The following is a 54681-nucleotide window of genomic DNA, read 5'->3' as shown; positions in this document are numbered from 1 at the left end:
GTCGGTGATCCTGAAGTAGCGCCTGTTGCGGCCGTTGACCGTCTCCTCGCGGTCCACGGCGATCACGCCTCGCTCGTTGAGCCGCTCAAGGATGCCGTACAGGGTGCCGACAGAGGGCTGGACCCGGCCGCCGGACAGCTTCTTGATCGACTTGCTGATCGCGTGTCCGTGCAGCGGTCCGCCGCGCAGCGCGGTGAGCACGAAGTACATCGGCTCGCTGACTTCTGAGGTTCCCCTGGGCATGGGACGAGGTTAATCCGTTAAACGAAGCGTGTGCAACGCTAGAGCGTCCGGTACGCGATCAGCCAGCTCTGCCCGGCGCACAACCGTTCCACCTCCTCGGCCGGAAGCCATTCGGCCCGCGTACTCTCCGACCCCACAGGGGGCCGTACGGCGGGTCCCGGTGAGTCGAGCCGCGCCTGGAACATCACCAGATTCGTCAGCGCCCCATAGCGGTACCCATCAGGCACCGGCCCCGTCAGCTCGATCCGCAACCACGCGAAAACGGACAGATCCTTGGGCGTCAGCACCAGTCCGGTCTCCTCGGCCAACTCCCGGACGGCGGTGTCCACAGGGGACTCGCCGGGTTCGAGGTGGCCGCCGGGGATGTCCCAGCCGCGTCCCGCCCGGTCGACGCAGGTCAGCAGCATCCTGTCGGCGTCGTCCCGTACGACGGCGAAGGCCGTGGTGATCTGGCCGGTCGGCGGCAGCCGCGAGGACAGGACGACCTCCAGCCGGTGCGCCACCGGGATCCATGGCACGGTCTCCGTCGCGATCACGTGATCCATGGTCTATTTCACCTCAAAACGGATGGCAAGGCATGATCGGTGGTAACTCCGGAAGATTGGGCAACACTCTGTATATGCTTCGTTACATAACGAGACAATGGACGGTTGCGGTCCCCCTACTCGCGCTCCTCGCTCTGGCCCTGTCATGGGGTCGTGAACTCCCGCCCGTCCTGGTGATCATCGTGGCCGTGCTGCTCGCCGGCGCCGTCCTGGCCGCCGTGCACCACGCCGAGGTCATCGCGCACCGGGTGGGCGAGCCGTTCGGATCGCTGGTGCTGGCCGTGGCCGTGACGGTGATCGAGGTGGCGCTGATCGTCAGCCTGATGATCTCAGGTGGCGAGCATTCGGCGTCACTGGCCCGGGACACGGTGTTCGCCGCGGTCATGATCACCTGTAACGGCATCGTCGGGCTGTCCCTGCTCAGGGGAGCGCTCCGGCGAAAGGTGGCGGTCTTCAACGCCGAGGGCACGGGCGGCGCGCTGGCGACGGTCGCGACGCTGAGCACGCTCAGCCTCGCGCTGCCGACGTTCACGACGAGCGCCAAGGGGCCCGCCTTCTCCGCCGCGCAACTCGGGTTCGCGGCGGTGGTGTCGCTTCTGTTGTACGGGCTGTTCGTGCTGACCCAGACCGTACGGCACCGCGACTACTTCCTGCCGGTCGCCACCGCTGAGGGCGCGCCCGCCACGGCTGGGGACGCGACCGCCACCGCTGAGGACGCGGCTGCCGACGCTGAGGAGCACGCGCCGCGGCCTTCGGCGCGGGCCACCATGATCAGCCTCGGGCTGCTGCTGGTGGCCCTGGTGGCGGTCGTCGGCCTGGCCAAGGTCGAGTCGCCGGTGATCGAGCTGGCGGTCTCGTCGGCCGGGCTGCCCCAGGCGGTGGTCGGCGTGGTGATCGCGCTGCTGGTGCTGCTGCCGGAGACCATCGCCGCCGTCCGCGCGGCCAAGCGCGACCAGATCCAGATCAGCCTCAACCTGGCCCTGGGCTCGGCGATGGCCAGCATCGGGCTGACGATACCGGCCATCGCGGTGGCCTCGATCTGGCTCAAAGGGCCGCTCGTGCTCGGCCTCGGCGCCACGCATCTGGTGCTGCTGGGGCTGACCTTCGTCGTCACGACGCTCACCGTGGTGCCGGGGCGGGCGACGCTGCTGCAGAGCGGCGTGCATCTGGTGCTGTTCGCCGCGTTCCTGTTCTTGGCGATCAGTCCCTGAAAATCACACGCCCCGGCGCATCGCCCGGTTGCCCAGCCAGAGGCCGATCGCGGCGATGAGGCAGGTGGCCGCGGTGCCGTACAGGATGGACAGATTGGTGAGGTCGCCCGCGAAGAGGGCGCGTTGGGCCTCGACGATGTACGAGATCGGGTTGATCTGTCCGATGACCCGCAGCCACGCGGGCCCGGTCTCCACGGGGAGCAGCACCCCCGACAGCAGCAGGACAGGGAAGAGCACCACCTGGGTGACCACGTAGAACAGGTTCCCGCTGGGCGCCGACTTGATCGCGAGGACGAACGAGAGCGCCCCCAGCCCGACACCGAGCACGATCAACATCGCGAGCCCGCCCAGCACACCCGCCGGATACAGCCGGAAGCCCAGCGGGAGCGCCAGCAGGATGATCAGCACGGCCTGGCAGAGCAGGACCGCCATCTCCTTCATCGTCCTGCCGACCAGCATCGCCGTACGGCTCAACGGGGTGACCATCAGCCGCTCCATCGAGCCGCCCAGCAACTCGACCAGCATGAGATAGCCCGACGACATGGGCGCCATCAGGCACATCATGACGAGAATGCCCGGCACGAACCACTGCCACGACGAGCCCATCGCCCCATCGAGCAGCGACCCGAACAGGAAGAGGAACAGCAGCGGCTGCCCCATCGAGAACAGCAGCCCGACGGGCTCGCGCAGCGCTGGGGTGATCTCGCGGGTGAAGAGCGTCGTGGTGTCACGAAGGAATGTCGTCATCGGTGAGACTTCTCCCGGTAAGAGTGAGGAACACGTCGTCGAGGGTCGGGCGGGCGGTCTCGGCGGTGGCGACCTTGACGCCGTTCCCCTCCAGCGTGCGCAGATATTCGGGAAGGGCCGTGGCCGCGTTGGCGACGCGCAGCCGCACAGTCGTGCCTTCGACCTCGACCGCCGCCTCGCCGGTCGTCCCGCCGGCCGCCTCACTGGTCATCCCGGCGGCCGTCCTGAGCGCCGCCTCGCCGCCGCCCAGCCGGGCGGCCGTGGCCGCTTCCTGCTCCGTCGCGGTGGTGATCGTGATGCGGTCGCCGGCCAGGTCGTTCTTGAGTCCTTCCGCCGTGCCGTCCGCGATGATCTCGCCATTGTCGATGATCACCACACGTTCGGCCATGCTGTCGGCCTCTTCGAGGTAGTGGGTGGTCAGGAAGAGCGTCGTGCCGTACTCCGCACGCAGCCGCAGGATGTGCGCCCAGACCTCGGCGCGGCTCTTGGGGTCGAGACCGGTGGACGGCTCGTCGAGGAAGAGCAGCCCTGGACGGTGGACGAGGCCGAGCGCGATGTCGAGGCGGCGGCGCTGGCCGCCCGACAGCGTGCCGGGCTTGCGCTGGGCCAGCGGTCGCAGTTCGAGCAGGTCGAGCAGCTCGTCGGCGCGCCTGCCCGCCTCCGCGGGGGCCAGGCCGTAGCAGCGGCCTTGGGTGACGAGTTCGTCGCGGACGCGGAAGTTCTCGCCGGCGCTGTTCTTCTGGCCGACGTACCCGATGCGGGCGCGTACGCCGCCGGGGTCGCGGGCGATGTCCCGGCCCGCCACGGTGGCGGTGCCGGAGGTGGGCGGCAGCAGGGTGGTCAGCATGCGGAGGGTGGTGGACTTGCCGGCGCCGTTCGGTCCGAGGAAGGCGACCAGCTGGCCGGCCTCCACATCGAGATCGATGCCGCGTACGGCCTCGACGGACTCTTTCTTCAGCTTGAACACTCGGGTCAGTCCCCGGGCGTGGATCATGGTCGTTCTCCTCCGGGCATGCGAAGAAACCCCAGGTCGGGGGCTCGATTGAGGATCGGAATCAGCTTGAGCCAGATAAAGCCGGTTTGGCAAACGTGAAAGTGACGTTCATAAAAGGCCCTGACCTGCGAAAACGCCATCTCGTACACACCCTGTGGATGACCAATTTCCGGCCGCTGAAATGCGGTTTTATACCGATATAAGAAATTTCTTGCGAGGCCGCTCGGCGCTCGGCGATGATCTCCCGCGTGAAACGTCTGTTGTTATTGGCGGCGGTCGCCACGGCCGGGATGACCGGCACCGCGTGGGCCGCCGACGGGGTCGTCGGGGTGGACGTCAGCAACTGGACCGGCGAGGTCGACTGGCCGGCCGTCGCGTCCGGCGGCGGGAAGTTCGCGTTCGTCCACGCGACTGAGGGGACCGACTACCGCAATCCCTCCTTCGACGCGCAGTACGACGGTGCGGCGGAGGCCGGGTTGCTACGCGGGGCGTACCACTTCGCACAGCCGCACGAGTCCGACGGCGCCGCCCAGGCCGACTTCTTCCTGCAGAACGGCGGGGACTGGAAGATCGACGGGCGAACGTTGCCCGGAGTGCTCGACCTGGAGGAGAACCCGTACAAGGACAAGAACGGCAAGGACGGCTGCTACGGCCTGTCGCACAAGGACATGGTCGGCTGGATCAAGTCGTTCACCGCGAAATACCGGGAGCAGACCGGCCGCCAGGCGATCATCTACACGACCCGGGCATGGTGGCAGACGTGCACCGGCGACTCCGGCAAGTTCGGCGCACACCCGCTGTGGCTGGCCCGCTGGGGCGGCGATCCCGGTGAGCTGCCCAAGGGCTGGGAGCGGCACACGTTCTGGCAGTCCGCCGAGAAGGGCACGCTGGCCGGCGGCCAGAACTCCTTCAACGGTTCCGAGGACGAGCTGGCCGAGCTGGCCAACCCGCCCGCCGAGGTGACGGTCTCCGGCCTGGCCAGGAACAGGAAGACGTACACGGTCACCGTGTCCAACACGGGACCGGTCACTGTCACGCACGTCAAGGTGTCCGGTCGTGCGTTCGGCGGCCAGCGGGTGGTGCGGGCGCCGGGCTGCGATTTCAGCGGTACGGCGGTGCGCTGCGACGTCGCCGAGCTCGGGCGCGGCCAGAAGACGACACTGACCTTCACCACGAACTCGAAGACCAAGGGGAAGGGCAAGGTCGGCATACGTGTCACGGTCGGCTCGGTGAACCTCACCCTCACTGCCCGATAGACCTGGTCTGCTCGCCGGGCCGCCCGATAACGCAGAATAAATCCCGATGCCTAGGTTGCGAGGGTTAGCGGCGGCATCGGGATGGCGTTGGGTGGCGATCGCCCTCATCCTGCTGACCGCCACCGCGTCGGTGCCGCTCCTGCGGTTCCCCGCCCCTTCGGCGATCGTCAGAATCGCGTACGAGATCGAGCAGCGGGGCGTCGTCTATTCCTGGGGAGGCGGCCACGCTACGGATCCGGGACCGTCCAAGGGCACCTGCCTGGGCTATCGGGGAAAGACGCGCCCCTGCCCGGCGGCCAAGACCCGGGGGCTCGACTGCTCGGGTTTCACCAGGTGGGTGTACGCCCGCGCCTTCGGCGCCGACGTACTCGGCCCCGGCACCACCGACGCCCACGTACGCAGGCTGCGCCGAGTCGGCTCGGCCGAACCAGGCGACCTCGTCTTCTTCGGAAAAATCACCAAAAACACCGTTAAGACCCACCACGTAGGCGTCTACCTGGGCCACGGCAAGATGATGAACGCCCCCGAGACCGGAGCCTCGGTACGCGTCGACGACATCCGACGGATCAAGGACCTCGCGGGCTTCTACCGCTACTGACCTCAGGGTGTACGGTCCGGACCAGCCTGCGACGGGAGTGAGAGGAGGCCGGTAGCCGTGAGCGATGCCGGGCGCATCGACGGTGAGGTGATCCAGCGCTTGCTGTCCCAACGCGTGACAGGGTATGAGCCGCTGTCTGGATTCGCGGCCAACACGGTCGCCGCAGTGACCCTGGAGTCCGGGGCACGCGCTGTCTTCAAGGCCGCCGCCGCGCGTGAAGTCGAGGTGGAGTTATGGGCCTTGCGATCCATGTCGGAGAGGGGCGTTCCGGTCCCCGAGGTCATCGCCGGCGCGGCCGACGCGGAGATTCCGTACCTGGTGACGCGACTCGTCTCCGGCGAGCCAGGGGCCGCGTCGCTCAAGGCGGCGTCCGAGGTGGGACGGTTGCTGCGTGCCGTGCACTCTCTTCCTGTGAAGGGAACGGGCTTTTTCAAGGACGCGTCCGGCTCGCCACCATGCGCAGGTGAGGGAACCTGGGCCGATCAGGTCGCGGGGCTGGCGGATCGACTCGGCCTTGTCGCCGATGCCGGGATCTTGGCCCCGACGCTCTTTTCCCGATGTCGGGATCTCCTCGCGGACGGTACTCGGTGGGATCAGCCCTGCGTGTACGTGCACGGTGATTTCCACCCGCGGCATGTCCTATCGGTCGGGTCCCGGATTGCGGGGATCATCGACTGGGCGGACTGCGGTGCCGCCAGCCCATGGTTGGACCTGGCCAGGATGGACTTCCGCGAGCCCGGCTTGCAACGTGCGATGCTCGACGCGTACTTCCCCGCGGGCATTCCACTCGACGCGCCATCGCACATGGCCAACCACCGACTGCTCTACATGCTGCTGGCACTCGTGTGGGAGTACGAGTGCGACGGGGACTGGCTGCACGAGCTCGTGCCCGGCATCGAATCGGCACTCATCGCAACCTAGACGCGCCGACGCAAGGACCGCAGTAGCAACTCGGTATGGCGTGTAACGCATGTCGCCTATCGGAAATTGAGAGACCCAGGAGCTACTGTGTGCCGCTATGGACAGGCGATGGGTCGGGATAGACGGCTACGAGGTCGTTCTCGCCGAGCGTGACGGGCGACAGGTGCTCCGGGTACGCAGGGACGGGGTTCCCGTCGCCGACTGCGTGTCGGTCGCGGAGGTGGCCCGGCACGTCGATCTGGCCGATCTCTGCGAGGTCGTGGAGCTGCCGTTCCAGCGGGGTTATGAGGCGGTCGGCTAGTGGGGCTGACGAGTTCGCGTCATCGCTGAGGGCCGTGTATGGTTACACCTGTCCGCAGCGCCGGACAGGCCCCTATAGCTCAGTCGGCAGAGCGTCTCCATGGTAAGGAGAAGGTCAACGGTTCGATTCCGTTTGGGGGCTCGCACACTGACAAGGCAATTCGCCCGACCCGTGAAATCGCGGAGTCGGGCGTTTCTCGTTGTGCGTGGATTTTGCCCGCCGTACCCCGGCTGCTAGGCTTAATGGTCGGCCAGCCTGGGCGAGCTGGTCGATTACGTATGTGCTCCCCAGGTCAGGTATCCTCTACGGGCCGGGGTCGTTCGTCCGGCTCAAAGGCGGAGTAGCTCAGTCAGGCAGAGCAAACGGCTCATAATCGTTGTGTCGCCGGTTCAAGTCCGGCCTCCGCTACTGCCCCTCCCCAGGTCGCCGACCTGGGCTTGGGCATGTCCCAGTCCCAAACGTAGAAAGGCACTCCCACGTGGCTGCCACCGACGTTAGGCCGAAGATCACGCTGGCCTGCCAGGAGTGCAAGCACCGCAACTACATCACGCGGAAGAACCGGCGCAACGACCCGGATCGGCTTGAGCTGAAGAAGTACTGCCCCAACTGCCGCTGCCACCGCGCGCACCGCGAGACCCGCTAGCTCTTTTCCGAGCGCGGTCTCGCCGGGGGCATTCTCCTGGCCTTACCTAACGCACAACCGGCGTCCTGATCCAGGGCGTCGGTTTGTCGTGTTTGCTGGCTGTTACGGTGACGCAATCCGCCAACCGTCCCGGCGTTAGCGTCCACCGGCCCTCGCTGCGGCAAAGTCGTGGTCATCCCGGCGACAGCCGAACCTTGTTCTGTTAGCGTCTGCCTAACGGACATGCGAGGGAGCACAGATGGCCTTGAACCGCGACTTCGTGGGCCGGACGTACGCGTCCAAGTCCTCGTACGAGGTCAGCCGAGTGAAGATCAGGGAGTTCGCCGCCGCGATCGGCGACGGCAATCCGATCTACCGAGACCGGGACGCCGCCCAGGCCGCCGGGCATCCCGATGTGGTCGCGCCGCCGACCTTCCCCATCGTGTTCAGCCTGCAGAGCGGCGGTGAGGCGCTGGCCGATCCTGACCTCGGCCTCAACCTGGCCATGGTGGTCCATGGCGAGCAGCGTTTTGAGTACGTTCGCCCCATCTACGCCGGCGACGAGCTCGTCACCAGCTCCACGATCACCGACATCCGCAGCGCCGGGCGCAACGAGCTGCTGACGGTGAGAAGCGACATCACCACGGTCTCCGGTGAGCCGGTCTGCACCACGTACAACACGATCGTCGAGCGCGGAGGGGCGGCCTGAGATGACTGCCACGGTGAAGTACGACGAGATCGAGGTCGGGTACGAGATCCCGGCCACCGGCTACGACGTCCGCAGGCTCAACCTGGTGATGTACGCGGGGGCGTCGGGCGACTTCAACCAGATCCACTGGAACGAGCGGTTCGCCAAGGCGGTCGGGCTGCCCGACGTCATCGCGCACGGCATGTACACGATGGCGCAGGGCGGCCGGTTCGTCACCGACTGGGTCGGCGATCCTGGCGCGGTGGTCGACTTCGGGGTGCGGTTCTCCTCGATGGTGGTCGTGCCCGATGACGACGAGGGCGCGACGATCAACATCAGCGGCGTTGTGGAGGAGAAGCTGCCGGACAAGCGGGTGGTCGTCGGGCTGACGGCCAGGGCGGGCGACACCCGGGTGCTGTCCAAGGCTCGCGCGGTGGTTCAACTCGCGTAACGCGACGAGCCCCCCACGACGAGTCCGGAGGGATGAGCCGGATGAGCTCGGCCGGATGATAGGTGGGGCGGCTTTCGGGTACGCGGGTGCCTATGGATACAGCTCCGCACCAAGGCAGGATCTGGCCTACGGTCGAATCGATCCCGGTCTCTGCGGTGACCGACAAGCCGCCCGGCCACCTGGGTCCCGTCAGGACCGAGGACGTGGCGGGCGCCGTCGGCACGGGCCGCGACACGACCGGCGGCGCGGGCGCGGCGACGGGTGTCGGCACCGCGGGGGCCAGGCCAAGAGGCGCTCGCGCCAATCCCGCCGACGAGCTGGGCTTCTCCGGTGACCCCGAGCAGCGGGGCGACCCGGGTGACGACATGCTGCACGCCCAGCGCGTCTGGGACGGAACCCTGGCCGCCAACCGGCTCGACGATGCGGGCGTCGCCGCCGAGCGGCAGCGCGTGGCGACCGCCGACGTCACGGCGTCCGTGAGTCTCATCGTCGACGGCTGGCCGGATGACGTACGGGCGTCCATAGAGTCGGTCCTTGAGCACACCGACGCCCATGTCCTGGCCCTCGACCTGGGAGACGTGGACGGTGCCGGCGAGGTGCTGCACAAGCTGGCGCTGCGCCATCCGGACCGGATCACTGAGTGGCGGGTGGCCGAGGCCCCGTATTGGCAGGGCGGCTCGGCCACGTGGGGCGCCTGCCGGGCCAAGCTGCTGCGCCTCGACGCGTCCGAGGTGCATGTACTGATGGAGACCTCGGTCGTACTGACGGGCGACGCGCTCACGCCGCTCGTCGCGGCGGTCGCGGACGGCGCGGTGGCGGCGGGGTGGCACGGCCTGGAGCGACCGCCGGAGGGCACCGTGACACCGCCGGACGACACGGAGGCACCGCAGGGCGGCCTGGAGAGACAGCTGATCGGCGCGGGGTGGCACGAGGCGGGGCCGGGGCGCGTGCGCGCGTTGCGCGGCGACCTGATGGCGGTACGCAGGTCGGCCGCGATCGGCGCGCTGCCCGAGGACGCCCCAGACGGGGAGAACGCCGACCTGGAGCTCTCCCTGGCCCTCAAGGGCGAGCTGGTCGTGCCCTCCGACCGTCTTCCCGTACGCCGCCTACGCCAGCACGGGTGAACCACGACAAGGTGCTGGGCATGCCGAGGGCCTCATAAGCTTGTGCCCCATGGAGAACCTCGCGCCGTACACCACCCTGGGGCTGGGCGGCCCCGCCCGCGAATTCGTCGAGGCCAGTACGGCGGAGCACCTCGTCTCCCTCGTGGCCGAGGCCGACCGGCAGGCCCAGCCCACCCTGGTGCTCGGCGGCGGGAGCAACCTGGTGGTCGCCGACGAGGGGTTCGACGGGCTGGTCATCCGGGTCGTCACCCAGGGCGTGTCCGCCTCCCGTGACGGCGACGAGGTGCTGGTCACGGTCGAGGCGGGCGAGGACTGGGACGGGCTGGTCACCCGCGCGGTGGCCGAGGGCTGGTCCGGCATCGAGTGCATGTCCGGCATTCCGGGGCTCGTGGGCTCGACCCCGATCCAGAACGTCGGCGCCTATGGCCAGGAAGTGGCCCAGACCATCAGGTGCGTACGCGCCTACGACCGCAGGACGCGGCAGGTGGTCGACCTGGAGGCGCGGCAGTGCGGCTTCTCCTACCGTGACAGCGCGTTCAAGCGGGATCTGGCGCGGCATGTGGTGCTCGGCGTGACGTACGCGCTCGACGTCTCGGAGCTGTCGGGTCCCGTGGCCTACCAGGAGCTGGCCACCCGGCTCGGCGTCGAGCCAGGCGCCCGCGTCCCACTCGACCAGGCTCGTCGAGCGGTGCTGGAGCTGCGGCGCGGCAAGGGCATGGTGCTCGACCCGGCCGATCCCGACACCCGCAGCGCCGGGTCGTTCTTCACCAACCCGGTCCTGTCGGCCGCCGAGGCCGAGGAGCTGGCGGCGCGGGCCCCCGGTCATCCGCGCTGGGACATGCCGGACGGCTTGGTCAAGGTGCCCGCCGCCTGGCTGATCGAGCAGGCGGGCTACCCCAAGGGCTACGAACGCGGCCCGGTCCGCATCTCCACCAAGCACACGCTGGCCCTGACCAACCCCAACGGCACGGGCACCACGGCCGACCTGCTGCTGCTGGCCGGGGAGGTGCGTGACGGGGTGCTGGAGAAGTTCGGCGTCACGCTCGTCAACGAGCCGGTGCTGGTCGGCTGCTCGCTGGAATAGGTCCCTGAGGGCCGCTGTTATGGTTGTTCGGAATTACCGAAGGGGAGTAGTCCCAATCGCGTGATCGACATGCTGGCGCGCTAGCGCGCCCGGTCACGCGGGCCTGTACGGGCGGACGAGACCTTCGGCCTGGTAGCTATGGATCAAGACGCTACCGGGCCGAAGCCGTGCCCGAAAACTCCCTGGGTGCCTGCTTCCGGCTCGGTCGCGCGGAAGAGGACAGTTGGAAGCGTTCTGGATCAGCCTCGCGGTCATTTTCGTGGCCGAGATGGGTGACAAGAGCCAGCTCATGGCGATGACGTTCGCCACCCGTTTCAAGCCTTGGCCGGTGCTGGCCGGCATCACGATCGCGACGACCGCCGTGCACCTGGTCAGCGTCGCGGTGGGCGGGCTGATCGGCGACGCGTTGCCCACCACCGCCATCTCCGTCGTGGCCGGCCTCGCCTTCCTGGGTTTCGCCCTGTGGACGCTGCGCGGTGACGAGCTGACGGACGAGGAGTCGAGCAAGGCCCGCCGCACCACCAGGAACGCCGTGGTCGCGGTGACGGTGGCGTTCTTCCTGAGCGAGCTGGGTGACAAGACCATGCTGGCCACCATCACGCTGGCGACGCAGCACGGCTGGCTGGGCACCTGGATCGGGTCCACGGTGGGCATGGTCGCCGCCGACGCCCTCGCGATCGTGGTGGGGCGCCTGCTGGGCAAGCATCTGCCGGAGAAGGCGATCAGGTATGGCGCCGCCGCCGTGTTCGCGATCTTCGGAATCGCGCTGCTGGTCGATGCGGTCGTCTGATACGCCGGTGAGCGTTCGTGGGCACCGCTCCAGCGTCGTTCGATGAGGACCTGGAGGCCGTCCAGGACGCGCTGGAGGTCCGGATCGGCGTCACCAGGAGCAGAGGCGCCGCTGATGGAGATCGGCAGCGGGCCGCGAGCCACACCAGGCTTCGTGGCGTGCGGGGCCATCGGTTACGGTAGGAGCATGTCTACGCCCCGCGTTTCTTAGCTGAGGACTCGCTTCCACGCCAGAAGTGTGTCCTTTCGCTTTCTCGGAGCGTAATATCATGATTACCGTTCGCGATGTCGAGCTGCGCGCGGGCGCCCGCCTGCTGCTCTCGGACATCTCCTTCACCGTCTCCCCCGGCGACCGCATCGGCTTGGTCGGACGCAACGGCGCGGGCAAGACCACCTTGATGACCGCACTCGCGGGCCGGGCCACACCTGCCGCCGGGACGATCATCCGCACTGGCGCGGTCGGGTTCCTCCCGCAGGACTCCCGCGCGGACGACCCGGCCGTCACCGTCACCGACCGTATCCTGTCCGCCCGCGGCCTGGACCGGGCCCTGCGCTGGCTGCGCGCGGCCGAGGCCGCACTGGCCGAGGCGGCCGGGCCCGCCGCGCTGGAGCGGGCGATGCGCGCCTACGCCCGCGCGGAGGCAGCCTTCCAGGCCGGCGGCGGGTACTCGGCCGAAGCCGAGGCCGCCCGCGTGGCGGCCGGGCTCGGCCTGCCCGACCGGGTGCTGACCGCACCAGTCGGCAATCTCTCGGGCGGGCAGCGGCGCCGGGTGGAGCTGGCGCGGATCCTGTTCGCTGGGCATGACGGTGCGCTGCTGCTGGACGAGCCGACGAACCACCTGGACGCCGACTCCCTCACCTGGCTGCGTACCTTCCTCCAAGGCCACCAGGGCGGTCTGGTGATGATCAGCCATGACACCGGTCTGCTCACCGAGGTCGTCAACCGGGTCTTCCACCTGGACGCCACCCGCGCGACGATCGACCACCACAACACCGGCTGGGTCGCGTACCTCGCCGAGCGGGACGCCGATGAGCGGCGCCGGACCCGGGAGCGAGTGAACGCCGAGCGCAAGGCCGCCGCCCTGCACACGCAGGCGGACAAGATGAAGGCCCGCTCGGCCACCGCCGTCATGGCCCGCAGCATGGCCCGCCGCGCCGACCGCATGCTGGCCGAGCTGGAACCGGTCCGCCGCACCGAGAAGGTGGCCCGGATCCGGCTGCCCGAACCGGAGCCGTGCGGCCGGATGCCGCTCGGCGCGGTCAGCCTGGCCAAGTCCTACGACGGCCACCGGGTCCTCGACGGCGTCGATCTGGCCGTGGACCGGGGCAGTCGCCTGGTCGTGCTCGGCCTCAACGGCGCGGGCAAGACCACCCTGCTGCGTATCCTCGCGGGCCAGGAGCGGCCGGATGCCGGACGGGTGGTGCACGGGCACGGGCTGCGGCTGGGCTACTTCGCCCAGGAGCACGACACCCTCGACCTCGCCCGCACGGTCCGGCAGAACCTGTTGGACGCCGCCCCGCACCTGACGGATGGCGAAGCGAGACGGGTCCTGGGCGCGTTCTTGTTCGGCGGGGACGACGCCGACAAGCGCAGCGGGGTGCTCTCCGGCGGGGAGAAGACCCGCCTGGCACTGGCCGGGCTGGTCCACTCCGGAGCCAACGTGCTGCTTCTGGACGAGCCGACCAACAACCTCGACCCCGGCTCCCGCGACGAGGTCCTGGCCGCCGTCGGCTCCTACCCAGGCGCGATCGTGATGGTCACGCACGATGAGGGCGCCATCGACGCCCTCCGCCCCGACCGTGTCTTGCTGCTGCCGGATGCGGACGAGGACCTGTGGAGCGAGGACTACCGCGATTTGGTCGCCCTAGCCTGACCGCCCCACCGTTCCCGTCACCCGGTCACGCTCTAGCGTCGTTCGATGAGGACCTGGAGGCCGTCCAGGACGCGCTGGAGGCCGAACTCGTAGGCGTGGCCGGCGCTGTAGGCGGCGTTGTTGGCGGCTCCGGCGGCCGCGCCTACCCGGCTGGCCGTCGGGTAGGCGGCCTCGTCATAGACGCGGGCGAGCAGTGGAGAGCTGACGGCCCACCACTGCTCGTCGGTCATCGCCTCGCTCTGCGCGGCCCGCTGGTCGGCGGCCGAGCGGGCGGAGGAGTGCACGAAGCCGAGCAGGTAGGTCAGGGCGGCGTCCATCTCCACGTCGCCCAGGCCGATCCCTTCGAAGGCCCGCAGCTCGTGCTCGTACTTGGCCAGGACCCCCGGGCCGAGTGGCGGGCGCGTGGTGGACACGGTGAGCATCCACGGGTGTCGTTCGTACAGCGTGAGGTTGGCCCGCGCCACCGCCTCCAGCCGCGCCCGCCACGGCAGCTCCGACAGGTCGGGGCGCGGCATCTGGCCGAGGACCGTGTCGAGCATGAGGTCGAGCAGCTCGGCCTTGCCCGGCACGTACGTGTAGAGCGACATGGTGCCGATCCCCAGCGTCTGGGCGACCCGCCGCATCGTCGTGGCGTCGAGGCCCTCCTCGTCGGCGACGGTGATCGCGGCCGCGACGACCTCGTCGACCGTGTGGCCCTGACGTGGCCCGCGCTGCGCCGGCCGCGCTCCTGGCTGCCGCCAGAGCAGCTCGATGGTGCGGGCGGGGTCTCCGGCGCTGGTCCGGGCGATCGTGGGCGGCACGTCATCCATCTTCTCACTCAACCTAACTCCGTACATAGTACGATGTACGACGTACGGAGTTTATCGAGGGCGAGGAGTGGCGTTGCAGACGTCCCGTATCCAGATCATCGGCGCGCGCGAGAACAATCTCCGCGACATCTCCCTGAGCATCCCGAAGGGGCAGATCACCGTCTTCACCGGCGTATCCGGGTCCGGGAAGTCGTCCATCGTGTTCGACACCCTCGCCGCCGAGGCGCAGCGTCAGCTCAACGAGACCTTCACCGCCTTCGCCCGCAACAGGCTGCCGAAGTACGGGCAGCCGGACGTCGATGCTCGACATCATGGACCGGCTCGTCGACGCCGGGAACTCGGTCGTCGTCATCGAGCACAACCTGGACGTGGTCAAGAACGCCGACTGGGTCATCGACCTCGGGCCCGAGGGCGGCGGGCAGGGTGGCCAGGTGCTTTTCGAGGGCACGCCGCGTGATCTGCTGGCGGCGACCGGCTCCCACACCGCCGAGTTCCTCCGCCGCGACCTGGCCTCCTAAGGCGCCCCGGCCGGGGGAGGCTCGCTTCTACCGAGACAGCAGGGAGAGGCGGTGTGCGGCCGCCGCTGCCTCGCCGCGGGTGGTCACGCCCAGTTTGGCCAGGATGTTGGACACGTGCACGCTGACCGTCTTGGCCGAGATGAACAGCTCGGCGGCGATGTCCCGGTTCGTACGGCCCAGCGCCACCAGCCGCAGCACTTCCGTCTCGCGCGGCGTGAGCAGCTCGGGGACGGTCGCCTGCTGCTGGACGACGCCCACGCGGCGGGAGAGCGCCTCGATCTCGTCGATCAGCGGCGTCGCCCGCAGCGCGGCGGCCAGCGGCGCGGCCACGGCGAGCCGGGTCGCCGCGCCCTCCCTGTCGCCCGACCGCGCCACCACGGTGGCCGCTCTGACGAGGGCCTTGGCCTGGTTGTGCGGGCGCTTGAGGCGCTCCCAGGCGGCCGCCGCCGCGTCGAAGTCGCGCGAGTACGTCAGTTTGTACGCCTCCGCCACCGGCCCGCTGACCTTGAGGCTCGCGGCCACCTTGGCGGCCTGCTCGCGCACCGCGCGGACCCGGTCGGGCTCGGCGTCCTCGGCGGTGTCGCAGACCAGGGTGAGCAGGGCCAGCCGCCGCCAGCCCAGCATGGCTTTGGGGGACTGCGACGACAACGACAGGATGCGCTCGGTCACGGCCAGCGCGGCCAGCGACTCGCCCTTGAACAGGTGCCAGCCGATCCGCAGCCGGGTGCTGTTGGTGATGTCCTGCAAGAACTCCTCGGGCCGCTCCTTGAGCACGCCCAGCTCCGCCAGGATGCCTTCGACGACCGCGAGTTCGCCCCTGCCCAGCGCGATGTCGGCGCGTACGCGGAGCAGGTGGTTGTGGGTGCGCAGCACGGGGCCGAGGCTGAGCGCCTGCCCGATGGCCTCGAGGGCCTCGTCCCAGCGGCCGATGGCCTCCAGCGCCTCGGCCCTGTTGAGCAGGATGAACAGCCCGTTGAGCCGCATCCGGCCGTACTGCTTGGCCACCTGCCAGCCCTCGTCGGCCAGTGCGAGGGCTTCCTCGGAGCGTCCCAGGTCGCTCAGCGCGTCGATGTTGTTGCCGATCGCCCGCGTGATGAGCCGTCCCGAGCTCTCCTGACGGCCCATTTCCAGCGCGCGCAGGTTGGTGGCCAGCGTCGCCTCTGTGTCACCGTCGATGGAGTGGCCGAGCGCCAGGTTCAGCAGGAGGTCTCCTTCGAGGCACTTGTCGCCGAGATCCCGGCTCAGGCGCAGGCCCTCCTCGATGAGCCGGGTGCCCTCCTTGACGTCGCCACGGAGCATCAGGTGCTGGCTCATCGGCATGATGACGCTCGCGCGGGCCAGGGTCGGCTCGGGCACCAGACGCAGTGCGTGCTGGAAGTCGTCGAGGACGCCCGTCTTGCCCTTGTAGATCTTGAGGTTGGCCCAGCGCACGATCAGCGCGGCTACCCGGGCCGGCTCCTGGGTCTCGTCGAGCTGCGCCAGGGCCGCCTTGACGAACTTGATGCCCCGGTCGAGCTCTCCGCCCGCGAGGGCGGCCTCGCTGGCCCGTTCGAGCACCGCCGTGTGGTCGGCGCCGATGCGCTCGGCCGCGTCCGGCACCCGGTCCCACAGCATGAGTACGCGTTCGAGCAGCGGGATCGCCTCGGTGTACGCGAAGGCCCCGAACGACTTCTGCGCCGCCTCCCAGGCCGAGATCAGCGCCCAGAGGTCGTTGCGCGCGCCGTACCAGTGGTGGGCCAGCTCCACGGCGGCCCGGCCCGGTGGCACCAGTTTGCGGTCGCGGGAGATCTCCTCGGCGTAGCGCGAGTGCAGACGTTGATGCTCGCCGGGCAGCAGCTCGTCGTGTACGGCCTCGCGGATGAGGGAGTGGCGGAAGACGTAGGCGCGGTTGTCGGCGATCTGCAGCACGTTCCCGGCGATGGCCGACCGCAGCGCGGCCTCCAGCTCCAGGTCGGACAGGCCGCTGACCGCGGCGAGCAGGGCGTGGCCGACCCTGATGCCGCCCGCGGCGGCGATGCGCAGCACGCGCTGGGTCTCCTCGGGCAGCCGCTCGACCGAGCCGAGTATCAGGTCCTGCATCGACTCGGGGAACGCGCAGTCCTCGCCGCAGTCCAGCAGGGCCTCGACGAACAGCGGGATGCCCTCGCTGCGCTCGTAGACCTTCTCCACCTTGGGGTAGTCGGGGTCGATGCCGAGGATCCCGGCCATCTGCAGGGCGACCTCGTCCCTGGACAGGCGGGGCAGGTCGAGCCTGAGCACGCTGCTGACCCTGCCCAGCTCGGCGAGCACCGGCCGGAGCGGATGCTGCCGGTGCAGATCGTCGGAGCGGTAGGTCATGACGATCAATATCTGCGCGGTGCCGAGATTGCGGCTGAGGAAGGCGATCAAGTCGCGGCTGGACCGGTCGGCCCAGTGGATGTCCTCGATGAGCAGGATCGTCGGCCGGTTGCCGGCCAGTCGTTGGAGGAGCGTCAGGAACTGCTCGAACAGGCGCGCCCGGCCCGTGTCGGTCTCGCCGTCGCCGCTGGGCTCGCCGAACTCGGGGAGCAGCCGGGCCAGGTCGCGTTCGGCGCCGCCCGGCAGCAGCGCGGCGATCTGGCTGGTGCCCTGCTCCCTGACCAGCTGCCTCAGGGCAGCCGTGAACGGCGCGTAGGCCAGGCCCTCCGTGGAGAGCTCGACGCACCCGCCGTACAGCACATGAGCGCCGCTCCGCGCCGCCTGCTCGGCGAAGCGTTGTACCAGCCGGGTCTTGCCGACTCCCGCCTCACCGCCGACCAGCACGGCTGTCGCGGTGCCCTTCCGGGCCTCGTCGAAGGCTTGAGAGAGGGCCGTGAGCTCCTCTTCCCGCCCCACGAAGACGGGACTTACCGAACGTCCCAGCATGTCGTCCAGCATGTCATGCCTCACCAGCCGCTTTCGACGCATTTAGGGCAGATTGATAAGCGGCTTTGGCCCCCTGGGGCGGTGGCCGCAAATGGGGTTCCCGGAGGGTTCGTCACGCCGACCGTCTCGATCCCGTGTGACGGTCCGTCGTGGGTTGGGGTCCTTGGAGAGGAAGACCCTTTCGGAAGGTGGTGCTAGGGAGGGACGGTGGCCCGGCCGCGAGGGAGGGTGCGGCCGGGCGCTTGTGGGGTGGTCATGAGGAGCGGCGCTTGCCGAAGACCGAGCGGCGCTCGGACTTGTTGCCCTCCATCGCCTCGCGTACCTGACGGTGCCGGGCAGCCGCCTGGCGCAGCTCGTTGACGTGGCTCTTCATGATCTGGTATTCGATCTCGGGACTCATGGTGGTGTGTCTCCTTCTTGTGTCTTGCTGACACTCTTAAGGTTCGGGCTAAGGCCCCTACCGCCACATCGGGCGGATGCCCTATCTCCCGGGAAACTCCAGGCCAGGGAGTACCTAGGAGGGGCACCGATGCCGCCTTAGTGATCCGGTTTGGACGTAGCCCACCTGGTCGGCGATCCTGTGGAGGTGTCAACTGTGACTACCTCGCTCGCCGACGTCGGCTCGTCCGGCGCGACGCTGCGAGCATTCCTGCACGGCCTGCCCGGTGTCGACCGGGTCGGCGCGGACCAGCGAGCGGCGATGCTCGGCACCCGCTCCATCAAGACCAGCGCCAAGGCCATGGCGATCGACCTGGCCATCTCGATGGTCGACCTCACCACGCTCGAGGGCGCGGACACGCACGGGAAGGTCCGTGCGATGTGCACCAAGGCGATGCACCCCGGCGAGGGAGCGCCCCGGGTGGCGGCCGTCTGCGTCTATCCCGACCTGGTGGCCGTGGCCGCCGGCGCGCTGCGCGGCTCGGGGGTGAAGGTCGCCTCCGTGGCGACCGCCTTCCCGAGCGGACGCACCTCGCTGGAGGTCAAGGTGAGCGACACCGCGCTCGCCGTCGCCGCGGGCGCCGACGAGATCGACATGGTGATCGACCGCGGCGCGTTCCTGTCCGGCGACTACCTCAAGGTGTACGAGGAGATCGTCGCGGTGAAGGCCGCCTGCGGCTCCGCCCACCTGAAGGTGATCCTCGAGACCGGCGAGCTGTCGACCTACGACAACGTACGGCGGGCGTCCTGGCTGGCGATGCTGGCCGGAGCCGACTTCATCAAGACCTCCACCGGAAAGGTGGCCCCGGCCGCCACGCCGCCGGTGACGATGATCATGCTGGAGGCGGTGCGCGACTTCCGCGACGAGACGGGCCGGCAGGTCGGCGTGAAGCCGGCCGGCGGCATCCGCACCACCAAGGACGCCATCAAGAACCTCGTGCTGGTCAACGAGACCGCCGGCGAGGACTGGCTGTCGCCCGACTGGTTCAGGCTGGGCGCGTCGTCGCTGCTGAACGACCTGCTGATGCAGCGCCAGAAGCTGACCACCGGCCGTTACGCGGGCCCCGACTACTTCACCTTGGACTGATGATGGCGACCTTCGCATACGCACCGGCGCCCGAGTCGCGCGACATCGTCGATCTGAAGCCGTCGTACGGGCTGTTCATCAACGGCGAGTTCGTGGACGGCTCGGGCTCCGCCTTCAAGACGATCAACCCGGCGACGGAGGAGAAGCTGGCGGAGGTCGCCACGGCCTCCTCCGACGACGTCGACCGGGCCGTACAGGCCGCGCGCAAGGCCTTCGGGGTCTGGAGCGCGATGCCGGGCACCGAACGGGCCAAATACCTGTTCAGGATCGCCCGCATCATCCAGGAACGCGCCCGCGAGCTGGCCGTGCTGGAGTCGCTCGACAACGGCAAGCCCATCCGCGAGTCGCGCGACGTGGACCTGCCGCTCGTCGCCGCGCACTTCTTCTACTACGCCGGCTGGGCCGACAAGCTGGAGTACGCCGGGTTCGGCGCGGACCCCCGGCCGCTCGGCGTCGCCGGGCAGGTCATCCCGTGGAACTTCCCCCTGCTCATGCTGGCCTGGAAGATCGCCCCCGCGCTGGCCTGCGGCAACACGGTGGTGCTGAAGCCGGCCGAGACCACGCCGCTGACGGCGCTGCTGTTCGCGGAGATCTGCCAGCAGGCCGAGCTGCCGCCCGGTGTCGTCAACATCGTCACGGGGGCGGGTGATACCGGAGCCGCCGTGGTCGCCCACCCCGACGTGAACAAGGTGGCCTTCACCGGCTCCACCGAGGTCGGTCGGATCATCGCCCGGAGCGTCGCGGGCACCGGCAAGAAGCTCACGCTGGAGCTGGGCGGCAAGGCCGCGAACATCGTCTTCGACGACGCCGCCCTCGACCAGGCCGTCGAGGGCGTGGTCAACGGCATCTTCTTCAACCAGGGGCACGTGTGCTGCGCGGGCTCCCGGCTGCTGGTGCAGGAGTCGATCCAGGACGAACTGCTGACGGCGCTCAAGCGGCGCCTCGGCACGCTGCGGCTGGGCGACCCGCTCGACAAGAACACCGACATCGGCGCGATCAACTCGGCCGAGCAACTGGCGAAGATCCGTTCGCTCAGCGACCTCGGCGAGCAGGAGGGGGCCGAGCGCTGGTCGCCCGCCTGCGAACTACCCGACAAGGGCTTCTGGTTCCCGCCGACCGTCTTCACCGGCGTGGCCCAGTCGCACCGCATCGCCCGGGAGGAGGTCTTCGGCCCGGTGCTGTCGGTGCTGACGTTCCGCACTCCGGCCGAGGCCGTGGAGAAGGCCAACAACACGCCGTACGGGCTGTCGGCCGGGATCTGGACGGAGAAGGGCTCGCGCATCCTGTGGATGGCCGACAAGCTCAGGGCCGGAGTGGTCTGGGCCAACACGTTCAACCGCTTCGACCCGGCCGCGCCGTTCGGCGGGTACAAGGAGTCCGGATACGGCCGAGAGGGCGGGCTGCTCGGGTTGGAGGCCTACCTTGATGTGTGAGCACCGCCGTTCCCGCCGGGGTAGACGGCGGGCGCAGGCCACGCGCGGCCACGCCTTCGCCCGCGCCGGAAGGCCCGTACGCACCGGCTGGTACGCCCACCGCTGCGGGGTGAGCCGGTGTGGCCAGGTCTTCGTGCCGGTCGAGATGTCGGAGGAGACCATGCGGAGGGGGCGCGGCGATGAGTAGGTTGGCCGTTCGCAAGACGTACAAGCTGTACATCGGCGGGGCGTTCCCGCGCTCCGAGAGCGGGAGGTCCTACGCCGTGACCTCGCCCAAGGGCGACTTCCTCGCCAACGCGTCGCGGGCCTCCCGCAAGGACGTCCGTGACGCCGTGGTGGCGGCGCGCAAGGCGTTCCCCGGCTGGTCGGGCGCCACGGCCTACAACCGGGGCCAGATCCTCTACCGGATCGCCGAGATGCTGGAGGGCCGCCGCGCGCAGTTCGCCGAGGAGCTGGGCGGCGGCAAGAAGGCGGCGCTGGAGGCCGTGGACGCCACGGTCGACCGGCTGGTCTGGTACGCGGGCTGGTCGGACAAGATCGCCTCCGTGCACGGCACGGCCAACCCGGTCGCCGGCCCGTACTTCAACCTCTCCTCGCCGGAGCCCACGGGGGTCGTCGCCGTTGTCGCGCCCGAGGACCCGCTGGTGGGGCTGATCTCGGTGATCGCGCCGGTGATCGTGACGGGCAACACGTGCGTCGTGATCGCCTCCGAGCGGACGCCGCTGCCGTCCATCACCCTGGCGGAGGTGCTGGCCACCTCGGACCTGCCGGGCGGCGTCGTCAACGTTCTCACGGGGCATCAGCGGGAGCTCGCGCCCTGGTTGGCGGCCCACATGGACGTCAACGGACTGGACCTGACCGGCGTGTCCGATGCCGAGCTGGCGCTGACCTGCGAGCAGGCGGCGGCGGAGAACCTCAAGCGGGTCCTGCGCCCGTCGCCGGACGAGGACTGGCGGGCGGCCCCGGCCCTGACCCGCATGACGCGTTTCCTGGAGACGAAGACGGTCTGGCACCCGATGGGGGTCTGACCGTCAGGCCGGTGGGATGTTGGCGTTGAGCCGGAACAGGTTGCCGGCATCCCACACGGTCTTCAGCGCGGCCAGCCGCCGGTAGTCGTCCGGGTCGTAGGCCAGGCGGACCTGCTCGGGCGCGGTGTTCTCGCCGTACAGGAAGTTGAGGCCGCGGCCTCCGGTGTCCCATGGCGACAGGGCCTCGCGGACGCCGTCGTGGAGCGGGCGCACCTCGCCGGGGTCGCCGCCCGGCGCGAGCCGGGACAGGACACCGACTTGATACTGGGCGTCGCGGTTGACCACGGGCCCGAGGCCCGGCTTGTCCAGCGCGCCACCCAGGTGCCTGATCTCCAGGATGGCGCGCTCGGTCTCCAGCAGCGCGTCCACGGCCCGCGCGGGCAGCTCGCGCAGCAGTGAGTGGGTGGCGTAGTAGGCCATCGGTTCGGCCGGGTCGTTGTGGATGCTGCCCGATTCGGTGTACGGCAACTCCTTCACCGAGTCCACGAGGCGGGGCCCCATCGCGCGCAGCGGCTCCAGCAGGCGCTCGCCCTCCTCCTGGCCGCCCGTGTACGCGATCCGCACGTGGCCGACGCGGCGGCCGCGGAACACCTCGGGCACCTGCGGGGCGTCGGGGAACGGGATCACCGCGATGGACGAGGTCATCTCCTCGGGCAGGTCCCGTGTCCACTCGGCCCAGCGCCGCACCACGTCGGTGGCGAGATCGAAGTACAGGCCGCCCCCGTACAGACTGGTCACCGGGACCAGCCCGATTTCCAGCGCCGTGACCACCCCGAAGTTGCCACGCCCGCCGAGCAGCGCCCAGAACAGGTCCGGCTCCGTCGCGGCCGTTACCTCCCTGAGTACGCCGTCGGCGGTGACCACCTCGATGGCGCGTACCTGGTTGACGGCGTAGCCATAACGGCGCGCCATGAGCCCGAGCCCGCCGCCGAGCGTGTAGGACACGGCGCCGACGGACGGGGCCGAGCCGGACAGCGGGGCCAGCCCGTGGGGGGCCGCCTCCTCGATGACCCGCGCCCAGCGCACACCCGCCTCGATCCTGGCCGTCGCGGTCTCGGGATCTATCCATGCGCCGGTCATCCTGCGGGTGCTGATGAGCAGGCCGCCCTCGGCCGCCATCGGCATGCCGTGCCCGGTGGCCTGCACGGCCACCGGCAGCCCGTCCGCCGCCGCCATGGCCACGGCCGCACGCACGTCGGCGGCGTCCGTAGCGCCGACGATCACGGCTGGCCGGTGCCGGGCGAGGGCCTGGAAACCGGCCCGCTCGTCGTCATATCCCTCATCACCCGGTCGGAACACCGGGCACTTCAGCATGTCCATGCGGTTCAGCTTGTGTCCGGCTCATCCAGAAGTCAAAGAGATGGATTGTCTGGCTGCTAGCATGATTTGTTATGGAGCTCCGACAGCTTGAGTACTTCGTGGCTGTGACCGAGGAGGCGGGTTTCACCAAGGCCGCAGCGCGGCTCCACGTGGCCCAGCCCGGGGTGAGCGCGCAGATCCGGCAGCTGGAGCGGGAGTTGGGCCAGCCGCTGTTCGACCGCTCGGCGCGACAGGTGCGCCTCACCGAGGTGGGGGAGGCGGTGCTGCCGTACGCGCGGGCGGCGCTCGCGGCGGTCGCCGCCGCCCGGCTGGTCGTCGACGAGATGACCGGGCTGCTGCGCGGGCATGTCGTGATGGGCACCGTCTCGGCGCCCTCTGTGCTCGACCTGCCGGGGCTGCTGGCCGACTTCCATGATCGGCATCCGTCCGTGGAGATCTCGCTGCAGGAGTCCGATCCGGAGAGCCTGATCGAGGCGGTGCGGGCGGGGCGGATGGACCTCGGGCTCATCGGCATCGGATCGAGCGTGCCGGCGGGGCTCGACGCCCAGGTGGTGATCGACCAGGCATTGGTGGCCGCCGTCGGGCTCACTCACGACCTGGCGGGGAAGTCCGATGTCGGGCTCGCTCACGAGCCCGCCGTGGGGGTCGCTCACGACTTGGTGGGGAAGCCCGCGATCACGCTGCGGGAGTTGGCAAACCGGGCGCTGATCTGCCTGCCGCGCGGCACCGGTCTGCGGGCCGCTCTCGACGAGGCGTGCGCCGCGGCCGGGTTCACGCCGCATGTCGCCTTCGAGGCCAGCGAGCCGTACGTGCTGGGGCAGCTCGCCGCCAAAGGGCTCGGCCTGGCCGTACTGCCCGAGTCGGCGGTCACCGTCGCGAAGGACGACCTGCACGTACTGGAGATCACCGAGCCGCGGCTGCGCGGCCGGATGGCGCTCATCTGGCGGGCCACGGGGCCGTCGGGGCCCGCCGCGCGGGCGTTCATCGACCACGCCCGCCGCCGACTGCCCGATTTCAGCTGAATCGGACGTCAGCTTGAGTAGCCGCGCGGCCGGACCGGTGGGTGTGCGGCCGACAGCTGGGCGGCCAGGCCGAGGAGTTGCGGCTCGCCGCCGGGTGGGGCGATGAGCTGGACGCCGATCGGCAGGCCGCTGGAGTGGGTGGCGATGGGGACGGTGAGCGCGGGCCAGCCGCACATGTTCCAGGCGCCGGTGGCGGGCGCGTATCTGACGTTGGCCAGCAGGTTGCGCGCGAGCCCGCGCTCGCCCCAGCGGTCGGCCTTCGGCGGAATCCGGGCCAGTGTCGGCGTGATGAGCACGTCGGCGTCACCGAACCACTGGTCGGCGCCGTACCCGTGCCAGCGGGCGCGGCCCCGCTCGCCGTCCAGCCTGAGCGCGTGGAGCACCCGGCCCGCGCGGGCCAGCGCGCGGGTGCGCGGTTCCAGGCGCGTGCGGTCGAGGCCGGCGGCCGCTCCGGAGGCGCGGGTAAGCCAGGTGGCGATCGTGGCGGGACCGAGGGCGGCCGGCAGGCGTTGCTCGTGCTCGACGACCGTGTGCCCGGCGACCCTGAGGGTCTCGGCCGCCGCGCGTACCGCCGCCTGGAACTCCCGGTCCATCGGCAGGCCCACCGGCAGCGGCTGCGGGGCGTAGGCCACGCGCAGGTCGAAGGGCTCCGGGGTCTCGTGCGGTGGCCGGGGCGCCCAGACCTCGTCGTCATCGTCCGCCCAGACCGAGCGGAGCATGCGCGGCCGGGGCTCGATCCGTTCGCCGCCGCGCCAGGACTCGGCCAGGCCCTCGTCGGCGGCCAGGACGGAGAGCATCAGCGCCAGGTCGGGCACGTTCCTGGCCAGTGGGCCGTTCTCGGTGAGGCCGCCCCAGGTCTCCGTCGGCGGTGGTACGAGGCCCGTGCCCGGCTTGATGGCGTACACCCCGCAGCACGCCCCGGGAATGCGCAGCGAGCCCATCCCGTCGTTGCCCAGCGCCAGCGGCACCATCCCGGCCGCCACCGCCGCGGCGCTGCCCGCCGACGAGCCGCCGGACGTACGGGCCAGGTTCCAGGGGTTGCGCACGGTGCCAAAGGCGCTGTCGCCGAAGGCGACCAGGCCCAGCTCGGGCAGGTTCGTCAGGCCGACGATCACCGCGCCGGCCGCGCGCAGCCGGCCGACCGTCTCGTGGTCCTTGGGCGCGGGCGTGTCCGCCGTCGCGGCGGACCCGCCGCGGGTGGCCTCGCCCGCGACCTCCAGGTTGTCCTTCACCGCGACGGGTACGCCCGCCAGCGGCAGGTCGGCCAGGTCGCGGCGCTCCTGCACGGCCCGCGCCTCGTCCAGGGCCCGCTCCCTGACCAGCCGGAACGCCCCGACTCCTGGATCGCGCTCGGCGATCGCGTGAAGGTGTTGCTCGACGACGGCCGCGGCCGTGACCTCACCCTGACGTACGGCCGTCGCGATCTCGATGGCGGACCTGCCTGTCCACAACATGCTTAAAGTGTGCGGGTTTTCACCCTTCGTTGCGAGGCTCCCGGCCGGCCTGCTTCAGCGCGAGCCGCAACGCGTACTCGATCTGCGCGTTGACGCTGCGGAGATCGTCGGCCGCCCACTTGGCGAGGGCGTCGTAGACGGCCGGATCGAGGCGCAGCAGGAGCTTCTTGCGCTCAGGCATACAGGCTGCCGGTGTTCACCACCGGCTGGATCGCCCGGTCGCCGCAGAGGACGACCAAGAGGTTGGAGACCATCTGCGCCTTACGCTCCTCGTCCAGCTCCACCACCTGCTCGGCGGCCAGCCTATCGAGCGCGAGCTGGACCATGCCCACGGCGCCTTCGACGATTCGGGTACGCGCCGCCACGACCTGCGCGGCCTGCTGGCGGACCAGCATGGCCTGGGCGATCTCGGGAGCGTAGGCGAGGTGCGTGATGCGCGCCTCCAGCACCTCGATCCCGGCCAGCTCGGTGCGCTCGCGCAGCTCGGCGGTGAGCTCGGCGGCCACCTCCGTGCCGTCGCGCAGGCTGGTGCGGCCGGCTTCGTGCGAGTCGTAGGGGTGCGTGGTGGCCAGGTGGCGCACGGCCGCCTCCGACTGGATCTCGACGTAGTCCTCATAGTCATCCACCGAGAACTTGGCCTTGGCCGCGTCGTCCACCTTGTAGACGACCACCGCGGCGATCTCGACCGGGTTGCCGTCGGCGTCGTTGACCTTGAGCTTGGCCGTCTCGAAGTTGCGGACCCTGAGCGTGATCGTGGTCTTGTTGGTGAACGGCAGCACCCACTGTAAGCCCGCGTCCTCGACCGTGCCGATGTAGCGGCCGAAGAACTGCACCACCTTCGCCTCGTTCGGGTTGACCACGGTGAACCCGCTGGCGGCCAGTGCGAAGAGGACGATCCACCCGATGCCCAGAACCTGCGGCGAGCCGATGGCCGCCACGGCGGCGAGCACCAGCAGGACGAGGAGGACCAGGAAACCGTTCAGGCGGAAAGCGTATCGTTCCATCCCGACTCCTTGCTATCGAAGTGATATCACAATGATAGCGCGTCTAGGCTTGGGCCGCGTGAACGGACCATCTCTGGCCACCGGCCAGCGCTCCCTGGGCGACCCCTCGATCACGTATCCGCTGTGGCCGCCGCTGACCCGCGGCTGCCCCAGGACGAGCACCGCGTCCTTGGCCTATCCGGTCGAGGTCGACTACGACTACGCCCGGGTCAGCGCGACCCTGTTCGAGCAGGAGCCGGGCCCCGACCTCGCGCGCTGGTCACCGCTGCTGCCGCCACTGCACGCGCCCACGCTGGGCGAGGGCGGCACGCCACTGATCCCGCTGGAAGGCGTGTACGTCAAGGACGAGTCGCGCAACCCCACCTGGTCGCACAAGGACCGGCTCAACCGGGTCGCCGTCAGCGCGGCCGTGGGCGCGGGGGCGCCGGGCGTGGTGGTGGCCTCGTCGGGCAACCACGGCGCCTCGGCCGCCGCGTACGCCGCCCGCGCCGGGCTCCCCGCCATCGTGCTGGCCTCGGCCGACGCGCCGCCCGCCGTCCATTCGCTCGTCCGCGCGTACGGGGCCAAGGTGCTCGCCGTGCCGGTCGAGGCACGCTGGCCGCTGATGCGCGAGATCGTGGACCGGCTCGGCTACCACCCGGTCAGCAACCTGACCGTCACCCACACCGGGCACCCGTTCGGGGCCGAGGGCTACAAGACGATCGCGTACGAGCTGTTCCTGCAGCTCGGCAGGGTGCCGGCGGCGGTGTTCGCGCCGACGGGTTACGCGGAGTTGCTGTACGGGGTCTGGAAGGGGTTCACCGAGCTGCGGCGGCTCGGGCTGGCGGGTTCGACGCCGCGCATGTTCTCCTGCGAGCCCGCCGTGGGCGGTCCCCACGCGCGGGCCGTCGCCACGGGGGCGCCGGCCGCGATCGTCTCGCTCGGGCACACGGACGCGTACGGCATCGGCGGCTCGGTGGGCGGCCACCGGGGCGTACGGGCGGTGCGCGACAGCGACGGAGAGGCGCTGCTGGTCACCGACGAGGAGATGCGGGCGGCGCAGCGGGCACTGGCCAGGCAGGGGCTGTGGCAGGAGCTGTCGGGAGCGGCGGGGCTGGCCGCCTACCGCAGGCTGGGGCGGGACTTCGACGGGCCGGTGGTCTGTGTCGCCACGTCCAGCGGGTTCAAGGATGTGGGGGTGGGGTCGGAGACGGTCGAGGTACTGTCGGAGCCGACGATGGAGGACGTCCTCAAGGCTTGACCCACACCCGGAGCGGGCCGATCGCCAGCTTCGTCTCCGACAACCCTCCGCTCCTGGCCGCCGCAGGCCTGGACGCGGCGGATGCGTACGTGCGCACCGACGGCAAGGACGCGGGGATGGCTTCTATGGTCACGCACACCGGGTCACCTCGTGTGCGAGCCGCCATCCGGATCTGGCCGTCCTGACGGTCCACCTGCTCGATCTCCACCGCGGCCAGGTGCGGGAAGAGCACGTTCACCATGTCACGGCTGCACACCGTTCACGGTCTCATCCAGAACAGCGGAGTGTGGATGGGTCAGCACAATCTGTCACCACGGGAATCTTGGCAGGGCCCTTAAAGTGATATTCCCAATGCCAAGGAAGGACGGCTGACCACCCGCGCCGGAAAGTGGGAACCGTCTTGTGAGGTCTTGTCGAGTACGGGGTGACATCCGAACTCGAGAGGATCACATGATGAGCCCGACAAGGCGTGATACGTGTTGACCGCACCCCCCGCGACACACAGTGCCGCCGATGAGGTGACTGACGCGGCGGTGCTGGTGGAGTCGTTGCGGCAGCCCGAGCGGTTCGCGGTAATCGTCGATCGGCACAGTGATGAGATCCACCGCTACGTCGCCCGCCGGCTCGGCGTGGAGATGGCCGAGGATCTCGTCGCGGAGACGTTTCTGGCGGCGTTCCGGCAGCGGTACAAGTACGACCCGGAGCGGCCCGACGCGCGGCCGTGGTTGTACGGGATCGCGACGATCGCCCTGCATGAGCATCGACGGGCGGAGGTGCGGCGGAACCGGGTGCTGGCCCGGACGCCCGCGCACGGGGCGGTGGAGTCGTTCGACGAGCGCAGTGCCGCGCGGGTGACGGCCGAGAGGCTGCAGCCGAAGCTCGCCGCGGTGCTGGCCAAGCTGCCAGCCGCCGATCGGGATCTGCTGTTGTTGATCGCGTGGGCGGAGCTGACGTACGAGGAGGCGGCCCAGGCGCTGGGGGTGCCGGTCGGGACGGTCAGGTCGCGGTTGCACCGGATTCGGAAGAAGGTGCGCCGGGCGTTCGGCGGCACCGATCCCATGGGCGAGAAGGGGCTGGCATGAGTCGCAGGGACGAGATCGCCGTCTTCCGGGAGGGGCGTCCGGAGGTTCCGCCGTACCATCCGATGGCCAGGGAGCGGCTGCACGCCCGTCTGTTCGACCAGCCCGTGGACACGAGGGCGGGGGCTCGGCGGGGGTGGTTCGTGGTTGTGAGAGCCATGGGGGTCGGGGCCGCCGCCGCCGCACTGGCGGCCGGAATCGTGGTCCTGAAGGAGGCTCCAGGGGCGCGGCAAGGGCGGGTCACGGCCACGGCCAATGGCGGGACGCCGACGGTGGTGCGGTTGCGGCCGGTGGCCGACGCCCAGGATCTCGCCGGGAACGCGGCCGCCAAGGCTGCGGCGGACGACGAGCCGGCGCCTCGGCCCGACCAGTGGGCCTACGTCAAGACGGTGGTTGCCCAGACCAGGGTGGACGGGGGGCCGCCGCTGTTCGGCCAGCCGAAGGTGACCAGAACGCACGAGATGTGGCGGCGGGTGAACGAGAAGGGGTTCGCGACCATCGAGAACGGCAGGCTGAAGACGTACGACGGGTCGGAGTTCGAGGTGACGTACCCGTACCTGCTGGGGCTGCCGACCGACCCGGATCGGTTGCTGGCGCGCATGTACGGACAGGTCGAGCGGGAGCACGACGCCCGCCCGGTGTCAAGGGACAGCACTGCGTCGCCGCCTCCGATGAGCGAGGAGGAGCGCGACACGGTCGCCTTCCAGCAGCTCGCCCAGGGCATGCGGGACGCGGCGTTGCCGGCCCGGCTGCGGGCGGCGATGTACGGGGCCATGGCGAAGATCCCCGGCGTCAAGTACAGGGCCAGCGCCGCGGATCTGGCCGGGCGGCCGGGGGTTTCGCTGTACCGACTGCAGTACGGGTACCAGCGCGACGAGATCTTCATCGATCCGAAGACGTATGAGTACATGGGGTATCGCACCATCGTCGTCCGGGACCACGACGGGGGCGCGTTCGACTCGGTGAAGAAGGGCCAGGTGCTCGGCTGGGACAGCGTGCTCAAGGCCACCCTCGTCGACAAGCCCGGCCAGCGCCTCTAAAAACAGGACAAATCCCATAAATGCTCGACGCACTCCAGCAGGTCAACCTGGTGGTGGCCACGACGGACGCGGCCGCCACCCGTACGATCACCTTGGCGGGCGCCCAGGCGAAGGTCGCCGACCGAGCTCATCTCGACCAAGGATGCGCTGGACGCGGCGACGCGTACTACATCGGCTCCGCCCGCTGGTCGGTCGGCTTCCCGGTGCGGCAGGGCGGCACGCTCGGGTTCGTCACAGCGGGCCACTGCGGCACTCCCGGGAACGCCACGACGGGCCCCGTGGGGCAGGCGCAGAGGACGTTCCGGGGGTCGTCGTTCCCGGTGGCTGGCCACCGGCCCCCGAGGGCTGGGAACCCCCGCCCGGCTGGCTACCGGATCCGTCCTGGCCCAAAGCGCCGGACGACTGGAGCTTCTGGGTCGCCGAGTGACGCGTCGCCCTGCCCAATGATGGTTATAGGCCCACGTGGAGCTTTTGTTTAGTGGGCTGGGCTAGGTCGTACAGGCCGTTGATGAGTCCAGCGGCGCTGCTCAGGGTGAGGTAGCCGAGAATATCCGCCTCGCTCAAGGTGAGGTCGAGCCATGCGGGGCTCAGAGTTGAATGCGCAGGTCCGTATGTGATGCGAATTTTGGGGAGATCCCGCAGGATCCCATCGCGCTCACTCTGCCAGCGAACCACGCTCATATGGTGCGTGAGGTCGGACAGGTCGAGCAGGGCGCTGGCATGTTCGACGTCGGCGGATGCGGCAAGGTGATGGATGCGGCACCACGAGAGGCGGGGGCCGACATGGCGGATGTGCTCAGGGTTTGACCCAAACCCGGAGCGGGCCGATCGGGGTGAAGCCGTGCTGGGACGCGGGGGTCGGGTCGGTCTCGTAGCCGACCAATGGGCGGCCGGGGAACAGCTCGGCCGCCAGGGCCACCGTGCCCGACCAGGCGGCGTTCAGGTCGCAGCCCAAGGCGAACACGTTCGAGACGCCCACGACACTGCCGCTCGCGTTGAGCGCGGACCCGCACACGATGTCGCCGTCGATCCGGCCCGCCAGCACAGTGACCTCGCCCAGCAGCGGCGGCCGGAACAGATCCGTGTCATCCGCCGGAAAACAGGCGCGCTCCCAGTCGCGGAGCGTGCCCGCGTCGCGGACCGCCTCCCAGGTGATGACGTCCCCGGTCGTCGCCGGGGCGATGGTCGCTCTGGTCGTCGTGGGTGTCGGGCGGTGGATCCACTCGGCCTCGAATAGCAGGTCCCACCCGGGCGGCGGCTGGAGCACGGCGAAACTGTCCTTGACCGAGGCGCTCCGCTTGCCCTCGACCCCGGCCAGCAGGTCGGCCCACGTCGCCTCGGGGGAGAGGGTGACGGCATCGGGGTAGTAGGTCGGGCTGACGCCGGGGTTGGTCCAGCTCAGCGTGCTGAACGTGCCGGGGGACCCGTGCGAGCGGCACACCGCGTCGCACCACTCGGCGTTGTTGCGCGCCGCCTCAAGCAGCTGGTCATCGGTCATCTCGGCCCCGTCCAACCTGGTTCGTCCGTCGGTTGGTTCCCGGCCCATCTGGTTCGTCCGTCAGTCGGTTCGTCCGTCGGTCGGGTTTCTCCGGTCGCGGGGGTCATCTCGGGTTGGCGCGGCGGGTGGGGGCCGCGGTCAGCGGGTTCTCCGGCCAGGGGTGGCGGGGGTAGCGGCCGCGTAGCTCCGCGCGGACCGCACGGTAGCCCTCGCGCCAGAACGACGCAAGGTCCGCGGTGACCGCCACCGGGCGTCCGGCGGGGGAGAGCAGGTGTACGAGGAGCGGTACGCCCGCGATCTTCGGCGTCTCCGTCCAGCCGAACAGCTCCTGCAGCTTGACCGCCAGCACCGGCTGCCCGCCCGAATAGTCCACGCGGACGCGGGAGCCGCTGGGCACCGCGACGCGCTCGGGCGCCACCTCGTCCAGCCGCCGGCTCCACGGGATCAGCCGCTTCAGGGCGGTGGCCACGTCGATGCGCTCCAGGTCGGCGCGGCGGCGGGCGCGGGACAGCTCGGGCTCCAGCCAGCGTTCGGCGATCTCCGCCAGGTCGTCCATCGGGAGCCATGGGTCGCCGAGTTCGCGATGGCAGAACGCCAGGCGGTCCCTGAGTGCGGTGGCCTCCTTGGTCCAGGTCAGTACGTCCTCGGTGCGCAGGCCGTACAGGATGGCCTCGCGGACGTCGGCGTTCTTGAGCGGGGTGGCGGAGAGCTCGATCGCGCCGAGCCGCTCGACGACGCGGGCGGACACGTCGCCGCGGCGCTCGGCCGGCGGGGTGCGCCAGGCGATCTCCTCCTCGGTGGTCACCGGGAACGCCAGCCTGGCGGTCTCCTCGTCGATCACCACGGCCTGGCGGATCCGGGCCGACGCCGAGCCGGTGAGACGGTCGGCCACCGCCACGGCCAGCCACTTCGCCTCGCCGAGCCGCGACCCCTCGGCCAACTGCGCCTGGGTGCCGGACGCCATCAGGTATCCGCCGCCCCGCCGCCGTGCCACCCGCTCAGGGAACGCCAACGCCACCGCCAGCCCGGCCAGGGCGTCGTCGGTCATCTCCCGCCCGTCCGGTGACGCGGGCCCCTGGTCCGGGGATGCGGCTCGCCGGTCCGGTGACGTGGGGCCCCGGTCCGATGGTGGGGCCTGTCGGCCTGGGGGTGGGGCGGGTCGGTCCGGGGGCGGGGTGCTTCTTGTGAGGCGGCGGACCTCCTGGCGCCAGCGGGCCGTGAAGCCGTCGCGGCCGTGGCGGGCCGAGCGCCAGATCTCCACGAGGTCGTCACCCGCGTCGCGGGGGAGCTGGTCGGACAGCAGCGCCACCACCTCGGCGGCGCGCGGTCCGAGGTCGAGGAGCGCTCTGGCCAGGCGCGGGTGCACGCCGACCAATGCCATCCGCCGCCCCCGCGCGGTCACCCGCCACATCACCTGGTCGGTGCCATCGTCCGACCCGTACGAGGGTGTGGTGCCAGGGGCTGGTTCCAGGGCGCCCAGGGTGTGGAGGGTGCGGGTGGCGGCGGTCATCGCGGCAGGTGGTGGTGGGTCGAGCAGGGCGAGGCCCGAGGCGTCCGGGTCGCCCCAGCAGGCGGCCTGCAGCGCGAACCCCGTGAGGTCCGCCAGGGCGATCTCCGGCCGTGCGTGGTCGGCGAGCCGGTCGTGCTCCGCCGCTGTCCAGCACCGGTACACCGTGCCGGGAGCCTCCCGTCCGGCCCGGCCGGCGCGCTGGTCGGCCGATGCCTTCGAGACTCGTACGGTGGTGAGCGAGCCGAGCCCCCGGGCGTGGTCGGTGCGCGGCTCCCTGGCCAGGCCAGAGTCCACCACCACCCGCACCCCCGGCACGGTCAGGCTCGACTCCGCCACCGACGTGGCCAGCACCACTCTGCGCGCCGATCCGGGCGACAGCACCGCGTCCTGGACACGGGCTGGCGCCTGCCCATGCACCTGAAGCACCTCGACACCACTCGAGAGCCCGCTGGAGCGCCCGCTGCCCGAGGACCCGTCGCCCGAGAGCGTGCCGCTGAGCATGGCGGCCACCCTGGCGATTTCGCCCGTGCCGGGCAGGAAGCACAGGATGTCGCCCTCCTGTTCCGCCAGCGCCTGCCGTACGACCTGGGCCACGTGCGAGAGCAGTGCGGGGTCGACCCGGAGCCCGTGCGGTGGGGCGACCGGGCGTACCGGTGGCGTCCACACGATCTCGACGGGATGCGTCGCCCCCGACGCGCGCACGATCGGCGCGTCGCCGAGCAGGCGGGACCAGGGGGCGGCGTCCGCGGTGGCCGAGGCGGCGAGAAGCCGCAGGTCAGGACGGAGTGTGTCCCGTACGTCGAGCAGAAAGGCGAGCGCCGTGTCGGCGTCGAGGTGGCGTTCGTGGCATTCGTCGAGCATCACCACGTCCACGCCAGAAAGCTCCTGGTCGCGCTGGAGCCGCTGCAGGAGTACGCCGGTGGTGACGACCTCCACCAGAGGGTTCGCGCCGGTGTGCCGTTCGCCGCGGATCGTGTAGCTGACGCCCATCCGTTTGGCCGCGGCGCGTACGGCCAGTCGCCGCGGCTCCGCCACCAGCACCCGTAGCCCGGCCGATGCCAGGGCGAGCGGGACGACGGTGGTCTTGCCCGTGCCGGGCGGTGAGGTCAGGACGGCCGAGCCGGCGCGGTCGAGCACGTCGAGCAGCTCGGGCAGGACGTGCCGGATGGGCAGTCCATCAGCCGGGGACACCGGCCGCCCGTCTGCCGGGGACGCCGACCGCCCGTCTGCGGGGGACGCCGACCGCCCGACAGACTGGGGCAGCGGTCGGCCGTCAGACGCGGGCCGCCGCTCAGACCGGGACATGAGCCGCCGACAGGATCGCGTCGAGCAGGCCGGGGAAGCGGGCGTCGAGGTCGTCGCGCCGCAGGCTGATGTACTTCAGCCGCCCCTCCTGCTTCGACATGATCACCCCGGCCTCGCGCAGCGTCCGGTAGTGGTGCGAGGCCGTCGACTTGTGGACGCCGAGGTCGTCGCCCGCGTCGGTGCACGTCATCTCGCCCCGGCTGGCCAGACGGACGACGATCTCCATGCGTATGGGATCGGACAGCGCCCGCAACACCTCGGTGAGCTGGATGTCGTCAGTGGCCGGATGTGGAAGCAGGCGCATGCTCCGACCTTACCTCCGTCGCATTGTTTGACAACAATCCAACTATGGGTCACTTTGATGAGCATCGAACTGAAGGAGACCCAGTGAGCAGTCGGCTCTATCCTCTCGCGCTCGGGAATTTCGCCGTCGGCACCGGCATGTTCGTCACCGCCGGACTGCTGGCGCCCATTTCACATGATCTGGATATCTCGTTATCGGCGGCCGGCCAGCTGATGACCGTGTTCGCGCTGGCCTACGCGTTGCTGTCGCCGGTGCTGGCCGCCCTGACCGCGCGGCTGTCCCGCAGGCGGGTGCTGCTGATCGCGCTGGCCGTGTTCGTGGTGGGCAACACGTTGACCGCGCTGGCGCCCACGTACCCGCTGGTGATGGTCACCCGCGTGGTCGCGGCGGCGGGTGCGGCGATGTTCACGCCGACCGCCTCCGGTGTCGCCACGGCGCTGAGTTCGCCCGAACGTCGTGGCCGCGCGCTCGCGCTGGTGATGGGCGGCCTGAGCGTCGCGTCGGCGATCGGCGTGCCGCTGGGTACCTGGCTCGGGTCCGCGTTGAGCTGGCGGGCGACGATCTGGCTCGTGGTCGCGCTCGGTGTGCTCGGCTTCGCCGGGGTGGTCGCCGTGGTGCCCGATGTCATGATCGAGACCACGGGACGGCTGGCCGACCGGTTCGCCCCGCTGGCCGACCGGCGGGTGCTGGCGGTGCTGGTGACGCAGTTGCTGATGTTCGCGGCCGGGTTCGCCGCCTACACCTATATCGGCTCGCTGTTCGACCTGCCGCTGCCGGCCGTGCTGTGGGCGTGGGGGATCGGCGGGGTTCTGGGCAACCAGGTCGGCGGGCGGTTCACCGACAAGTACGGGCCGCGGCGGATGGTGCTGATCGGCATCGCCGCCTCGACGGTGTTCCTGGCGCTCATCCCGGTCGCCAACCTCGCCCTGCCCATCGCCCTGGTGTGGGCGCTCTGCTGGGGCGCGCTCGGGTGGCTGGTCGCGCCGGCGCAGCAGTACAGGACCGTCGCCGCCGTGCCGCACAACGTGCCGATCGGTCTTGGACTGCTGTCTTCGGCGCAGTACGTCGGGTTGTTCGTGGCGGGCATCACCGGCGGCCTGGCCCTCGACGGGTACGGCAGGGTGGGCGTGATCGTGCTGGCCACCGGGCTCGCGCTGCTGGCGCTGGTCTTCACGCTGGTGACCTACCGGCCGGAGACGGTCAGCTCGTCGAGGGAGAGCGTGCCGGTCAGATAGCGCTGCACGTTGGGCGCCACCAGGGCCGCCACCCGGTCCACGGGCAGCGAGGCCAGCGGATCGACCTTGATCACGTAGCGGAACATGGCCATGCCGACCAGCTGTGACGCGGCGAGCAGCGCGCGGATCTCGGCGTGGTCGCCGGGCAGTCGCTCGGCGAGCGGCCCGAGCAGATCCACCCGCGTGAGGTTCGTCACCAGGTCGGCCGCGGCCGGGGTGGCGGCGGCCGCCTGCAGGATGGCGGTCAGCCGCGGGCCGTGCGCGGGATGCTCCCAGAGCGACAGATATCTGGTCACCAACCGCTCGCCTATGAGCTCCGGGTCGCCGTCGAGGGCCTCGGCCATCAGCCTGACCGGCATGCTGTGCTCGATCGCCGCGCGGAACAGCCCCTCCTTGCTCCCGAAGAAGTGCATCACCAGCGCCGGATCGACACCCGCCGCGCGGGCCACGGCCCTGATCGTGGTCTGCCCGTAGCCCCGTGCGGTGAAGGAGTCGACCGCGGCCTCCAAGATCGACGTCCTGGTCGGGGGGCTTCCCGGGCGCCTTCCGCGTTCTTCGGCCATGGGGCCATTCAACTACGGAAATTCATCTATGTAGAATTCGACGGCCATGAATTCAACAGTGATGAAGTCAACAGACAGTGAATCTCTATGAGAAAGATCATCGGCGTGCTCGTCGGGGTCTCGTTGCTCGGCATGCTCTTCTCCGGGTCGTTCCTCGGGACGTTCTTCGAGCCGGAGCCGCACGGCGTGCCGGTCGCGGTGGTCGGGCCGGACACGCTGGTGAACCAGCTGTCGGGGGCCATGGAAGACAACAAACCCGGCGGCTTCGACCTGCGGGAATACGCCTCCGTCGACGTCGCCCACGAAGCCCTGCTCGGCCGGGAGGTGGACGCGATCCTGGTCCCGCGGGAGGGCAGGCTCGTGGTGGCCAGCGCGGGCGGGCGCGCGGGCGCCGCCGCGATCACCGGGGCCTTCCAAGCCGCCGAGCAGGCGCGGGGCCGGGCGCTGCGGGTGGAGGACGCGGTGCCGCTCGCCGCTGGTGACGTGGGCGGCACGTCCGGCATGTTCTACGTGCTCAGCCTGGTGCTGCCCGGCCTCGCGATGGCCCTGCTGCTCACGAAGGTCGCGCCCGGACACGGCGTGGCTCTGCGGGTCGGGGTGATGGTGGCGGGCGCCCTGGTGGCGGCCTCGGTCAATGCCTGGCTCGCGGACGTGGTGCTCGGCGCCCTGCCCGGCAGATACGGCTGGCTGGTCGTGGTGTCGGCGGGGATCGTGCTGACCATCGGGCTGGTCGTCTCGGGCCTGCTCAAGGCAGTCGGCATCGGGGGGATGGTGCTGGCGGCGCTGCTGTTCATCCCGATCGGGCTGCCGGCCAGCGGCGGCCCGATCGGGGCGCGGTTCATTCCCGAGTGGTACGCCGCGATCGGCCGGTTCCTGCCGGTCGAACCGGGGAGCGAGGTGGTGCGCAACACCGTCTACTTCGACGGGGCCGCGCTGGGGACGCCGCTAGGGGTGCTGGCGGCCTGGGCGCTGCTCGGGGTGGTCCTCCTGGCGCTGCCCCGCCGCCGTACGAGCTCTCACCAGGCGGCTCATCGCATACGCCGGTGACAGCCTGAAAGCGGCTCAGCCCTGGGCGGGGATCCAGCCAAGGGTGACCGCGAGGATGACGAACAGCCCGAGCAGGATGCGATAGATGACGAATCCGGTGAAGCGGTGCTGGCTGATGTACTTCAGGAACCAGGCCACCGCCGCGTAGCCGACGATGAACGAGATGACCGTCGCCACGATGGTCGGCCCCCAGGCGGGTGCCTGGCCGTCGCCGATCTGGGCGACCTCCAGCAGGCCCGACGACAGGACCGCGGGGATGGCCAGCAGGAAGGAGTATTTGGCGGCGTCCTCGCGCCGATAGTCGAGCAGCAGGCCCGCCGTGATCGTGCCACCGGAGCGGGAGACGCCGGGGATCAGCGCCAGGGCCTGCGCGAAGCCGTAGACGATGGCGTGCGTGAAGCTCAGGTGCTTCTCCAGCGTGAGCCTGTTGCGGGCGGTGTAGTCGGCGAACCAGAGGATGATGCCGAAGACGATCAGCGTGGTGCCCACCAGGCGCAGGTCGCGGAAGACCGTCTCGATCTGGTCCTTGAACACCAGGCCCAGGATGCCGATGGGCAGGGATCCGACGATCACGTACCAGCCCATGCGGGCGGCGTAGTGGCTGCGCAGCTCGGGCGTCCACAGGGCGCGGGTCCAGGTGGAGATGATCTCCCAGATCTCTTTCCTGAAATAGATCAGCACGGCCGTCTCGGTGCCGAGCTGGATCACCGCCGTGAACGCGGCGCCGGGATCCTGCCAGCCGAAGAACGCGGAAACCACGCGAATATGGGCACTTGAGGAGATCGGCAGGAACTCCGTGAGGCCCTGAATCAGCCCCAGCACCACCGCTTCGAGCCAGCCGATCACGACTACACCTTCCCCATACCCGCGTAAGTGACGAGGCGAGGTTAGCGGATACGGGGGCCGAGCAGTTGCTCGCGGAGCGAGGTCAGTTGGTGTGAGTGCTCGACCGAACGGCTCTCGTCGAGCGAGTCGAGCGCCAGCAGCAGCGCGTCGGCCACGATGATGCCGGTCAGCGGCTCGGCGCTGATGCCGGTGGGCGTGTGGGGGGCGGCCAGTACGGCGTCGACCCGGTCGGCGAAAGTGCCGCCCAGCTCGTCCGAAATGAGGATCACGCCGGCGCCCACCGCGTGCGCCCGGTCGATCAGGACCGTGAGCTCCCTGAGTTTGCGGCCGGGCTGGAAGATGACGACGGCCTCGCCGTGCTGGAGCGAGAGCAGGTCGTCGGCCAGCGCGAAGCCGGTGGCCGAGACCGCGCGGGCCCGGTGGCCACGGCGGCCCAGCTTGAGCGCGAAATAGCGGGCCGACGGCTCGGAGGCGCCCGCGCCGTAGACGAGCACCGAGCTCGCGTGGGCCATCACCTCGATCGCGCGCTGGAACGCCGCCGCGTCATAGAGCCGGCGGCCGTGGTCGAGGCGCTCGCGGGCCTCGTCGAAGACTCTGTCCCAGATCGCCGACAGGTCGTGGCCGACATGGCTGATGCGCTGCCGCATGCGTACGTCGGGCGCCACGGCCGAGGTGAACTCACCGGCGAGCGCCCTCTTGAGCCCCGGCAGCCCGCCGAAGCCGAGCCGCTGCATGGTGCGGATCACGGTGGCGTTGCTGGTGCCGGAGGCCGCGCCCAGCTCCTGCGCGCTGGAGAAGAGGATCTGCTCGGGCGCAGCGGAGATCAAGAACTGGCACACGGCTCGCTCGGCGGGAGACAGCTCGTCCCAGAGCTGCTTCACCGTGCTCCTGAGCTGCTCGATCGGACTGTGTGAATTTTCCATTACGAATCTTGACTCCTGTGTAGCGCTCATTACTCTTTCCTGGAAACGACCGCTACGGACTCGTTGCCTCACTGAAATGAACGTTACAGGCATCGGCCGGTCCAAGGAGCACCATTGAGCCTCACTTCCCTGCCCGTCGTCGAGATCGCCGGGAGTCCGCGAGAACGCGGGCGCCAGTACGGCGAGCAGGCCCGCGAACGGATCCACCGGGCGCTGGCCTACTACGCCGAGGCGTTCGCCCACTCCAGCGGCCTGGCCTGGCCACAGGTGACGCAGCGGGCGGCGCGCTGGGTGGAGCCGAGCAAGGCGTTCGCCCCCGACCTGGTGGAGGAGATGGAGGGCATCGCGGAGGGCGCCGGTGTCGAGTTCCTCGACATCGTCGCGCTGAACGCGCGCGGGGAGATCATCTACGACACCACGTTCAACTCCATGGAGCCGGACGGGTGCACCTCCTTCGCCCTGCTGGAGCAGGCGTCCGGCGACGGCCACGTCTACGCGGGCCAGAACTGGGACTGGCGCGCCGGCGTGGCCGACACGGTCATGGTGCTCAGGGTGGTCCAGCCGGGCAAGCCCACCGTGATCATGCACGTCGAGGCGGGCCAGGTCGGGCGGCAGGGGGCCAACTCGGCAGGCATCGCGCTCAACGCCAACGGGCTCGGCGGGCGCTTCGATGACGCGATCGGCGTGCCGCAGACGCTGATCAGGCGCCGGGTCCTCGACAGCGCCGACCTCAACTCGGCGCTGGAGGCGCTGACCAGGTCGCGGGCCCACATCGCCAGCAACGCGCTGGTCACCCACCGCGCCGGCTTCGCGATCGACCTGGAGACCACGCCCGGCGCCGTCGGCTGGATGTATCCCACCGACGGACTGCTCGTGCACGGCAACCACTACCAGGCGTTCATGCCGCCCCAGCTGGCCGCCACCTACCGCCCCGGCTCGGCCGACTCGCTGTTCCGGGTGCCACGCGCGGAGGGCGGGCTGCGCGCCGTACGCCACGCTTCCGGCAGTGACGAGGCGCGCAAGCTGATCCGGCACGCCATGTCCGACCACCTCGGCTACCCCGAGTCGCTCTGCACCCACCCGGACGAGAGCCAGCCCCCTGTCAAGCAGTGGGCCACCCTGCTGTCGAGCTGCGTCGACCTCACCACGGGCGACTACTTGATCGCCGCCGGCACGCCCTGCGACCACGAGTACGAGCGCGTGCCCTGGAACCTCTACGACGGACCGCACGGAGAAGAGACGTTGTGAAGAAGACACTCGCTGTGGCCGGGCTGATCGGTCTCACCGCCGCGTGCGGTGGCCCGGCCGCCACCACCAAGGCACCCGACCCGGCCAAGCTCACGCTGGTGAACCAGACGACCAAGGCGACCGGCGCGCTCGACTCGGCCACCTGGCTGCTCGACGAGGAGCCGGGCACGCTGGACATGGACATCGACGGCAACACCGACAACCGCACGGTCCTGGCCAACGTCTGCGAGCGGCTCATGCAGACGCAGCCCGACATGACGGTCAAGCCGTGGCTGGCCGAGAAGATCGACCAGCCCAACCCCAAGACCATGGTCATGACCCTGCGCAAGGACGCCACCTTCCACGACGGCTCGCCGGTCACCGCCGACGACGTCGTGTGGAGCCTGAAGCGGCATTCGGGCGAGGGCATGGACGAGTCCGACGAGTTCGAGGACGTCGAGTCGATCAGCAAGTCCGGAGAGGGCCAGGTCACGATCGCGTTCAAGAAGCCGAACGCGCTGTTCGTCCAGGCCATGGCGGGTGGCGCGGGCATCGTGCTGAACCAGAAGGTCGTGGACAAGCTCGGCAAGGAGTACGGCACGCCGGGCCACGAGGACGCCTGCAGCGGGCCGTACCAGGTGAAGGGCTGGAAGTCGGGCACCGAGCTGTCCATCGAGCGGTATGACGCGTACTGGAACAAGGACGTCAAGCCGCTCACCAAGACGGTGACCTTCAAATGGGCCGGCGACACCGCGCTGGTCAACAGCCTGACGACGGGCGCGGCCGACGGCGCGTACCTCTCCAGCACCGGCCCGGCGGTCGCGCTGCAGGGCAACCAGGCGGTCAACGTCGCCTACGGGCCCACCACGCGGGTGTTCGTGCTGCTGCCCACCGACCGCGGCGTGCTGAAGGATCCGAAGATCCGCCGGGCGCTGTCGCTGGCGGTCGACCGGGCGGGCATCGCCAAGTCCGGGTTCGCCGGGCTGGCCAGGCCGTGGAAGGTGCCGGTGGGCGCGGGCGCCTGGTCGTACGAGAAGCAGGCCTTCCAGACGGCCTATGACCAGCTGTCCGGCGCGCCCGAGACGCCGTCGCTCGACGACGCCAAGAAGCTCGTCCAGGAGGCCGGTACGCCCAAGGAGCCGATCGTGGTGGCCACCAACGGCGACGAGACCCGTACGGTGATCGCCAACGCGGTCGTCGACGCGGCCAAGAAGATCGGGCTCACCGCGCAGATCAAGACGGTACCGCCGTCGGAGTTCGGCAGCTTCTACACCGACAAGTCGCTGCGCGCCCAGGTCGACCTGGTGCCCGACGACTGGTACATCACCAAGTCCGACCCGATCGGCTTCTACGACAACGGCCTGACGGGCTCGGCCAACAACTGGGTCGGCTTCAGCTCGCCCGAATACGACGCGCTCGTCGCCAAGGCGCTGGCGAGCACCGACGACGCCCAGCGCGCCAAGGACGTCATCGACCTGCAGCAGCGGTTCACCGCCGACATGGTGTGGATCTCGCTCGTCGAGGTGCCGTCCGCGGTGGTGCTCGGCGGCAAGGTGACCGGGCCGCCCGCCTCCCAGGTCTACATGGGCTACCCGTGGGCCGCCGACCTCGGGGCCAAGGGCTGAGCATGGTCCGCAAGCTGACGGGGGTGCTCGCGACGCTGCTGGTCACCTCGTTCGTCATCTTCGGGGCGTCGTACGCGGCGCCCGGCGACCCGGTGACGTTCCTGGCGGGCGGCAAGGAGAACCTGACGCCCGAATACCTGGCGGCCGTCCGCGCGCAGTACCACCTGGACGACCCGTTCCTCGTCCAGTTCGGGCGCTGGCTCGGCGACGCCGTGACCGGCGACCTGGGCCGGTCCACCCAGTACAACGACCAGGTGGGCGACCTGCTGGCGGCGCGGTTGCCGAGCACGCTCGGGCTGGTCGCCTACGCGGCCGTGCTGTTCGTGGTGTTCGGCATCGCGCTGGGCGTGCTGGCGGCGGTACGCGGCGGGCGGACCGACGCGGCGGTGGTGGCGGGCACGACGTTCGCCACCTCCGTGCCGCCGTTCGTGGTGGCCACCGTGCTGATCTCGCTGTTCGGCGTCCGGCTCGGCTGGTTCCCCGTCATGGGCGGCGGCTCGCTCTGGCACCTGACCCTGCCGGCCGTGACGCTGGCGCTCGGCGCGCTCGCGATCATCAGCCGGGTCACCAGGCAGGCCATGGTCGAGCAGCGCGAGCTCGACCACGTGACCGTCGCCCGCGCCTCCGGGCTGTCGGAGCGGCTGATCGTGGTCAGGCACGTCTTCCGCGGCGCGCTGGGCCCGATCGTGACCATGTGCGGGCTGGTGACCGCCGGGATGCTGGCCGGGACGGTGACCGTGGAGACCGCGTTCGGCCTCAGCGGCATCGGCTCGCTGCTGGTCAACGCGATCAACACGCACGACTTCCCCGTGACGCAGGCGGTGCTGCTGCTCATGGTCACCGCCTACATCGTGGTGACCACGCTGGTGGAGCTGGTCCAGCCGCTGATCGACCCCCGAGCAAGGAGGCGGGCATGACCGCTATTGCCACGCTGTCGCCGCGACCGGCCCGGCCGCTCGGCTATCTGCTCGCCGCCGCCTTCCTCGCCCTGGTCGTGGTCGGCGCGGTGTGCGCGCCGCTGATCACGCCGTTCGAGCCGGACGCGGTCGACTTCGGCGCCTCGCTCGCGCCGGTCTCGCCCGAGCACCTCCTCGGCGCTGACCAGTCGGGCCGCGACCTGCTCACCCGCATCCTGTACGGCGCCCGTACCTCGCTGGTCGGCCCGTTGCTGCTGCTGGCCATCGCCTCGGCCCTCGGCGTCGCCCTGGGCACGCTGGCCGCCTGGCACCGGGGCTGGGTCGACGCGGTGGTGTCCAGGGTGACCGACGTGATGTACGCCTTCCCCGGGCTGCTGTTCGTGGTGCTGATCGTGGCCGTCTTCGGCAACGGCATGACCACGGCGGTCATCGCGCTGGGCCTGGCCTACGCGCCGACGATCGCCAAGTACACCAGGAGCGTCGCACTGGCCGAGTGCGGCAAGCCGTACATCGACGCCTATCGGGTGCAGGGCATGGGCGGGCTGGCGATCTGCGTGCGCCACCTGGTGCCGAACATGGGGCGCTCGATCGTCGGCTACCTCGTGGTGCTGTTCGGCGAGGGGTTGATGAGCCTGGCCACGCTGAGCTTCCTGGGGTTCGGCGCGCAGCCGCCGTCGTCCGACTGGGGCCTCATGGTCAAGGAGGGGCAGCCGGCGATCGTGCAGGGCGCGTTCCTGCCCGTGCTGGTGCCCGGCGCGGCCATCGCCCTGGTGGTCGTGTCGTTCAACGTGATCGGCGTACGGCTCGCCGACCGCATGGGCGTGAGGGGAATCTGATGCTGCTCTCCGTGGAGGACCTCACGATCGAGGCGGGCGGCCGGCGGCCGATCCTGCGCGAGGTGTCGCTGAGCGTCGGCAAGGGCGAGGTCGTCGGCCTGGTCGGCGAGTCCGGCTCGGGCAAGTCCACGATCGCCCGCGCGGTGCTGCGCCTCCTGCCGCAAGGGGCGCGGGTGTCGGGCCGGGTGCTGGTCTCCGGCGACGACGTGCTCTCGATGAGCCCCGCGGCGCTCAGGGACCTGCGGGCCGCCCAGGTGTCGATGATCTACCAGGACCCGCGCTCGTCGCTCAACCCGGTACGCCGGATCGGTGACTTCCTCACCGAACGCATGGTGCTCACCCTGGGCCGATCCAAGGCGGAGGCCCGTACGCGGGCGCTGGAGCTGCTGGCCGCCGTCGGCCTGCGCGACCCCGAGCGGTGCGTGCGGCAGTATCCGCACGAGCTGTCCGGCGGCATGCTCCAGCGCGTGGTCATCGCCGCCGCGCTGGCCGCCGACCCGGCCCTGCTCCTGGCCGACGAGGCGACCAGCGCGCTCGACGTCACCACCCAGGCCGAGACCCTTGCGCTGCTGCGCCGGATCCAGGCCGAACGCGAGCTCGGCATGCTGTTCATCACGCACGACCTGCACCTGGCCGCCGCCTACTGTGACCGGGTGCACGTGCTGTACGCCGGTGCGGTGGTGGAGTCGCGGCCGGCCAAGGAGCTGTTCGCGGACCCGCGGCACCCGTACACGGCCGGGCTGCTCGCCTGCACGCCCGAGCTCGGCGACCCGCGCCCGATCCGCCCCATCCCCGGCCGGCCGCCGTCTCTCGACGACGTGTTCACCGGCTGCCCGTTCGCGCCGCGCTGCCCGCACGCCACCGGCGACTGCGACGCCTGGCAGCCGCGGCCCCTGACCGTCGCGGGCGGCTCGGCCGCCTGCCGCCTCGTGGAGGCATGATGCTCGCCGCTCACGGCTCGGTGCCGCCCGTACGAGACCAGATGCTGGCCGTACAGAAGCTCAGCAAGTCCTTCCAAGGCACCGTGGCCGCCGACGAGGTCTCCTTCGAGCTGGCGCCGGGCGGCTCGCTCGGGCTGGTCGGCGAGTCCGGCTCCGGCAAGACCACGATCGCCCGCATGCTGGTCGGCCTGGTCACCCCCGACTCCGGCACGATCACCGTGGCCGGCCGCGCCCGCGGCCCGAAGGAGCGCGGCAAGGCGGCCAGGCTGCGCCGGGCCCGTGAGATCCAGATGGTCTTCCAGGACCCCTATCTCTCGCTGGACCCCCGGCTGACCGCGACCGAATGCCTGCACACCTCGCTCCGCCTGCACGGCAAGCCGCCCGCCCGCGCCGCCGAACTGCTCGACCAGGTGGGCCTGGGCAGCCGCGAGGCCGGCGCGCGCCCGCACCAGCTGAGCGGCGGCCAGCGGCAGCGCCTCGCCATCGCCAGGGCGCTCGCGGTCGAGCCGTCGGTGCTGGTGCTCGACGAGGCCGTGGCCGCGCTCGACGTCTCCATCCAGGCCCAGATCCTGGAGCTGCTGGCCCAGGTACGTCGCGACGCGGGCGTGGCCCTGCTGTTCGTCAGCCACGACCTGGCCGTGGTCCGGCACCTGTGCGAGGAGACGCTGGTGCTGCATCGGGGGGTGGTCGTGGAGCGGGGCCCGGTCGAGCGGGTGCTGGCCGAGCCCGAGCACCCCTACACGCGCCTGCTGCTGGCCTCGGTGCCCGACCCCGGCTGGGATCCGGCCAAAGTGGTGCGCTGAGCGCACGGTCCAGGTGGCGCGTGGCGCGCGGTCCAGGCGGGGCGTCAACGCACGGTCCAGATTGCCTTGTTCGCGGTGGCGTAGTCGGAGAAGTCCCGAGCGGGCCGGCCGAGCGCCTGGTGGACGCCGTCGGCGAGGTGCGCGTTGCGGCCGTCCAGGACCTCGGCGAACAGCCCGTTCAGCCCCTCGATCTCGTTCTCGGGCACGCCCTGCTCGCGGGCCCCGGCCGCGAACTCCTCAGCCGTCACCGGCACGTAGACGATGTCCCGGCCCGTCGCCTTGGACAGCTCGGCGGCCACATCCGTGAACGTGAGCAGCCTCGGCCCGGTCAGCTCGTACAGCTTGCCGCCGTGGCCCTCCTGGGTCAGCGCCGCCACCACGACGTCCGCGATGTCGTCCACGTCCACGAACGGCTCGGGCACGTCCGCGATCGGCAGCGCGATGACCCCTTCGAGCACGGGATCCAGCAGGTAGCCCTCACAGAAGTTCTGCATGAACCAGCTGCACCGCACGATCGTCCAGTCGGCCCCGGACGACTGGACGACCTGTTCGGCCGCCTCGGCCATCGGCTCGCCCCGGCCGGAGAGCAGGACCAGCCGGCCGACGCCGCCGGCCACGGCGAGCGAGGTGAGGGCCTGGATGTCCGCCAGGGCGCCGGGGAAGGCGAGGTCGGGATAGTAGGTCACGTACATGGAGTCGACGCCGTCCAGCGCGGGCGCCCACGTGGACCGGTCGGTCCAGTCGAAGGGCGGTCGCGCGGAGCGGGAGCCGATCCGCCACGGGTGGTCGAGAACGGTGAGCCTGTTCGCCACGCGGCGGCCGGTCTTGCCGGTGCCGCCCAGCACCAAAGTTGTCATGGCTCAAGTAAGCCGTCGAAGTCTGAGACTCTCCATGGTTGAGAAGCGCAATCCCATATGCGATCGTCTAGGCCATGGACCAGCTAGCCGCCCTGCTCGACGGTCCGCGGGCAAGGGGCGCCTTCATGCTCCGCTGCCTGCTCGATCCGCCCTGGTCGCTGCGTATCCAGGACGAGGCCCCGCTCACGCTGGTGGTGATGGTGCGCGGCGAGGCGTGGGTGGTGCCCGATGAGGGAGACGTCGTCCGGCTGTGCCCCGGGGAGGTGGCGATCATTCGCGGGCCCAAGCCGTACACGGTGGCCGACAGCCCCGCCACGCCGCCGCAGATCGTCATCCACCCCGGCCAGCACTGCACCACGGTCGACGGGGAGTCGCTCGCCCAGGCCATGGACCTGGGCGTACGCACCTGGGGCAACGCCGTGGACGGCGAAACCGTGATGATCACCTGCGCTTACCTCATGGAGGGGGAGGTGAGCAGGCGGCTGCTGGAGGCGCTGCCGACGCTGCTGGTCCAGCGGGGTGACCCGCTCGTCCCGCTGCTGGGCGCCGAGATCGTCAAGGACCAGCCGGGGCAGGAGGCGGTCCTCGACCGGCTGCTCGACCTGCTGCTCATCTCCGTGCTGCGGTCGTGGTTCGCCACCCACGAGGCGCCGGCCTGGTATCGGGCGCAGAGCGATCCGGTGGTGGGCCGGGCCATGCGGATGCTGCACAACAACCCGGCCCACCCGTGGACGGTCGCCGCGCTGGCCGCGCAGGTGGGCGTCTCGCGGGCCTCGCTGGCCAGGCGCTTCACCGAGCTGGTCGGCGAGCCGCCCATGGCGTTCCTGACCGGCTGGCGGCTGGCGCTGGCCGCCGATCTGCTGCGCGAGCCCGACGCGACGGTCGGCTCGGTGGCCAGGCAGGTCGGCTACGGCAGCCCGTTCGCGCTCAGCGCGGCCTTCAAGCGGGTACGCGGCGTCAGCCCGCAGGAACACCGGACGGTCCGATGAGACCGCAGCCCGCAGGGGCACCGGGCGGTCCGATGAGACCGCTGCTGCTGATCGACGTCGACGGGGTGCTCAACCCGTTCAGCCGGCCCACGCCCGACTTCCGCCGCTACCACTGCACGGTCGGCGACCAGGTCTACACCGTGCAGCTCAACGCCAGACACGGCACCAGGCTGCTGGAGCTGGCCCTGGTGACCGGGGCCGAGCTGGTCTGGGCGACGACCTGGGAGCAGCACGCCAACGAGTGGATCGGGCCCCGCCTCGGCCTGCCCGAGCTGCCCGTCATCCCCATGGGACCGGACCAGGGGGGGTTGTACGGGGAAATGTTTAAAACCCCGCACGTAGCCGCTTATGTCGGCCGCAGGCCGTTCGTATGGTTCGACGACCAGGTATGGCTGGAGGACGAGGAATACCTCAGGGGCACTCAGGGTCTCGATGATTTCCTGCTCATTCATGTTGATCCGAGAAAGGGTCTGACCAGCCAACACCTCGCCCAGGCGCACGAGTGGCTGACCCTCTCAGGGTTTTCTCAGGGTGCCTAGTGGGATATCTCCAGCCTGGACATCCGTTTTCCAGGTAGGTGCAACCACACGGAGGAAACGATGTACCGCTCACGAGAGCACAGAATCCTGGCCGGCGTCTGCGGCGGTCTCGCCGACAAGATGGGCCTGCCCCCCACCCTCGTCCGGATCCTCTGGCTGCTGCTGTCGCTCATCCCCGGACCGCTCTGGGTGGTCTACGTGGCCATGTGGATCCTCGTCCCCGAGGAGCCGAAGCGCTACTAAGGCGACCTATCCTGGAACGCATGAGGGCTAGGCCGCTGACACTCGTCCAGGATGAGCTCGTCGATTACGACAAGGCGATGGAGCGCATGACCGACCTCGTCGGTGAGCGCCAACGAGACGAGCGGCCGGACACGCTCTGGCTGCTGAGCCACCCGTCGGTCTACACGGTCGGGCGCCGCACGCCGGTGACCCACCTGCCGGACCCGTCGCGCGGCATCCCCGTGGTCGAGACCGGCCGCGGGGGCCAGCTCACCTACCACGGTCCCGGCCAGCTGGTCGGCTACCTCATCGTCAAGCTGGGCGAGGAGGAGGGCATCGTCGACTACGTACGGGAAGTGGAGCTCCGGCTGGTCGAGGCCCTGGGCGCGCTGGGGCTGCCCGCGGAGCGCCGCGACACCCCGCCCGGCTCCGAGCTGCTGACCGGCGTCTGGACGTCGGAGACGGGGCGCAAGGTCGTGTCCATCGGGATGCGGCAGAGCCGTGGCGTCACCAGCCACGGCTTCGCGCTCAACGTCGACGGCGACCTGGAGCCGTGGCACTGGGCCGTCGCCTGCGGCATGCCCGACGTGGACATGACCTCGCTCAAGAGAGAGCTGGAGGCCACGTCCATGGACACCGTCCGCGCGGCCGTGGCCACCGCCTTCGAAGCGTCTTAAGGCATGGGCAGTTCGTCGATGGTCCGGCGGGGCCCGGTGAACCAGTGTTTGGCCGACAGCTTCCACCACAGGGCGATGCCGAGCAGCACGACCCCGACCAGGACCGGCGCGTAGTTCACGTCCGTCCAGGTGAAGTTCTCGTTGCCGGGGATCGCCGAGGGCTTGATCGGCATGATGAAGTAGATCGAGATGATCACGATCTCAACGCAGGCGATCCAGCACATGGCCCGATATTTCCGGCCAAGGGTCCACGGGCCGGGCCGGAAGTCGTCGCCCATGCGCAGCCGCAGCCAGATCGGGATGAGGAACGCCAGGTACAGCCCGATGACCGCGATCGACACGACGGCGAGGAAGGCCACCGGAGTGGTCGAGCCCGCCGGCGCCCAGAGCGCGGGCAGCGTGATCAGCGCGGCCACCACGCAGCCCGCGAGGATCGCGTTGACCGGCGTCCGGTTGCGGTCGACCTTCGACCACAGCCGCCAGCCCGGCACGGCGCCGTCTCGCGAGAACGCGTAGGTCATCCGCGACATCGAGGTCACGCAACTCATCCCGCAGAAGAACTGGCCGATCGTGGAGATCGCGAAGACCGCGGTGGCCAGCGGCGAGGAGAGCGCGGTCTCGAAAATGGCGCCCACGAAGCCGCCCTGCTTGTTGATCTCGTCCACGTTCGTCGCGGCGAACAGGAAGGCCAGCAGCAGGATCCAGCCGCCGATCGCCGAGTAGAAGATCGACTGCCAGAGTCCGCGGGCGGCCGCCGTGGAGGCGCCCTGCGTCTCCTCCGACACGTGCGCGCAGGCGTCGAAGCCGGTGATCGTGTACTGGGTGAGCAGGAAGCCCAGCGGCAGCACGTAGAACCAGAACGGTATGCCGCCGTCGCCGTCGCCGAAGCCGGAGTTGTTGATGGTGTCGGTGAAGACGAAGCCGACCGTCTGGTGGTGGCTCGGCGCGAAGATCAGGATCGCCACCACGATCGCGGCACCCGCCACGTGCCACCAGACCGAGATGTTCTGCAGCATGGAGATGAGCCGGTGGCTGTAGATGTTGATCAGCGCGTGGAGCACCAGAATGATCACGAACAGCAGGAAGGCGTTCCCGAGTGAGGCGTCCCAGCCGCCGCCGGTGAGCCGGTTGATGGTGATGTTCAGGAAGGTCGCGCAGCCGTAGTCCACCGACGCGGTGACCGCGATGAGGCCGATCAGGTTGAGCCAGCCGGTGAACCAGCCATGGATCGGCTTGCCCATGGTGGCGGCCCACCAGTAGATGCCGCCCGCCGTCGGGTACGCCGAGACCAGCTCCGACATGCAGAGACCGATGATCAGGATGAAGACGGAGATCAGCGGCCAGCCCCAGGAGATGGCGATGGGACCGCCGTTGTTCCAAGCCTGGCCGAAGGTGGTGAAGCAGCCGGCGAGGATCGAGATGATGGAGAAGGAGATGGCGAAATTGGAGAAACCGCTCCAGGTCCTTGACAGCTCCTGCTTGTAACCGAGCTCGGCGAGGCGCCTGGAATCCTCTTCTGTGGTCATTGAGGTCTCCTTGGGGGGATGCGCGGCGGAGGACTCTCTAGGATTTGGTCTATCTCTAGACCATTTCCATGTCACAGGCAAGGCGTTACAGCGGAGTTTCGAGCTGGTAAGGACCGTTCTTTACCTAAATGTGGACCTCGGCGCTATATACGCAGCAAAGCCGATATGCGCCGCACAGGCCACCGCGGCGCCCACGGCGTACCAGAACAGGTCGGGCGGGTTGAACGTGCTGCCCAGCAGCGGCTGGAGCAGTGGCGGGATCTCCCAGAGCTGGGCGAACTCGATCGCCCAGCTCAGCGCGGTCGCCCCCAGCGCGACCCACAACGGCCGGACGCGCGGCAGGACGAGCACGACGAGCAGGTAGATCAGGACCGTGTAGAGCGCGTCGCCCGCGTACTTGGCGAACGGTCCGTCCCACAGCAGCCGCACCCCCAGCCCGGCCACAACGGTGACGACAGCGGCGGCGAGCACGAGCCAGCGAGACATTTGGCTCACGTTAGTAGCATCGGCCTACATGAGCGCGACGATGGTGGTCAAGGACCTTGCGGCGGGGCACGGCGAGCGGATCCTGTTCTCGAACCTGGATCTGGTGGTGGCCCCCGGCGACGTCATCGGGCTCGTCGGGGCCAACGGCGCCGGGAAGTCCACGCTGCTGCGCCTGCTGGCCGGGATCGATCGGCCCGAGCAGGGCTCCATACGCCTCAGCCCGGCCACGGCCACGGTCGGCCACCTGCCGCAGGAGCCGGAGCGTCGCCCCGGTGAGACGGTCGGGCGGTTCCTGGCCAGGCGCACCGGCGTGGAGCAGGCGCAGCGGGAGCTCGACGACGCCACCCAGGGCCTGGTCGAGGCACGGCCGGGCGCCGACGACGCCTACAGCGTCGCGCTGGAGCGCTGGCTCGCGCTCGGCGGCGCCGACCTGGAGGAGCGGGCGGCGGAGATCGGGCTGCCGGTGGGCATGGACCAGCCCATGACCTCGCTGTCGGGCGGCCAGGCGGCCCGCGCGGGGCTGGCCTCGCTGCTGCTCAGCCGCTACGACCTGTTCCTGCTCGACGAGCCGACCAACGACCTCGACCTCGACGGGCTCGACCGGCTGGAGGGCTTCGTCCAGGGCTTGCGGGCCGGCACGGTGGTGGTCAGCCACGACCGGGAGTTCCTGGCCAGGACCGTCACCAAGGTGCTGGAGCTGGACCTGGCCCAGCAGCAGATCCGCCTGTACGGCGGCGGCTACCAGGCCTATCTGGACGAGCGCGAGGTGGCCAGGAGGCACGCCCGCGAGCGGTACGAGGAGTACGCCGACACCCGCGCCCAGCTGGAGTCCCGCGCCAGGACGCAGCGGGCCTGGATGGAGAAGGGCGTCAAGAACGCCCGGCGCAAGGCGACCGACAACGACAAGATCGGCCGCAACACGCGCATCGAGACGACCGAGAAGCAGGCCGCCAAGGCCCGCCAGTCGGAGAAGCTCATCGAACGCCTCGAGGTGGTCGAGGAGCCGCGCAAGGAGTGGGAGCTGCGGATGGAGATCGCCGCCGCGCCGCGTTCCGGCGCGGTGGTGGCCACGCTGCGCGGCGCGGTGGTCAGGCGGGGCGCGTTCACGCTCGGCCCGGTCGACCTGGAGATCGGCTGGGCCGAGCGGGTGGCGATCACCGGGTCCAACGGCTCGGGCAAGACGACGCTGCTGGCCGCGCTGCTCGGCCGTACCCCGCTCGACGAGGGGCACGCCACACTCGGGCCCGGTGTGGTGGTCGGCGAGGTGGATCAGGTCAGAGGGCTGTTCGAGGGCGGGGAGCCGCTGCTCGACGCGTTCGCCGCGCAGACACCGGAGCTGCCGCCCGCCGAGGTGCGGACGCTACTGGCGAAGTTCGGGCTGCGGGCCGCGCACGTGCTGCGGCCCGCCGACACGCTGTCGCCCGGCGAGCGCACCCGCGCGGCACTGGCGTTGCTGCAGGCTAGAGGCGTTAATCTACTCGTGCTGGACGAGCCGACGAACCATCTCGATCTCCCTGCGATCGAGCAGTTGGAGTCGGCCCTGTCGAGCTATCCAGGCACGCTGCTGCTCGTCACCCACGATCGGCGGATGCTCGACGCCGTGCACGTCGATCGTCGCCTGAGACTGAGTGACGGGTCAGTTCTCGAGTCGGTCTGAAAATTTACACCGCTCAAGGAAACGAAGATGAAACAATTTTCCGGCACTCGTTGACACGCAGTGTTCGTATGGTGTGCCTTTCTCTACACAGGACACCCCCGCCTGAAGGTGAGGCACAATGAGGAAATGGTTCGCACGCCTGGCTCTGCTGGGCGTAGCGGTATTAGTCGCAGGTCAGGGCCAGGCGGCCCAAGCCGCGGAACCGGCAGCGGGGAAGAAGATCGTCCGCATCGGCGCCACGCAGTCGATGGACTCGATGAACCCCTTCCTGGCGGTCAGGCTGGTCTCGTCGGCGATCCAGCGCGAGATGTACAGCTTCCTGACCACGCCCGACCCCAAGACGCTGAAGCCCAGCCCGGACCTGGCCGAGTCGTGGACGACCTCGCCCGACGGGCTCACGTGGGTCTTCAAGATCCGCAGCACCAAGTGGTCCGACGGTCAGCCGGTCACCGCCGAGGACGCGGCCTGGACGTTCAACAAGGTCATGACGGATGACGCGGCCAAGACCGCCAACGGTCCGGCCGTCGAGAACTTCGAGAGCGTCACCGCCAACGGCCAGGAACTGACCATCAAGACCAAGGCGCCGCAGGCGTCCATGCTGGAGAACCCGATCCCGATCATGCCCAAGCATGTCTGGGAGAAGGTCACCGACATGGCCAAGTACGAGGCCGACGTCTACCCGGCCGTGGGCAGCGGGCCGTACATCGCGGTCGAGCACAAGAAGGACCAGTTCGTCAAGCTCAAGGCCAACCCCGACTACTGGCGGGGCAAGCCCAAGGTCGACGAACTGCAGTTCATCTTCTATGACAACCCGCAGGCCGCCATCGCCGGTCTGAAGAAGGGTGACATCGACCTGATCGGCCGCATGACGCCGCCGGACTTCGAGTCGATCAAGGGTGACCCCAACATCGAGCAGTGGAACACCCAGGGCCGCCGCGCGGCGTACCTGGAGGTCAACCCCGGCGCCACCACCACGGACAACAAGCCTGTCGGCGACGGTCACCCCGCGCTGAAGGACCCGAAGGTGCGCACCGCGCTGCACTACGCGATCGACAAGCAGAAGCTGGTCGACGAGGTGCAGAGCGGCCTGGCCAAGCCCGCCGACGGTTCGATCATCCCGCCGCTGTACAAGGAGTTCTTCTGGGAGGCCACGGGCGACCAGAAGGTCACCTACGACGTCGCCAAGGCCAACAAGATCCTCGACGACGCCGGTTACAAGAAGGGCGCCGACGGCGTCCGTACGATGCCCGACGGCAAGAGGAAGCTGGAGTTCCGCTTCAGCATCCACACCGACACCCCGATCGAGGACAAGCTCGCCGAATACCTGACGGGCTTCTTCAAGGAGATCGGCGTCACGCTGACCACAGTGAAGCTCGACTCCAGCAAGTACAGCGAGCAGACGGGCGTCACGGGGCTCTACGACATCGCGATCAGCGGCTGGTCGGTCAACCCCGACCCCGAGGAGGTCCTGGCCACGCACCTGTGCAGCCGGCGGCCCACCCCGTCGGGCGAGGGCGGCGGCACCGAATCGTTCTACTGCGACCCGACCTTCGAGAAGCTCTACCAGGAGCAGCTCAAGGAGCTTGACCGGGCCAAGCGCGTCGAGATCATCAAGAAGATGCAGGAGCGCCTCTACACCGACGCTCCGGTGATCGCGATCTACTACCCGAACGACCTTGAGGGTTACCGCAAGGACCGCATCACCAGCATCACCCCGGTCCCCGAGGACAAGGGCCTGATCTACGGCGGCAGCAGCGGCTACCCGTTCTACGCCATGGACGTCAAGGCCACCGGCGGCACCAGTGCGGCCGGCAGCGACGGCGGCTCCAACACCGGCCTCATCGCCGGTGTGGTCGGCGGCGTGGTGGTCATCGGACTCGTGGCCTTCCTCTTGACCCGGCGTCGCAAGAGCGTCGCCGACGAGCGCGAATGACCACACCGCTCGAAGCAGCGGAGCCCGCCGTCCAGGCGGCGGGCTCCGGTGATGACCGCCCCGCCTACCGCGGCACGCTGAAGTACGCGCTGTCGAAGGTCGGCGGGGCGTTGTTCAGCATCGCGATGGTGATCGTCGGCACGTTCTTCGTGTTCCGGCTGCTGCCCGGCGACCCCGTACGCAACCTCGCGCAGGGCCGCAACATGACCCCGACGCAGCTCGCCCTGGAACGGCACCGGCTCGGCCTGGACAAGTCGCTGATCGACCAGTTCTTCGACTTCGTCGGCAAGACGCTCCACCTCGACCTGGGCACCTCCTACGAGTACAACCGGCCGGTCCTCAGCCTCATCGGCGAGCGCTTCCCCGCGACGCTGCTGCTCGCGGGTGGGGGCCTGGTCATCGCGGTCGGCCT

The 54681-nt window shown here is 69.9% G+C and carries 57 protein-coding genes, 2 tRNA genes and 2 pseudogenes (2 of these 61 only partly in view); 40 read left to right on the top strand and 21 right to left on the bottom strand.

The window, feature by feature from the left end; translation table 11 throughout:
* Positions 1-243 carry the 5' portion of a PadR family transcriptional regulator gene (locus AB0L53_RS49625; protein ID WP_364010894.1) on the bottom strand. The gene continues 108 nt to the left of window position 1, outside the view, so 243 of the gene's 351 nt are visible here — the first part of the coding sequence; the start codon lies at positions 241-243; its stop codon lies beyond the left edge, outside the window.
* A gap of 38 nt (positions 244-281) precedes the next feature.
* Complete coding sequence (locus AB0L53_RS49620; RefSeq protein WP_364010891.1) at positions 282-788, bottom strand: NUDIX hydrolase; 507 nt, start codon at positions 786-788, stop codon at positions 282-284.
* Positions 789-862: 74 nt separating this feature from the next.
* Here AB0L53_RS49620 and AB0L53_RS49615 point away from each other — a divergent pair, with 74 nt between their 5' ends.
* Positions 863-1999: a hypothetical protein gene (locus tag AB0L53_RS49615; protein WP_364010888.1), complete on the top strand. Its 1137-nt coding sequence runs from the start codon at positions 863-865 to the stop codon at positions 1997-1999.
* A gap of 3 nt (positions 2000-2002) precedes the next feature.
* On the opposite strand, the gene AB0L53_RS49610 is transcribed toward AB0L53_RS49615, so the two are convergent.
* Positions 2003-2746, bottom strand: a complete 744-nt coding sequence (locus AB0L53_RS49610) for an ABC transporter permease (RefSeq protein ID WP_364010885.1) — start codon at positions 2744-2746, stop codon at positions 2003-2005.
* Positions 2727-3740, bottom strand: coding sequence for an ATP-binding cassette domain-containing protein (locus AB0L53_RS49605; RefSeq protein ID WP_364010882.1), 1014 nt, complete (start codon positions 3738-3740; stop codon positions 2727-2729). The genes AB0L53_RS49610 and AB0L53_RS49605 overlap by 20 nt, the downstream gene beginning before the upstream one ends.
* A 248-nt stretch (positions 3741-3988) precedes the next feature.
* Here AB0L53_RS49605 and AB0L53_RS49600 point away from each other — a divergent pair, with 248 nt between their 5' ends.
* The 14 genes from AB0L53_RS49600 (at position 3989) to AB0L53_RS49535 (ending at position 13448) form a co-directional block, all read left to right on the top strand.
* A complete protein-coding gene (locus AB0L53_RS49600) occupies positions 3989-4996 on the top strand; it encodes a GH25 family lysozyme (protein WP_364010879.1) in 1008 nt (335 codons plus the stop codon).
* Positions 4997-5087: 91 nt separating this feature from the next.
* Positions 5088-5594, top strand: coding sequence for an NlpC/P60 family protein (locus AB0L53_RS49595; RefSeq protein WP_358553155.1), 507 nt, complete (start codon positions 5088-5090; stop codon positions 5592-5594).
* A 57-nt stretch (positions 5595-5651) separates the two neighbouring features.
* Positions 5652-6515, top strand: a complete 864-nt coding sequence (locus AB0L53_RS49590; RefSeq protein ID WP_364010875.1) for a phosphotransferase — start codon at positions 5652-5654, stop codon at positions 6513-6515.
* A gap of 97 nt (positions 6516-6612) precedes the next feature.
* On the top strand, positions 6613-6816 hold the full coding sequence (locus AB0L53_RS49585) for a transposase (protein ID WP_364010872.1): 204 nt from the start codon (positions 6613-6615) through the stop codon (positions 6814-6816).
* Positions 6817-6884: 68 nt separating this feature from the next.
* A tRNA-Thr gene (locus AB0L53_RS49580) sits at positions 6885-6957 on the top strand.
* 193 nt (positions 6958-7150) lie between these two features.
* A tRNA-Met gene (locus AB0L53_RS49575) sits at positions 7151-7224 on the top strand.
* A 70-nt stretch (positions 7225-7294) separates the two neighbouring features.
* Entirely contained in the window at positions 7295-7459 is a 165-nt protein-coding gene (gene rpmG, locus AB0L53_RS49570; protein ID WP_019632658.1) for a 50S ribosomal protein L33, read from the top strand.
* Between the two features lie 238 nt (positions 7460-7697).
* Positions 7698-8147, top strand: coding sequence for a MaoC family dehydratase N-terminal domain-containing protein (locus tag AB0L53_RS49565; protein WP_357959206.1), 450 nt, complete (start codon positions 7698-7700; stop codon positions 8145-8147).
* A 1-nt stretch (position 8148) separates the two neighbouring features.
* On the top strand, positions 8149-8577 hold the full coding sequence (locus tag AB0L53_RS49560) for a MaoC family dehydratase (protein WP_364010869.1): 429 nt from the start codon (positions 8149-8151) through the stop codon (positions 8575-8577).
* Positions 8578-8732: 155 nt separating this feature from the next.
* Positions 8733-9701 carry a hypothetical protein gene (locus AB0L53_RS49555; protein ID WP_364010866.1) on the top strand — a complete coding sequence of 323 codons (969 nt, stop codon included), beginning with the start codon at positions 8733-8735 and terminating at the stop codon, positions 9699-9701.
* Positions 9702-9750: 49 nt separating this feature from the next.
* The gene (locus AB0L53_RS49550; RefSeq protein ID WP_364010863.1) at positions 9751-10785 is read left to right on the top strand and encodes a UDP-N-acetylmuramate dehydrogenase; all 1035 of its coding nucleotides are present in this window, start codon (positions 9751-9753) and stop codon (positions 10783-10785) included.
* Positions 10786-11008: 223 nt separating this feature from the next.
* Positions 11009-11575 carry a TMEM165/GDT1 family protein gene (locus AB0L53_RS49545; protein WP_357959194.1) on the top strand — a complete coding sequence of 189 codons (567 nt, stop codon included), beginning with the start codon at positions 11009-11011 and terminating at the stop codon, positions 11573-11575.
* Between the two features lie 17 nt (positions 11576-11592).
* Positions 11593-11757: a hypothetical protein gene (locus tag AB0L53_RS49540; RefSeq protein WP_364010860.1), complete on the top strand. Its 165-nt coding sequence runs from the start codon at positions 11593-11595 to the stop codon at positions 11755-11757.
* An 86-nt stretch (positions 11758-11843) separates the two neighbouring features.
* On the top strand, positions 11844-13448 hold the full coding sequence (locus AB0L53_RS49535; protein ID WP_364010857.1) for an ABC-F family ATP-binding cassette domain-containing protein: 1605 nt from the start codon (positions 11844-11846) through the stop codon (positions 13446-13448).
* Between the two features lie 32 nt (positions 13449-13480).
* Here the strand turns inward: AB0L53_RS49535 and AB0L53_RS49530 are convergent, their stop codons facing one another.
* Positions 13481-14269, bottom strand: a complete 789-nt coding sequence (locus tag AB0L53_RS49530) for a TetR/AcrR family transcriptional regulator (protein ID WP_364010854.1) — start codon at positions 14267-14269, stop codon at positions 13481-13483.
* A 61-nt stretch (positions 14270-14330) separates the two neighbouring features.
* Here AB0L53_RS49530 and AB0L53_RS49525 point away from each other — a divergent pair.
* Positions 14331-14558 (top strand): annotated as a pseudogene (locus AB0L53_RS49525) (ATP-binding cassette domain-containing protein); the annotation flags it as partial.
* Positions 14557-14775: a hypothetical protein gene (locus tag AB0L53_RS49520; protein ID WP_364010972.1), complete on the top strand. Its 219-nt coding sequence runs from the start codon at positions 14557-14559 to the stop codon at positions 14773-14775. The pseudogene AB0L53_RS49525 and the gene AB0L53_RS49520, both read left to right, overlap by 2 nt.
* A gap of 27 nt (positions 14776-14802) precedes the next feature.
* Here the strand turns inward: AB0L53_RS49520 and AB0L53_RS49515 are convergent, their stop codons facing one another.
* On the bottom strand, positions 14803-17658 hold the full coding sequence (locus AB0L53_RS49515; RefSeq protein ID WP_364010851.1) for an AAA family ATPase: 2856 nt from the start codon (positions 17656-17658) through the stop codon (positions 14803-14805).
* Between the two features lie 253 nt (positions 17659-17911).
* Positions 17912-18058 carry a hypothetical protein gene (locus AB0L53_RS49510; RefSeq protein WP_364010848.1) on the bottom strand — a complete coding sequence of 49 codons (147 nt, stop codon included), beginning with the start codon at positions 18056-18058 and terminating at the stop codon, positions 17912-17914.
* 195 nt (positions 18059-18253) lie between these two features.
* Here AB0L53_RS49510 and deoC point away from each other — a divergent pair, with 195 nt between their 5' ends.
* The 3 genes from deoC (at position 18254) to AB0L53_RS49495 (ending at position 21644) form a co-directional block, all read left to right on the top strand.
* Complete coding sequence (gene deoC, locus AB0L53_RS49505; RefSeq protein WP_364010969.1) at positions 18254-19183, top strand: deoxyribose-phosphate aldolase; 930 nt, start codon at positions 18254-18256, stop codon at positions 19181-19183.
* A gap of 2 nt (positions 19184-19185) precedes the next feature.
* Positions 19186-20616 carry an aldehyde dehydrogenase family protein gene (locus AB0L53_RS49500; protein ID WP_364010966.1) on the top strand — a complete coding sequence of 477 codons (1431 nt, stop codon included), beginning with the start codon at positions 19186-19188 and terminating at the stop codon, positions 20614-20616.
* A 179-nt stretch (positions 20617-20795) separates the two neighbouring features.
* Entirely contained in the window at positions 20796-21644 is an 849-nt protein-coding gene (locus AB0L53_RS49495; RefSeq protein WP_357959180.1) for an aldehyde dehydrogenase family protein, read from the top strand.
* Between the two features lie 3 nt (positions 21645-21647).
* On the opposite strand, the gene AB0L53_RS49490 is transcribed toward AB0L53_RS49495, so the two are convergent.
* Positions 21648-22964: an FAD-binding protein gene (locus tag AB0L53_RS49490; RefSeq protein ID WP_364010845.1), complete on the bottom strand. Its 1317-nt coding sequence runs from the start codon at positions 22962-22964 to the stop codon at positions 21648-21650.
* A gap of 71 nt (positions 22965-23035) precedes the next feature.
* Between AB0L53_RS49490 and AB0L53_RS49485 the strand changes: the two genes are divergently transcribed.
* Positions 23036-23986: a LysR family transcriptional regulator gene (locus AB0L53_RS49485; protein WP_364010842.1), complete on the top strand. Its 951-nt coding sequence runs from the start codon at positions 23036-23038 to the stop codon at positions 23984-23986.
* A gap of 8 nt (positions 23987-23994) precedes the next feature.
* On the opposite strand, the gene AB0L53_RS49480 is transcribed toward AB0L53_RS49485, so the two are convergent.
* From AB0L53_RS49480 to AB0L53_RS49470, 3 genes are read right to left on the bottom strand one after another with little or no spacing between them, the layout of a single operon-like run.
* Positions 23995-25440: an amidase gene (locus AB0L53_RS49480; RefSeq protein ID WP_364010839.1), complete on the bottom strand. Its 1446-nt coding sequence runs from the start codon at positions 25438-25440 to the stop codon at positions 23995-23997.
* 19 nt (positions 25441-25459) lie between these two features.
* The gene (locus tag AB0L53_RS49475) at positions 25460-25621 is read right to left on the bottom strand and encodes a hypothetical protein (RefSeq protein ID WP_357649351.1); all 162 of its coding nucleotides are present in this window, start codon (positions 25619-25621) and stop codon (positions 25460-25462) included.
* Positions 25614-26444, bottom strand: coding sequence for an SPFH domain-containing protein (locus AB0L53_RS49470; RefSeq protein ID WP_364010836.1), 831 nt, complete (start codon positions 26442-26444; stop codon positions 25614-25616). The genes AB0L53_RS49475 and AB0L53_RS49470 overlap by 8 nt, the downstream gene beginning before the upstream one ends.
* A gap of 58 nt (positions 26445-26502) precedes the next feature.
* Here AB0L53_RS49470 and AB0L53_RS49465 point away from each other — a divergent pair, with 58 nt between their 5' ends.
* A complete protein-coding gene (locus AB0L53_RS49465) occupies positions 26503-27684 on the top strand; it encodes a pyridoxal-phosphate dependent enzyme (RefSeq protein WP_364010833.1) in 1182 nt (393 codons plus the stop codon).
* On the opposite strand, the gene AB0L53_RS49460 is transcribed toward AB0L53_RS49465, so the two are convergent.
* A complete protein-coding gene (locus tag AB0L53_RS49460; protein ID WP_364010830.1) occupies positions 27674-27925 on the bottom strand; it encodes a hypothetical protein in 252 nt (83 codons plus the stop codon). The two genes, AB0L53_RS49465 and AB0L53_RS49460, sit on opposite strands and share 11 nt — an antisense overlap.
* 235 nt (positions 27926-28160) lie before the next feature.
* Between AB0L53_RS49460 and AB0L53_RS49455 the strand changes: the two genes are divergently transcribed.
* The 3 genes and pseudogenes from AB0L53_RS49455 to AB0L53_RS49445 form a co-directional block, all read left to right on the top strand.
* Positions 28161-28766: an RNA polymerase sigma factor gene (locus AB0L53_RS49455; protein ID WP_364010827.1), complete on the top strand. Its 606-nt coding sequence runs from the start codon at positions 28161-28163 to the stop codon at positions 28764-28766.
* Positions 28763-29803, top strand: a complete 1041-nt coding sequence (locus tag AB0L53_RS49450) for a CU044_5270 family protein (RefSeq protein ID WP_364010825.1) — start codon at positions 28763-28765, stop codon at positions 29801-29803. The genes AB0L53_RS49455 and AB0L53_RS49450 overlap by 4 nt, the downstream gene beginning before the upstream one ends.
* 149 nt (positions 29804-29952) lie before the next feature.
* Positions 29953-30063 (top strand): annotated as a pseudogene (locus AB0L53_RS49445) (S1 family peptidase); the annotation flags it as partial.
* A gap of 536 nt (positions 30064-30599) precedes the next feature.
* Here AB0L53_RS49445 and AB0L53_RS49440 read toward each other — a convergent pair.
* The 3 genes from AB0L53_RS49440 to AB0L53_RS49430 all read right to left on the bottom strand — a co-directional run bounded on the left by AB0L53_RS49440 (position 30600) and on the right by AB0L53_RS49430 (position 34420).
* A complete protein-coding gene (locus AB0L53_RS49440) occupies positions 30600-31301 on the bottom strand; it encodes a hypothetical protein (protein WP_364010822.1) in 702 nt (233 codons plus the stop codon).
* A 103-nt stretch (positions 31302-31404) separates the two neighbouring features.
* Positions 31405-34002 carry an ATP-dependent helicase C-terminal domain-containing protein gene (locus tag AB0L53_RS49435; RefSeq protein WP_364010820.1) on the bottom strand — a complete coding sequence of 866 codons (2598 nt, stop codon included), beginning with the start codon at positions 34000-34002 and terminating at the stop codon, positions 31405-31407.
* Positions 34003-34102: 100 nt separating this feature from the next.
* A complete protein-coding gene (locus tag AB0L53_RS49430; RefSeq protein ID WP_364010816.1) occupies positions 34103-34420 on the bottom strand; it encodes a helix-turn-helix transcriptional regulator in 318 nt (105 codons plus the stop codon).
* Positions 34421-34503: 83 nt separating this feature from the next.
* Here AB0L53_RS49430 and AB0L53_RS49425 point away from each other — a divergent pair, with 83 nt between their 5' ends.
* A complete protein-coding gene (locus AB0L53_RS49425) occupies positions 34504-35655 on the top strand; it encodes an MFS transporter (protein WP_364010813.1) in 1152 nt (383 codons plus the stop codon).
* Here the strand turns inward: AB0L53_RS49425 and AB0L53_RS49420 are convergent.
* Positions 35604-36164 carry a TetR family transcriptional regulator gene (locus AB0L53_RS49420; RefSeq protein ID WP_364010810.1) on the bottom strand — a complete coding sequence of 187 codons (561 nt, stop codon included), beginning with the start codon at positions 36162-36164 and terminating at the stop codon, positions 35604-35606. The two genes, AB0L53_RS49425 and AB0L53_RS49420, sit on opposite strands and share 52 nt — an antisense overlap.
* Before the next feature lie 141 nt (positions 36165-36305).
* Here AB0L53_RS49420 and AB0L53_RS49415 point away from each other — a divergent pair, with 141 nt between their 5' ends.
* Positions 36306-37265, top strand: coding sequence for a hypothetical protein (locus AB0L53_RS49415; protein WP_364010807.1), 960 nt, complete (start codon positions 36306-36308; stop codon positions 37263-37265).
* A 15-nt stretch (positions 37266-37280) separates the two neighbouring features.
* Here AB0L53_RS49415 and AB0L53_RS49410 read toward each other — a convergent pair whose 3' ends face one another.
* Positions 37281-38111 carry an undecaprenyl-diphosphate phosphatase gene (locus tag AB0L53_RS49410; protein ID WP_364010804.1) on the bottom strand — a complete coding sequence of 277 codons (831 nt, stop codon included), beginning with the start codon at positions 38109-38111 and terminating at the stop codon, positions 37281-37283.
* Positions 38112-38152: 41 nt separating this feature from the next.
* A complete protein-coding gene (locus AB0L53_RS49405; RefSeq protein WP_364010801.1) occupies positions 38153-39034 on the bottom strand; it encodes a MurR/RpiR family transcriptional regulator in 882 nt (293 codons plus the stop codon).
* 114 nt (positions 39035-39148) lie between these two features.
* Between AB0L53_RS49405 and AB0L53_RS49400 the strand changes: the two genes are divergently transcribed.
* From AB0L53_RS49400 to AB0L53_RS49375, 6 genes are read left to right on the top strand one after another with little or no spacing between them, the layout of a single operon-like run.
* Positions 39149-40282 (top strand): C45 family peptidase, encoded by a 1134-nt coding sequence (locus AB0L53_RS49400; RefSeq protein ID WP_364010798.1) that lies wholly within the window; start codon positions 39149-39151, stop codon positions 40280-40282.
* A complete protein-coding gene (locus tag AB0L53_RS49395; protein WP_364010795.1) occupies positions 40279-41886 on the top strand; it encodes an ABC transporter substrate-binding protein in 1608 nt (535 codons plus the stop codon). Before AB0L53_RS49400 ends, AB0L53_RS49395 begins: the two co-directional genes overlap by 4 nt.
* A 2-nt stretch (positions 41887-41888) precedes the next feature.
* Positions 41889-42803, top strand: coding sequence for an ABC transporter permease (locus AB0L53_RS49390; protein ID WP_364010793.1), 915 nt, complete (start codon positions 41889-41891; stop codon positions 42801-42803).
* On the top strand, positions 42800-43639 hold the full coding sequence (locus tag AB0L53_RS49385; protein WP_364010790.1) for an ABC transporter permease: 840 nt from the start codon (positions 42800-42802) through the stop codon (positions 43637-43639). Before AB0L53_RS49390 ends, AB0L53_RS49385 begins: the two co-directional genes overlap by 4 nt.
* The gene (locus tag AB0L53_RS49380; RefSeq protein ID WP_364010787.1) at positions 43639-44580 is read left to right on the top strand and encodes an ABC transporter ATP-binding protein; all 942 of its coding nucleotides are present in this window, start codon (positions 43639-43641) and stop codon (positions 44578-44580) included. The genes AB0L53_RS49385 and AB0L53_RS49380 overlap by 1 nt, the downstream gene beginning before the upstream one ends.
* Positions 44577-45383: an ABC transporter ATP-binding protein gene (locus AB0L53_RS49375; protein WP_364010784.1), complete on the top strand. Its 807-nt coding sequence runs from the start codon at positions 44577-44579 to the stop codon at positions 45381-45383. Before AB0L53_RS49380 ends, AB0L53_RS49375 begins: the two co-directional genes overlap by 4 nt.
* A gap of 44 nt (positions 45384-45427) precedes the next feature.
* On the opposite strand, the gene AB0L53_RS49370 is transcribed toward AB0L53_RS49375, so the two are convergent.
* On the bottom strand, positions 45428-46240 hold the full coding sequence (locus AB0L53_RS49370; protein WP_364010781.1) for an NmrA family NAD(P)-binding protein: 813 nt from the start codon (positions 46238-46240) through the stop codon (positions 45428-45430).
* A gap of 74 nt (positions 46241-46314) precedes the next feature.
* On the opposite strand from AB0L53_RS49370, the gene AB0L53_RS49365 reads away from it, so the two are divergent.
* Genes AB0L53_RS49365 through lipB form a run of 4 tightly spaced genes read left to right on the top strand, consistent with a single transcriptional unit; the run spans position 46315 to position 48667 of the window.
* A complete protein-coding gene (locus tag AB0L53_RS49365) occupies positions 46315-47229 on the top strand; it encodes an AraC family transcriptional regulator (RefSeq protein ID WP_364010778.1) in 915 nt (304 codons plus the stop codon).
* 32 nt (positions 47230-47261) lie between these two features.
* Complete coding sequence (locus AB0L53_RS49360; protein WP_364010775.1) at positions 47262-47768, top strand: HAD domain-containing protein; 507 nt, start codon at positions 47262-47264, stop codon at positions 47766-47768.
* A 60-nt stretch (positions 47769-47828) separates the two neighbouring features.
* The gene (locus tag AB0L53_RS49355; protein WP_219529398.1) at positions 47829-48011 is read left to right on the top strand and encodes a PspC domain-containing protein; all 183 of its coding nucleotides are present in this window, start codon (positions 47829-47831) and stop codon (positions 48009-48011) included.
* Between the two features lie 20 nt (positions 48012-48031).
* A complete protein-coding gene (gene lipB / locus AB0L53_RS49350; RefSeq protein ID WP_364010772.1) occupies positions 48032-48667 on the top strand; it encodes a lipoyl(octanoyl) transferase LipB in 636 nt (211 codons plus the stop codon).
* Here lipB and AB0L53_RS49345 read toward each other — a convergent pair.
* Together AB0L53_RS49345 and AB0L53_RS49340 are read right to left on the bottom strand one after the other, a co-directional pair.
* Entirely contained in the window at positions 48664-50193 is a 1530-nt protein-coding gene (locus tag AB0L53_RS49345; RefSeq protein ID WP_364010769.1) for an amino acid permease, read from the bottom strand. The two genes, lipB and AB0L53_RS49345, sit on opposite strands and share 4 nt — an antisense overlap.
* A gap of 120 nt (positions 50194-50313) precedes the next feature.
* Positions 50314-50679, bottom strand: a complete 366-nt coding sequence (locus AB0L53_RS49340; RefSeq protein ID WP_364010766.1) for a DUF2809 domain-containing protein — start codon at positions 50677-50679, stop codon at positions 50314-50316.
* A 28-nt stretch (positions 50680-50707) separates the two neighbouring features.
* Here AB0L53_RS49340 and AB0L53_RS49335 point away from each other — a divergent pair, with 28 nt between their 5' ends.
* From AB0L53_RS49335 to AB0L53_RS49325, 3 genes are all read left to right on the top strand, one after another.
* Positions 50708-52336: an ABC-F family ATP-binding cassette domain-containing protein gene (locus AB0L53_RS49335; protein WP_358432273.1), complete on the top strand. Its 1629-nt coding sequence runs from the start codon at positions 50708-50710 to the stop codon at positions 52334-52336.
* A 118-nt stretch (positions 52337-52454) separates the two neighbouring features.
* A complete protein-coding gene (locus AB0L53_RS49330) occupies positions 52455-54269 on the top strand; it encodes an ABC transporter substrate-binding protein (RefSeq protein WP_364010762.1) in 1815 nt (604 codons plus the stop codon).
* Positions 54266-54681 carry the start of an ABC transporter permease gene (locus tag AB0L53_RS49325; RefSeq protein ID WP_364010759.1) on the top strand. It continues 637 nt past the right edge of the window, so only the first 416 of its 1053 coding nucleotides appear in the window; its start codon is at positions 54266-54268; its stop codon lies beyond the right edge, outside the window. The genes AB0L53_RS49330 and AB0L53_RS49325 overlap by 4 nt, the downstream gene beginning before the upstream one ends.

It is taken from the genome of Nonomuraea sp. NPDC052129 (assembly GCF_040680095.1).
GTDB lineage: Bacteria > Actinomycetota > Actinomycetes > Streptosporangiales > Streptosporangiaceae > Nonomuraea.
The sequence above is the reverse complement of the archived record's forward strand: the minus strand, read 5'-3'. Positions and strand labels throughout refer to the sequence as shown.

Bases quoted from the DNA above. Each gene is read 5' to 3' on its own strand.
- AB0L53_RS49535 (WP_364010857.1), top strand. From the start codon at position 11,844: ATGATTACCGTTCGCGATGTCGAGCTGCGCGCGGGCGCCCGCCTGCTG.
- AB0L53_RS49450 (WP_364010825.1), top strand. From the start codon at position 28,763: ATGAGTCGCAGGGACGAGATCGCCGTCTTCCGGGAGGGGCGTCCGGAG.
- AB0L53_RS49405 (WP_364010801.1), bottom strand. From the start codon at position 39,034: ATGGAAAATTCACACAGTCCGATCGAGCAGCTCAGGAGCACGGTGAAG.
- AB0L53_RS49495 (WP_357959180.1), top strand. From the start codon at position 20,796: ATGAGTAGGTTGGCCGTTCGCAAGACGTACAAGCTGTACATCGGCGGG.
- AB0L53_RS49615 (WP_364010888.1), top strand. From the start codon at position 863: ATGCTTCGTTACATAACGAGACAATGGACGGTTGCGGTCCCCCTACTC.
- AB0L53_RS49500 (WP_364010966.1), top strand. From the start codon at position 19,186: ATGGCGACCTTCGCATACGCACCGGCGCCCGAGTCGCGCGACATCGTC.
- AB0L53_RS49460 (WP_364010830.1), bottom strand. From the start codon at position 27,925: ATGGTGAACGTGCTCTTCCCGCACCTGGCCGCGGTGGAGATCGAGCAG.
- AB0L53_RS49385 (WP_364010790.1), top strand. From the start codon at position 42,800: ATGACCGCTATTGCCACGCTGTCGCCGCGACCGGCCCGGCCGCTCGGC.
- AB0L53_RS49485 (WP_364010842.1), top strand. From the start codon at position 23,036: ATGGAGCTCCGACAGCTTGAGTACTTCGTGGCTGTGACCGAGGAGGCG.
- AB0L53_RS49415 (WP_364010807.1), top strand. From the start codon at position 36,306: ATGAGAAAGATCATCGGCGTGCTCGTCGGGGTCTCGTTGCTCGGCATG.
- AB0L53_RS49480 (WP_364010839.1), bottom strand. From the start codon at position 25,440: ATGTTGTGGACAGGCAGGTCCGCCATCGAGATCGCGACGGCCGTACGT.
- AB0L53_RS49520 (WP_364010972.1), top strand. From the start codon at position 14,557: ATGCTCGACATCATGGACCGGCTCGTCGACGCCGGGAACTCGGTCGTC.
- AB0L53_RS49620 (WP_364010891.1), bottom strand. From the start codon at position 788: ATGGATCACGTGATCGCGACGGAGACCGTGCCATGGATCCCGGTGGCG.
- AB0L53_RS49550 (WP_364010863.1), top strand. From the start codon at position 9,751: ATGGAGAACCTCGCGCCGTACACCACCCTGGGGCTGGGCGGCCCCGCC.
- AB0L53_RS49510 (WP_364010848.1), bottom strand. From the start codon at position 18,058: ATGAGTCCCGAGATCGAATACCAGATCATGAAGAGCCACGTCAACGAG.
- AB0L53_RS49375 (WP_364010784.1), top strand. From the start codon at position 44,577: ATGATGCTCGCCGCTCACGGCTCGGTGCCGCCCGTACGAGACCAGATG.
- AB0L53_RS49440 (WP_364010822.1), bottom strand. From the start codon at position 31,301: ATGACCGATGACCAGCTGCTTGAGGCGGCGCGCAACAACGCCGAGTGG.
- AB0L53_RS49470 (WP_364010836.1), bottom strand. From the start codon at position 26,444: ATGGAACGATACGCTTTCCGCCTGAACGGTTTCCTGGTCCTCCTCGTC.
- AB0L53_RS49475 (WP_357649351.1), bottom strand. From the start codon at position 25,621: ATGCCTGAGCGCAAGAAGCTCCTGCTGCGCCTCGATCCGGCCGTCTAC.
- AB0L53_RS49515 (WP_364010851.1), bottom strand. From the start codon at position 17,658: ATGCTGGGACGTTCGGTAAGTCCCGTCTTCGTGGGGCGGGAAGAGGAG.
- AB0L53_RS49610 (WP_364010885.1), bottom strand. From the start codon at position 2,746: ATGACGACATTCCTTCGTGACACCACGACGCTCTTCACCCGCGAGATC.
- AB0L53_RS49560 (WP_364010869.1), top strand. From the start codon at position 8,149: ATGACTGCCACGGTGAAGTACGACGAGATCGAGGTCGGGTACGAGATC.
- AB0L53_RS49565 (WP_357959206.1), top strand. From the start codon at position 7,698: ATGGCCTTGAACCGCGACTTCGTGGGCCGGACGTACGCGTCCAAGTCC.
- AB0L53_RS49380 (WP_364010787.1), top strand. From the start codon at position 43,639: ATGCTGCTCTCCGTGGAGGACCTCACGATCGAGGCGGGCGGCCGGCGG.
- AB0L53_RS49605 (WP_364010882.1), bottom strand. From the start codon at position 3,740: ATGATCCACGCCCGGGGACTGACCCGAGTGTTCAAGCTGAAGAAAGAG.
- AB0L53_RS49335 (WP_358432273.1), top strand. From the start codon at position 50,708: ATGAGCGCGACGATGGTGGTCAAGGACCTTGCGGCGGGGCACGGCGAG.
- AB0L53_RS49355 (WP_219529398.1), top strand. From the start codon at position 47,829: ATGTACCGCTCACGAGAGCACAGAATCCTGGCCGGCGTCTGCGGCGGT.
- lipB (WP_364010772.1), top strand. From the start codon at position 48,032: ATGAGGGCTAGGCCGCTGACACTCGTCCAGGATGAGCTCGTCGATTAC.
- AB0L53_RS49365 (WP_364010778.1), top strand. From the start codon at position 46,315: ATGGACCAGCTAGCCGCCCTGCTCGACGGTCCGCGGGCAAGGGGCGCC.
- AB0L53_RS49585 (WP_364010872.1), top strand. From the start codon at position 6,613: ATGGACAGGCGATGGGTCGGGATAGACGGCTACGAGGTCGTTCTCGCC.
- AB0L53_RS49330 (WP_364010762.1), top strand. From the start codon at position 52,455: ATGAGGAAATGGTTCGCACGCCTGGCTCTGCTGGGCGTAGCGGTATTA.
- AB0L53_RS49390 (WP_364010793.1), top strand. From the start codon at position 41,889: ATGGTCCGCAAGCTGACGGGGGTGCTCGCGACGCTGCTGGTCACCTCG.
- AB0L53_RS49345 (WP_364010769.1), bottom strand. From the start codon at position 50,193: ATGACCACAGAAGAGGATTCCAGGCGCCTCGCCGAGCTCGGTTACAAG.
- AB0L53_RS49430 (WP_364010816.1), bottom strand. From the start codon at position 34,420: ATGCGCCTGCTTCCACATCCGGCCACTGACGACATCCAGCTCACCGAG.
- AB0L53_RS49340 (WP_364010766.1), bottom strand. From the start codon at position 50,679: ATGTCTCGCTGGCTCGTGCTCGCCGCCGCTGTCGTCACCGTTGTGGCC.
- AB0L53_RS49370 (WP_364010781.1), bottom strand. From the start codon at position 46,240: ATGACAACTTTGGTGCTGGGCGGCACCGGCAAGACCGGCCGCCGCGTG.
- AB0L53_RS49360 (WP_364010775.1), top strand. From the start codon at position 47,262: ATGAGACCGCTGCTGCTGATCGACGTCGACGGGGTGCTCAACCCGTTC.
- AB0L53_RS49490 (WP_364010845.1), bottom strand. From the start codon at position 22,964: ATGGACATGCTGAAGTGCCCGGTGTTCCGACCGGGTGATGAGGGATAT.